The following is a 56,582-nucleotide window of genomic DNA, read 5'->3' as shown; positions in this document are numbered from 1 at the left end:
TCACGGGCATCGTTGGCGCAGACATGCCCGTGACATAAAGAACAGCGCTCCCCAAAAAAGGAGCTACAGCCTGATACACACTAAAAGCACAGGTACATGACACTGGATGTCATCGACAGACCTGAACGGCATTATGCCCAAAGCGGGGACGGCAGGTCAGGCTGTTGATCGCGACACAGGGTGGCGCCATGCCCGATATATCCCGTCCAAATTGGAAATAATACAAGCTTATTGATAATGATATCTTTTTCAAGCCAAGTACTATATCAAGACAATTTTACCGAAACTATACCGCAAAGACTGAATTTCATCTAATAACCCACTGTTTTTTTAATGAAATCTGACGACCTAATCAATATTGCCCACAAGGGAAAACGGGCGCCCCAACGCCTGACCCTGAGGACCGGTGCGGGCCAGCGCACTAGCAATATCAGCCATCGCTGTCCAGCGGTTCTCGCACCAGGCGGGGGCCAACAGGGTTGGCCGGCGCGCTGAAGCCGAGATGCGGTGATACACCACTTCGGGGGGGGTGTGCTGGATCATGGCGACTGCCGCCTCGACATACTGATCCAGACTCAAGACATCGAGCCTCCCCGCCTGCCAGGCCTTGCCGAGGGTGCTGCCCTCCACCACATGCAGCGGGTGAAGCTTGATCCCCTCCACGCCGGTATCCACGATACGGTGCAGGGTATCCAGGCTGTTCATCGGCACCTCGCCGGGCAAACCCACGATGAGGTGGGCACACACCTTGATGCCCCGCTGATGGGCCCGGGTCACCGCATCCACATAGGCGGCATAGCCGTGGCCCCGGTTGATGCGCTGCAGCGTCTTGTCGTTGGCGCTCTGCAGCCCCAGCTCCAGCCACACCTCGTAACCCCGGGCCTGATAACCGGCCAGCAGGTCCAGCACCGCATCCGGCACGCAATCTGGGCGCGTCCCCACACACAAGCCCACCATGTCGCTCACCGACAGCGCCTCTTCATACATGCGCTGCAGGTACTCCACTTCGGCATAGGTGCTGGTATAGGCCTGAAAATAGGCGAGATAGCGCTTGGCGCGGGTCACTTCGTCCCGACGGGCCAGCAGTTGCTGCACCACGGAGAGCTGCTGGGCCGATTCGTCGGCAAAGGAGGAGACATTGCAGAAGGTGCAGCCACCACGCCCCAGGGTGCCATCACGATTGGGGCAGGTGAAGGCGCCGTGAATGGAGAGCTTGTGGATCTTCTGGCCATGGCGCTGCTTGAGATCCTGGCCGAATGTATTGACGAGTTCGTGTAACTGCATGACACCTCCAGTAAAGGAGCGTCATTGTACGAGCTTGCCCGTACGGGGTGCTGCGCTGGATCAAGGGATACGAGAGTCAGAAAAACATATAAATATTCACCAATAACAGGATAAATATCAGTTAACCGGACATTCTCGACGCTTTCGAGACCCATCCCCCTTCTGACCAGCCTTCAGCATGGCTGCATAATTGTTAGCTAACATTCTGTTGAATAATGAAAATTTTTCTTTAGACGGGGATTTGGCAAATGCAAGTCATTCACATCAGTAATGTGATCTCAACCAGCCACTCCGGCAGTGAATTGGTAAATTTACTACAAACACCCACACCCACCGAGTCAACCAACAAAACCCGACACATCAGGATTTAATCTCGCAAAAATAAAAAACACCAGAGCAATAGCCAATTACCACCCCATTTATCCTCGCGCATCGAGATTTTGTTATGACATTGTAATAATGAAAACAGCCGGGATGTCCAATTGACCTTGCCGAAAAATCCCATTAGTTTGGAGATTCGCCACCTCAGGCGGACGGAACCACAAGAGCCAATCGCAATTTATGCAGTCTGTTGACGACAGCGCGATGCAAGGCCGAGCAAGGGAGAAATGCAATGTCACTATATGATCCAAAGCTGGAGAGGGATAACTGTGGCTTCGGCCTGTTGGCCCACATGGAAGGTGAAGCCAGCCACAAGCTTGTCCGTCTCGCGATGTCAGCATTGGCTCGCATGCAGCACCGCGGCGGTATCTCCGCCGATGGCAAGACCGGCGACGGCTGCGGTCTGTTGCTGCAAAAACCCGACAGCTTCTTTAGAGCGGTCGCCGAAGAGAAGGGATGGCACCTGGGCCGCAACTACGCGGTCGGCATGCTGTTCCTCAACCCCGATCCCATCCTGGCCCAGGCCACGCGCGACATCATCGACGAGGAGCTGGAAAAGGAGACCCTGAGTCTGGTCGGCTGGCGCAAGGTGCCCATCGATACCAACGTACTCGGCTCCATCGCCAAGGCATCCTTGCCCAGCATTGAACAGGTCTTTGTCAACGCCCCGCCCGGCTGGGTCGACAAGGATCTCGAGCGCCGCCTCTACATCGTGCGCCGCCGCATCGAGAAGCGCATCAGCGACGACTACTTCTATGTGGTCAGCCTCTCCAACCTGGTCACCGTCTACAAAGGGCTGTGCATGCCGGTGGACCTGCCGCGCTTCTATCTGGATCTCGCCGACATCCGCATGCAGGCGGCCATCTGCGTGTTCCACCAGCGCTTCTCCACCAACACCAGCCCGCGCTGGCCGCTGGCGCAGCCATTCCGTTATCTGGCCCACAACGGCGAGATCAACACCATCGCCGGCAACCGCCAATGGGCCAAAGCGCGCAGCTACAAGTTCGCCACCCCGCTGATCCCGGATCTGCAAGAAGCCGCCCCCTTCGTCAACACCACGGGGTCGGACTCCTCCAGCCTGGACAACATGCTGGATCTGTTCCTGGCCGGCGGCATGGACCTGTTCCGTGCCATGCGCCTGTTGATCCCGCCTGCGTGGCAGAAGCACCCGAACATGGATGACGACCTGCGCGCTTTCTACGACTTTAACTCCATGCACATGGAGCCCTGGGATGGCCCGGCCGGCATCGTCATGACCGACGGCCGCTACGCCACCTGTGCGCTCGACAGAAACGGCCTGCGTCCGGCCCGCTATGTCATCACCAAGGACAAGTTCATCACGCTGGCCTCCGAAGTGGGCACCTGGGACTACACCCCGGACGAGGTGCTGGAGAAGGGCCGGGTCGGCCCGGGCGAGCTGTTCGTGGTGGATACCAGCAACGGCAAGATCTGGACCAGCTTCGAGATCGACGACGACCTCAAGAGCCGTCACACCTACAAGCAGTGGATGGACAAGCACTGCAAGCGATTGGTGCCGTTCGAGCAGATGGATGACGCCAGCACCGGCGCCCGCGAGTTCTCCGACGAGCAGCTGAAAACCTATCAGAAGCTGTTCGGCTACTCCTATGAGGAGCTGGATCAGATCATCCGGGTACTGGGTGAAAACGGCCAGGAAGCGGTGGGCTCCATGGGGGATGACACCCCCATGGCGGTGCTCTCCTCCAGCCAGCGCACCCTGTACGACTACTTCCGCCAGATGTTCGCCCAGGTGACCAACCCGCCCATCGATCCGCTGCGAGAAAACCACGTGATGTCGCTGGCCACCTGTATCGGCCGCGAGCAGAACGTGTTCAACGAGACCTTCGGCCACGCCCACCGGGTGCTGTTCCAGTCGCCGATCCTGCTCTACTCCGACTTCCACCAGCTGCTGGCCCTGGAAGGGGAGCACTATCGCCATCAGGTGATCAGCCTCAACTTCAGACCCGAAGAGGGGCTGGAAGCGGCCATTCTACGCGTCTGTGAAGAGGCAAAGGCTGCCGCCAAGGCCGGCACCGTGCTGCTGGTGCTCTCGGATCGGGACGTCAGTGCCGACACCCTGCCCATCCCGGCCGCCATGGCGGTGGGGGCGGTGCAGCGTACCCTGGTGGACAACAACCTGCGCTGCGACGCCAACATCCTGGTGGAGACCGCCAGCGTGCGCGACCCGCACCACTTCTCGGTGCTGCTGGGCTTTGGCGCCACCGCCATCTACCCCTACCTCGCCTACGAGACCCTTGCCAAGCAGGTAGAAGAGGGCGTGCTCAAGATGAGCCTGCGCCAGGCCATGCTCAACTACCGCAACGGCATCAACAAAGGGCTCTACAAGGTGATGTCCAAGATGGGCATCAGCACTGTGGCCAGCTACCGTTGCTCCCAGCTGTTTGAAGCGGTGGGCCTCTCCAAAGCCGTGGTCGAGATGTGTTTTCGCGGCGTATCGAGCCGCATTCAGGGCGCCGACTTTGCCGACATCCAGCAGGATCAGTTCAATCTGGCGCGTCAGGCCTGGCTGGCTCGCAAGGCCCTCACCCAGGGCGGCCTGCTCAAATTCGTCCACGGCGGCGAGTACCACACCTACAACCCGGACGTGGTGCAGACCCTGCAGACCGCGGTACGCTCCGGCAACTATGCCGATTACAAGGAGTACGCCCGTCTGGTGAACGAGCGGCCGGTAGCCACCCTGCGCGATCTGCTCACCCTCAAGAAGGTCGACAACCCGGTGGCACTGGAACAGGTGGAGCCGGCGGCCAAGCTGTTCCCCCGCTTCGACTCCGCCGCCATGTCCATCGGCGCCCTGGGCCCGGAAGCCCACGAGGCGCTGGCGGTGGCCATGAACCGCCTCGGCGGTCAGAGCAACTCCGGCGAAGGCGGTGAAGATCCCAAGCGCTTCGGTACCGAGAAGAATTCGCGCATCAAGCAGGTGGCCTCGGGGCGCTTCGGCGTCACCCCCCACTACCTGATGAACGCCGACGTGGTGCAGATCAAGGTGGCCCAAGGCGCCAAGCCCGGCGAAGGGGGCCAACTGCCCGGTGACAAGGTGACGGCCCAGATCGCCAAGCTGCGTTACTCGGTACCCGGCGTAACGCTTATCTCGCCGCCGCCGCACCACGACATCTACTCCATCGAGGATCTGGCCCAGCTCATCTTCGACATCAAGCAGATCAACCCGAACTGCCTGGTGTCGGTCAAGCTGGTTTCCGAGCCCGGCGTTGGCACCATCGCCTGCGGCGTGGCCAAGGCCTACGCGGACTTCATCACCGTCTCCGGCTACGACGGCGGCACCGGCGCGAGCCCGCTCACTTCGGTCAAATACGCTGGCTCCCCCTGGGAGCTGGGGCTGGCCGAGACTCAGCAGGCCCTGGTCGCCAACGGCCTGCGCCACAAGGTGCGTCTACAGGTGGATGGCGGTCTCAAGACCGGTCTCGACATCATCAAGGCGGCCATCCTCGGCGCCGAGAGCTTCGGCTTCGGCACCGGCCCCATGGTGGCGCTCGGCTGCAAGTACCTGCGGATCTGTCACCTGAACAACTGCGCCACCGGCGTCGCCACCCAGGATGAGAAGCTGCGCCGCGAGCACTTCACCGGTCTGCCGGAGATGGTGATGAACTACTTCAAGTTCATCGCCGAGGAGACTCGCGAGCTGATGGCCCAGCTTGGTGTCACCCAGCTCACCGACCTCATCGGTCGTACCGACCTGCTGGAGGCCCTGCCCGGCCTCACCGCCCGTCAAGCCAAGCTGGATCTCTCCGGTATTCTGGCCCGCCCGGTAGCACCGGAAGGCTCCAGCCTGTTCAGCCAGCAGCACAACCCCACCTTCGACAAGGGGCCGCTCAACCTCAAGATGGTGGAAGACCTGCTGGACGCGGTGGAAAATATGAGCGGTGGCGAGTTCCGCTACGACATCCGCAACACCGACCGCTCCGTGGGGGCGCGCCTCTCCGGCGAAATCGTCAAGCGCCACGGCAACCAGGGGATGGCGGCCGATCCGGTCAAGGTGCACTTCAACGGTACCGCCGGCCAGAGCTTCGGCGTCTGGAACGCGGGGGGCCTCGAGATGATCCTCACCGGGGATGCCAACGACTACGTGGGCAAGGGGATGACCGGCGGCAAGCTGGTGATCAAGCCCCACGTCGGCGTGGCGTTCAAGTCCCACGAGGCGGCCATCATCGGCAACACCTGCCTCTACGGCGCCACCGGCGGCAAGCTCTATGCCGCAGGCACCGCCGGCGAGCGCTTCGCGGTGCGCAACTCAGGGGCCCTCGCGGTGGTCGAGGGGATCGGTGACAACGGCTGTGAATACATGACAGGCGGTATCGTCACCGTGCTCGGCGAGACCGGCGTCAACTTCGCGGCGGGCATGACCGGGGGCTTTGCCTACGTGCTCGACGAGTGCGGCAGCTTCGCCAAGCGCACCAACCCCGAGCTGGTTGAACTGCTGGATGTGGCGGATCTGGCCATCCACCAGGAGCACCTGCGCGGCATCATCACGGCGCACCTCAACGAAACCGGCAGCTCGCGCGCCGAGGAGATCCTGGCCAATTTCGACTCCTATGTGCCCAAGTTCAGGCTGATCAAACCCAAGTCCAGCGACGTCAAGTCCCTGTTGGGTCACACCAGCCGTTCCAGTGCAGAACTCAGAATCCAGGCGCAATAAGGAGGGAACCCTATGAGCCAGAACGTATTCCAGTTTATCGACGTCCAGCGGGTCGACCCGCCCAAGAAGCCGCTCAAGATCCGCAAGATCCAGTTTGTGGAGATCTACGAGTCCTTCAACCAGGCCCAGGTCGGCATGCAGGCGGATCGCTGCCTCGACTGCGGCAACCCCTATTGCGAGTGGAAGTGTCCGGTGCACAACTACATCCCCAACTGGCTGAAACTGGCCAACGAGGGGCGCATTCTGGAGGCGGTGGAGCTCTCCCACCAGACCAACAGCCTGCCGGAGGTGTGCGGCCGGGTCTGCCCGCAGGATCGTCTGTGCGAGGGTGCCTGCACCCTCAACGATCGCTTCGGCGCCGTGACCATAGGCAACATCGAAAAATACATCACCGACAAGGCGTTCGAGATGGGCTGGCGCCCTGATCTCTCCAAGGTGGTCAAGACCGGCAAGCGGGTCGCCGTCATCGGCGCCGGTCCCGCGGGCCTCGCCTGTGCCGACGTGCTGGCACGCAACGGCGTCACCCCGGTGGTGTTCGACAAGTATCCGGAGATCGGGGGCCTGCTCACCTTCGGCATTCCCTCCTTCAAGCTGGAGAAAGAGGTGATGCAGCGTCGGCGCGAGATCTTCGAGGGGATGGGGGTGGAGTTTCGCCTCGAGACCGAAGTGGGCCGTGACGTCACCTTCGCCGACCTGCTTGGCGAGTTCGATGCGGTCTTCCTCGGGGTCGGCACCTACAAATATATGAAGGGCGGTTTCGAGAACGAGTCTGCGCCGGGGGTTTACGACGCCCTGCCCTACCTCATCTCCAACGCGAACCGCTTGCTGGGCTTCGAGAAGGCGCAAGCCGATTACATCGACTTCGCCGGCAAGCAGGTGGTGGTACTGGGGGGCGGCGATACCGCCATGGACTGCGTGCGCACCGCCATCCGTCAAGGGGCCGATCGGGTGATCTGTGCCTACCGCCGCGACGCCGAGAACATGCCGGGCTCCAAGCGGGAGGTGAAGAACGCCCAGGAGGAAGGGGTGGAATTTATGTTCAACCTCCAGCCCATCGGCGTGGAGCTGGACGCCCACGGCCGTACCTGCGGCATCAAGGTGGTGAGCACCGAGCTTGGCGCCCCCGATGCCAACGGCCGCCGCAATCCGGTAGTCATTGAAGGCTCCGAGCAGGTTCTGGTTGCCGATGCGGTGGTGATGGCGTTCGGCTTCCAGCCCAACCCCCAGCCCTGGATGGCGGAGTACGGCATCGAGCTCGACGGCCGGGATCGCATCAAGGCGCCGGAGCAGGCCGAGTATGCCTTCCAGACCAGCAACCCCAAGGTGTTCGCCGGTGGTGACGCGGTGCGCGGCTCGGATCTGGTGGTCACCGCCATCTACGAGGGTCGCAAGGCCGCCGAAGGGATCATGGACTATCTGGCCGTATAACCCGCCATCCCTGACCTGTACCAACTAACAAACAGCCCCGCTTATGCGGGGCTGTTGTTTTATGTTTGCCGCAAACCGCGATGCAATACCGGGAACACCCTAGCCAGGTCATGTCGGTGGGGCGCCTGGAAATCATGAAAAGGGGAACATGAGGCGGGCGACGGGCTTATCACGGCACATCATGATCCCCTCCGCTGGCGGTAGCGCGCCAGCGGAGGGGATCAGGCGGGTTGCGGCTCCCGCGGTATGGTGGTGACCCAGTGGCGACGCCAGTGCGGCGCCTCGTAGAGATCGGGCCAGAACTCGGTCTGGTGCCAGATGGCATTGCCGCGCACCGTGTGAAAGGTGATGGCACGGGCCTCCACCTCGCCATCGGTGATCAGCACCTCGGTCACCACTTCCCGCCCCTGCTCCAGCAGGCGGACGACGTCGAAATTCCAGGGCCCGGCCGCCGGATAGCGCCGGTTGATCTCGACGAAGTTGCTACGCCCCTCGATCCGCTCCCCCGACTGGGGCCAGTCGCAGATGAAATCTTCACACAGCCAGCGGGCTGCCTTGGCAAAATCATTGCTCTGCATGGCGTGCCAGTAGGCCTCCACCACCGCTCTTGGTTCCATGGTCTTGTTTTCCATCCCAGCCCTCCTACAGACGCACCACCAGCCACTCCCCCTTGCCCACCGGCACCAGCACGGTCGCGAAGGCCGGATCCTGCTCCACCTCTGCCATCCACTCGGCCAGCTCCTCCCGATGGGAGACGGCATTGTCCACCACCAGCAGGCCACGGGGGGCCAGCAGGCGCTGGATCTCGGGCCACCAGGCCTGGTAATGGCGGCGATCGGAGTCGAGGAAGATGAGCTGATAAGCGGCCCTCGGCAGGGTGGGCAGCAGCGTGCCTGCGTCCCCTGCCAGCTGCTCAATCCAGGGGGCGAGCCCGGCGCGCTCAAAGTTGGCGGCCGCCATGGCCCGTTTGCCCTCGTCCAGCTCTATGGTGATGACCCGCCCGCCCAGCCGTTTCACTGCTTCAGCCAGCCAGAGGGTGGAGTAGCCGTTGGAGGTGCCTATCTCCAGCACCGCATCGGCCCCCCTGGTCTGTACCAGCACCGCCAGCAGTTCGCCGGTGTCGCGGGTAATGTTGAGCATCTTGCTGCCACGGGAGTGTTGTGCGCCGTCGTGCCGCTCGCCAAACAGCTCCAGCTCCCGTTTCAGTTGTTCCAGTGCCATGTCTCCTCCTTGACGGTGTAAACGAGTCGGCCCGGTGCATGGCATGGCTGGGCCGACCCCGATGTTCATCATGTGGCTGCCTGTTCGTCATCCGGGGGCGTATCCCCCAGCAGGTAGCGAGGGCCGCTGCCAAGGGCGGCGGCCTGATCATCCGGATTGTAAAGTGCGCAGTGCTCCAGCGAGAGGCAACCACAGCCGACACAGGCGCCGAGCTTTTCCTTGAGCTGCTGCAGGGCCGCGATGCGCCGATCGAGCAGCCCCTGCCACTGACCGGCAATCCCGACCCAGTCGCTGCGATCCGGGGTGCGCCCCTCGGGCAGGCCGGCCAGGGCCTCGCCTATCTCGCCAAGGCTCAGCCCCATGCCCTGCGCCACCCGGATGAAGGCGATGCGACGCAGCACATCCTGCGGATAGAGCCGCTGTCCCCCGTCGCTGCGCACGCTGCGGATCAGCCCCTTCTGCTCGTAAAAGCGCAGGGCGCTGGCCTTGACGCCCGAGCGTTTGGCAATCTGGCCGATGGCCAGCCATTTGCGTTCCATCGCCACGCTTGACCTCAAGTTAGCTTTAACTTGCACAATCCTGTCTCCCCTCATGAAAGGAGTCAAATGATTATGCATTATCTTCATCAACTGCTCGATGCCAACCAGGCATTTGCCCTCAATGGTCGCGGCACCACCAACCACTGCCCGATGGCGCTGCACGCCCTGCATGAGATGAGCGCCAGCCCAGCGCGGCTGCAGCGTTTCTTTGCCCACTGGCAGGCCAACCATGCCCTGCCGGGGGGTGAGCAACAGCAGGGGGATGAAAAGGAGATGCAGTTTGTCCGGCTGCGTCAGCAGTTGGCAGCACGGCTGGCCGCTGAGGGTTGGCTACCCGCCTTTGGCGACCTGCTGGAGCAGGGGCTCTCCCCGGCAGGCGGCGCCTTTCATCCGCTGATCCGCCTGGCCTGCGCGCTGGAAAATGGTCACCTGGGAGAGCAGGCCGCCGCCCTGGCTGCCTGGCAATGCGACCCCTTGCGGGTGCCGGCCGGGCAGGGAGCACCGGTGCAGGATATCGACGGCCTGCTGAGCGTACTGGCGCAGCAGTGGGAAGGGTCGCGCTGGCAGGGCGACTGGATCACCGAGCGACTGCGGCAGGTGACGGATGCGCCGATCTGGGCGGCGAGATTGCCGGGCGGGCTCCCGTCATCCTCGGATCTGCTGGTGCAGCTGGCCGACGCAGCCCTCGCCCTCTACTGGCAGACCGGCAACTTTACCGTGCTGCACATGGTGACCGGCAGTCGCGCCGCCGCCATCGTCGCCCGCCATTTGCCCGCGCCATGGCAAGGGTGCTGGCAGACCCTGATGTGGCAGGCGGTGGCGGCCGCCTATGTCACGGTCGGCGCACCGTCACTGAAAAGGCAGGTCTGGCCCGATACCGGCAAGCTGGTGTGGCAAAACGTGCTGGCCAGCGCAGTGGAGAGCCTCGACGATCATGTGATCAAGCTGGTGCACTGCTGCTGGCGGGAGGGGCTCGCCAGGCCTTTACTGGCGGAGCGTTATCTGGCGGTGGCAGCCCGTGCAACGGGTCTGCTGGCGCCCCTTAGCAGGCCGGATGCCATCTAAGGGCTGGGCTCCACAGGATGGGGCCGCCCTTAGGAGGCGGGCAGCCGGGTGAAGTGAATGACGGGGCAGCGGGGGGCCACGCCCCGGGTCAGGGTCAGCGGCTGGGCACGGTAGCTGAGCCGGTAGCTGCCGGGCCGGGAGAGATCGTAGACCAGGGTCAGATCCGCGTCGGCCTGACTCTGCTGACCAGCCCCCAGCAGAAAGAAATCCTCGGCGCCCGGGTTGCCCCGCTTGGCGAGCGGGCCCTTGTAGGGCAGCGGCTGTTCATCGAGGGTGAGATCGATGGCATCGGCAAACCAGCCTTCGAACGGCGTGAACCAGCTCAGCACCTCGAGCGGTCCCTCCCCCCGGTTGGTCAGGGTCATCACCAGCGGCAGCGGCTCGTTGACCCGGCTTTGTGCCTTGACCGACAGCTCGCACTGCAGGGGGGCCAGCGCCAGGGTGGTGAGCAAGAGTGTCATCATGGTCGCTCCTTCCTGTGACAAACGACATGGACAAAAAGGGGCCTTGCGGCCCCCGGTCGGCAAATCAGTTTTCGCTCGGCGTGTTTTCGGCGAAGTACTCGTGGTTGTCGGCGTTGTTGAGCGCCTTGACCGGATCCGTCTTCGCCAGGTTGCGGGCATTGGCCTGACCGTAACCCAGATCGTCGGTGCCCGCCACCACATTGAAGTGGCTCAGCTCGTGGACAATGGTGCCGGCACGGGAATCGGTCCCGCTGACCGGTGCGGTCCAGAAGCTCTTGCACAGGTAGACCTTGTAGGGCTGATCCGGATAGACATAGGCAAAGTAGCTCTGCTTGCAACCACAGTCGAAGGTGAGCGGCTTGTTGTCGATGGCATCCTTGATCTTACTGAAGTGGGTCTCGGCCTGATCCCAGCGCGACGCATCATAGGCGCCAAACCAGCTGCGGTAACGCTGGCCATCCGGCTTGTCCACCGCCAGGTAGCTGCTGGAGTTGTTGGTGATGCCGCTGGCGGCATCCAGCGCCGCCAGGATGTCGCTCTTCTGTGTGTTGGTGCAGCGGCCGCTGAAACTGACCGAGGCGGTCACCGTCTGCGGCTCGACCAGGGGAGCCGCCTTGGCCAGCACCCGCTCGTCGCTCACCCCTTCCACCCACAGGGTCACGGCATTGGACTCGCTCGCCTGGGCCTGCTTGGCCTTGGCGGCTTTCGCCTCTTGTGGCAGCGTCGGCAGCAGATAGCGGATGCTGTACTGGCCCTGGGCGCTCATGTCGTAGAGACCGGAGACTTCAGCCTGCACCGTCAGGCTCTGGCCGGCCTTGAGCAGCTGGAAGTCCTTGTCGGTCGGGGCAGCCCGCTTGATCAGGGCCCCCTCATAGCTGACCTGCTGGCCGTCCCGCTCCACCAGGAACAGGGGGGCATCCTCGCTGCCCGGCAGTTGCCATTTGAGCAGGCGAACCGGCTTGTCCCCTGTGTTGGTCAGGGTCAGGTTGACGCGCACGTCGTCGCTGCTGCCATCCACCAGGGTGAGCTTGGCATCGAGCCCGGCGGCGCAGAGCGGAGAGGCCAGCACGCCGGCCAGCAACAGGGCAATGGGAGTCGCTTTCATCATGTTTCCTCATTCATTGAGTGTCGCCTTGTCAGGCGGTTTGCTTCCTTCAAGGCCCTCTTTGGGGCTCAACCACCCTAGAGCAGTTTTTTTCTGCGACCATCCCACCATATGGGTGACGCCCCCCAGGATAGGGGGAACGCCAGGCATCCCTCGCTGCTGCGACAACAATCGCGGCCCCTCCCCCTTGCCCCTTGTCTGCGGCGGATTGCGTCCATAAAAGACCCCGGCACCGAGCCGGGGTCTTAGACAAATGGCACTCACTCTTTGCAGGGGCCCGCCAGCAGGGCCAGCGCTGGCAGCGCATTGCCCGGCACCAACCGGTAGGCCTTGTGGTGCTTGACCAGGGTGGTCTTCTTGTTGCCCTGGCTCAGCAGCAGGCCGTGGGTGAAGGCGCCTTGCGCCAATCGGGCCTCGTCGCCGCGCACATAGAGGGTGAGCGGCTTGACCAGCTCACCCGCCTCGATATGGCCCTGATATTCGCTGGCACTGATGATGAGGCTCGGCTGGCCGCCCGACTGCAGGCGCAGCTTGGCGCTCACCTCGCTGTCGGTGATCACTAACCAACCCTCGGCCGCGAGCTCGGCCAGCAGGGCCGCCAGCTTGCTCCCCAGCTGCAGCGGTTCGCATGTGGCCCGCTCATACTGGCGAATGATCCGCTCAAGCAGCCCCTTGAGATCGGCGCCGGCCCCCAGGGTGCGGCCCAGCTGCACCCACTCTTTCAAATCTTCCATCACCAGGCGGGAGAAGCGCTTCTCCTTGAGGGATTCCGCCATCCAGCTGCAGAGAAAGTGGCTCTCTTGCGCCGGGGTGCGCTTGCCAGCCTTCTGCTCGGCGGTACGGGCCAGTTCGGCCAGGCTCTGGCCGGCCATCTCGAGCAGGGCCTGATTGTAGGTGGGAGAGGTCATAAGCAATCCTTCAGTTGACCGCGACGGGTCAACACCGATGACAGAGAAGGCAAAGGCGCCAGTGGCGCCTTTGCGGTTCAATAGAGCGTGCGCCCTTATTTAGGCTGACGCGGCTTCTTGGCGGCCGCCAGGCGCTTGAGGCGCTGGCCCTGCAACTTGGACTCCGCCATGGCCTGGGCGGCGGCGTTGTCTTCACGCTGGGGGCGCTTGCCGAAGCGGCGGCGCTCCTGCAGCTGCTTGATCAGCTCGTCGCGGCTGCTCACCTCGTAGCCCGGCACCATGATGCGGCGGATCTTCTGGCCGATCAGCGCCTCGATCTCCAGCAGGGTGCGCTCTTCTTCGCGGCTGACGAAGGAGATGGCCATGCCGCTCTTGCCGGCGCGACCGGTACGGCCGATGCGGTGCACATAGTCTTCGGCGAGGAACGGCAGATCATAGTTGACCACGTATTCGAGGTTCGGGATGTCCAGCCCGCGCGCGGCCACTTCGGTGGCTACCAGCACCCGCAGCTTGCCTTCGCTGAATTCGCGCAGGGCGCGGCGACGGCTGCCCTGGGCCTTGTCACCGTGCACCACGGCGGACTTGATGCCATCCAGGTTCAGCTCCTCCACCAGCTCGTCGCAGCTCTCGCGGGTGCTGGCGAACACCAGTACCTGCTGCCAGTTCTGCTTGCCGATGAGCTCGGAGAGCAGCTCGCGCTTGCGCTTCTGCTCCACCGGGTAAACGGTGTGACTGACGGTGTCGGCAGTGGAGTTCTGCTTGTTGACCGCCACCACCTGCGGCTTGTCCAGCATCAGGTTGGCCAGCTTTTTCACCGCCTCGGAGAAGGTGGCGGAGAACAGCAGGTTCTGGCGGGTCTTGTTGACCGCCTGCAGGATCTTCTGCACATCGGCGCTAAAGCCCATGTCGAGGATGCGGTCCGCTTCGTCCAGCACCAGGGTCTCGACCCCGGAGAGGCTCAGGTTGCAAGCGGTGAGGTGTTCGAGCAGACGGCCCGGGGTCGCCACGATAATGTGAGCGCCCGCTTTCAACCGCTTGGCCTGCACGTCCTGCTTGCCGCCACCAACGATGGTGAGGGTGGTGATATCCAGATACTTGGCGAAGTCATTGATGTTGCTCGCCACCTGGGCCGCCAGCTCGCGGGTCGGGGTCAGGATCAGCACCCGGGCGTTGGAAGGCTGTACCGGCGCCGGATTGTCCACCAGTCGCTGCAGGATCGGCAGGGCAAAGGCGGCGGTCTTGCCGGTGCCGGTCTGGGCGCTGGCCAGCAGGTCGCGGCCACGGCGCACGGCCGGGATGGCCTGGCTCTGCACAGGGGTCATCTCCTGATAACCGCACTCTGAGATGGCGCGCAAAATCTCGGGGGCAAAATCGAACGATTCAAATCTCATAATGGGTTCCTGTGTTCCAGCGGGACTGTGGCTGGCCTGGTTGGCTCGGCATGAGCAAGAAGTCGGCTATGACCACCGACGGCTGTGCCTGACATCAAGTCAGAGAGTGGCCGGAAAATGGCGGGCGCGAAGTGTAACAGATAGGCGGCGCAAATTCTGCCTCAAAAACGTCCCTTTTCACGGCGTCCCGGATCGCCCCCCATGGGCCGGTCCGGGCTGGCTCCAGCTTAGCCTTCCCGCCCGTTTCTGACCTGGAAATCGCGCTGAAACAGGCACATGCGGATGGCGGTACGGTAGTGACCATCGATGAAGAACTCCTCTTTGAGCTCCCCTTCCGGCTCGAATCCCAGCGCCTGATAGATGTGGATGGCCCGGACATTGTCCCGATCGACGATGAGATAGAGCTTGTGCAGGTTGAGCACGTTGAAGGCGTACGTCATCGCCTTTAGGGTTGCGCTCCTGGCATACCCCTTCCCCTGATGGGCGGGGGCGATGATGATCTGGAATTCGGCGCGGCGATGGATGCTGCGAATGTCCACTAGCTCCACCAGCCCCACCTGGCTGCCTGCCACCTCGAGGATGAAGCGGCGCTCATGCTGGTCGTGGATGTGCTTGTCATAGAGCTGGGCCAGCTCCATGTAAGCCTCGTAAGGCTCCTCGAACCAGTAGCGCATGATGCTGGCGTTGTTGTTGAGCTGATGAACGAACTTGAGATCCTCGCGCTCGAGGGGACGAAGGGTCAGGGTGTCGGGAGATGACATAAGGTACCTGCTTGCAGATTGGAAGGGCGCCGGCCAGCCAAAGGGGGCGGCGCCATGACATGAAGAGGGGGAGAAACGGGGACAAGGCCCCTGCCCCCTTAGCGGATGCGGTTGGTCGGTCGCTTGAGCAGACGGATGGCGATGGCCGCCATGGCAATAACGAAGAGGCCGAGCGAGGTTACCAGCAGGCACTTGGTCAGCAGCTCGTGGTGCTGGGCGAACACCGGGGTCGCCATCACGAACTTGCCCACCAGGCTCAATACCAGGGCCCAGAGGAAGGCGCTGGCGAAGCTGGCGATCATCACCCGTGGCAGATGCAGACGCGAGACCCCCATCAGCATGGGCGTCAACACCCGCACGAACGGCACGAAGCGGGAGGAGAACATGGCCCAGAAGCCGTAGTTGTGCAGCAGGCGCGAGGCTCGCGGCAGGCTGCCATCCGGTATCATTCGCTCCACGTGGCCCATGAAGGAGGTGCCGTGCAGCGCCTGGCCCTGCACGTAGGCGATGAGGCTGCCAAGCCCGGCGGCAAGCGGCATGTAGAGCAGCGTCACCTCGGGGCCGAGCACCCCCATGCCCACCAAGCCACCGGCCAGCAGCACCAGGCTGTCGCCGGGCAGGGGCAGGAACACGAAACTCGATTCAAGAAACAGGATCACCACCAGGCAGGTGACGAGCAGGCCCACGGCCTGCATCTGGATCAATTGGTCAAAGTCCTGTTGCCATATGGCAAGCAGCATCTCCTGCATCTGGTGACTCCCATCAACTTCATGAGGTGGCCCGACGGCCTCCGGTGCGGCAGACCCTCCCCTGTCGCCAACCCCTCTCTTCCCTGAGGGTGGCCCGTTATACACCCGGCCAAGTGAACAAGAAATTAATACAGGTCACGGATAGACGAGATAATCGGCTGCGGGCCCTAAAAAAATGAGGCCCGCATCTGTCGTGCGGGCCCCGGCCATCCAGGTACTCAGCTGTATTTGAGCCGCTGCAGCTTGGTGAGGGTGAGCAGGGTCTGGGCCGAGAGATCGCACACCGACAGCACGAAGGCGAGCTCGTCCGGGTGCCAGACCTCCTCCAGCCGGGCCCGCTCGGCGATGATGAAACCGAGCAGCTCATCCCCGTGCTTGAGGGGCGCCATCAGAATGGTGCCAGAGAGCCCCTCCAGCCCGAGCTGGGCCAGCATGGCGCCAAAGCGGGTCAGATCGTAGGGCTCGCGCAGGATGAGGCAGGGCTCGTGCTCGGGCTTGGAGGATTCGTAGCGCCCCTGGATCAGCGCATAGGGCAGGTGAAACCCCTGCTGATGGTGGAGCTTGGGCAGGAAGAAGAGATCCTGGCAGTACATGGATTGCCTGTCTTCGGCGCAGAACCAGACGCTGGCCCGCGCCGCCCCGGTGCCGGCGCAGATCGCCTCGTTGATGTGACGGGCGGCCTGGCCCGGATCCTCGCCGGTCAGCAGATCGCTCTTGGCCAGGTGAATGAGGGCGCCGTGCTGCAACTTCTGGCGGGCTTCGCTGTCGGCCTGCTGCTGGCGCAGGCTGTCGAGATGATCGAGCATCCGGTTGCAGTCGACGGCCACCTGGGAGATCTCGTCACTGCCCTCCACCAGCAGGCGGCGCACCGCGCCGTCCTCGCCGATGAGCCGCAGATTGGCACTCAACCGCTGCAGGCGGGCGGCGATATAGCCGTTGAGGATCAGCAGCACCAGGCCACCAAACAGCAGTACCCCCAGGCTCAGCAGCCAGAAGATGCGCCGCTCGACGGCCTTGCCCTCCAGCATCAGATCCCGTGGCAGGGTGAAGCGAAAGATCAGGGGATCTTCCTCTCGCAAGGTATCGATCTGGGCCAGGGTGAGCAGCCGCTCCTCCTGCGGCAGGATCAGGCTGTCATTGGCCCTGAGCCTGGCCAGGGTGGTGACCCCCAGGCTGGTGGCCAGCTGCTGCGGACTGAGAAACGAGAGCGACAGATTGGTGCGCTTTTGCAGCTGATGAACCAGCCGGGTATTGAAAGCCTTGAGCAGCAGCAGGGTGCCGCGGCTCGGCCCCTCCCCCTCGCTGGTCAGGATCTGGGTGGCGGCCAGCAGGTAGTAGCGCTCCCCGTCGAACCAGATGCCGCCATTGGGCTTGAGGCTGCCGTAGCGCACCAGATAGTCGGTGAGCGGCGCGAGCTCGTCCGGCGTCTGCGCCAGCAACTTGCCGCCATGATAGGCAAAGGCCACCTGCGGCTGCTTGTCGGCGTCATAAAGAGCCACCAGATCCACCGCCAGGGTCTCGAAGGTGCGGGCGTTGAGGTTGGCCGCCAGATAGGCGGGATCCCGGCTCGCCATGTAGGCGTAGGTGTCATCCCACTCAGACCAGTCCTGCCCCAGGATGGTGAGCTGATCCAGTTCGGCCTGCACCACGGCCCTGACCCGCTCGCGGTTGCGCTCCACGCTCAGGCGCTCCAGCTCGCCGAACTTGTTGCCCACCACATAATGGAGGCCGACATAGCCGACCCCCAGCAACAGCAGCAGCGTCAGCACTATGGTCAGCGTAATCTTGCGGCTGATCTTCATCTTTACCCACACTCCCGAACAGGTGACCCATTGAGTTTAATGGATTTTGCCTCGCCATCCGCCTTGTGTGCGAAAAACCTCGCCAGAGTGCTCAACCCTTCGCCGCGGGGATAAAACGTCGCCTGGAAAGGTTCATTCGACTCGGCATATGAGCTGCCAAGCCAGCCAAAAATCGCTACAGTGTAACCGTGCCTCAGCGCAAGAGGCGTCACGGAGCCCGCCATGCTCATACCACTCGTTCACCCGCTGCGCAGCGCCCTGCTGCTCACCCCGCTGCTTGGCCTCGGCCAGCCGGCCATGGCCGAGGAGGAGTCGCGGGTGCAACAACGCGCCAATGCGGTGGTCTCCCTGATGACCTTTACCGTGGTGCCCGACATCACCGCCAGCAACATCAACATCGGCAGCGGCACCAATCAATCCTCGGCCCTCAACATGACCCAGGTCGGCGGCGGCGCCACCATGAGCGAGAGCGTGCCGGTTTATCTGGAAGGAACCCTGGGATTCAGCCGCTACGATCCCCAGTTCGTGATCAGCAACGGCAGCGAGAGCCGCACCCTCCCCACCAAGTGGAACAGCCTGACGGCCACCGGCGGGATCGGCTGGGACATAGGGCTGCACCGGGACAGACACGGCGGCAACCTGGTGCTGCGCCCCATCGGCAACGTCACCCTCGGCACGGTGGCGAGCGATCTGCGCATCGGCAACTGGCTGCTGGGCCAGTACACCGGCAAGAACCTCGACTTTCTCGATGGTGGCCGGCTCGACGTCTATGGCCTCGGCGGCGCCATGATGCTGGACTACGAGCTCTTCTCCCCCGCTCAGGACATCGACGCCGAGCTGCGTTACTCCTATCAGCACCTGCAGAGTTTTGGCGGCACCGCCGCCAGCGTGACCGGCCAGGCCAACGCCGAAAACCTCGGCCTCTATCTGCGCCGCCGCGCCCCCATCGGCAGTCTGACGCTGCTGGGCAAACCCGTGCGCTACGTGCTGGAGGGGGCTCGCACCGAATACCTGGGCGAGCAGCGCGGCCTGCTCGGCTTCAACTCCCTCAACTCTCTCGGCCTCGGGCTGGAGCTCGACAGCAGCAAGTACGATATCTTCGTCACCCGCACCCGGCTGGTGGCCCGCTATATGTTCAGCCACAACACCAGCGGCTACGGCGTCGGGCTGGCGATGAGCTTCTAGGCCAATCCTTCATTTATTTGCCTGCGCCGCTGGCTCCGCAATGGGTCCAGCCTCCACGGCGACAGCATCGGGCTGGCGATGCACCGCCAGGCCAACCCCTGCACTTATTTGCCTGCGCCGCTGGCTCAGGGCGTTGTGCCGCCTTCCTCGTCAAAGGTGGCGGCCAGGGACACCAAATAGACCGTCATGCCCCGCTGGCTATCAGACACACCGCCTATCACTTTTGCCGGCCCCGGAGAGAGGAAGACCTGGTTGCTGAGCTCGCGCCGCTCGCCACTCTTGCTCAGCTGCAAGATGGTGATGTGGTAGACACCCGCGTCCTGACTGTCGCGTGTCACCTTCACCCGCTCCCCCTCTCTTTCGAACTGCCACACGGGGCCACCCTGGGCAGGGATCTCGATGTAACGGCTTTGCGCTGACAGTGGCTGCACGGTCAATTCCGTCGCACTCGCGGCAGAGCCAGCAAGCAGCAGGCTAAAGAGTATGGCGTTTGTCATGATGACTTCCTTCCCGGTTCATATGGTATTGCCGTGGCACAAGGTAAACGGGTTGCCAGCAGGCAACCCTCATTTGCTTTACAAAAAGGTGGCAATCCTAACCAGTTTTCATCGCATAGCACAGGGGCCTCCCTCAACGCGGCTCCCTACGCCAGGCTGTCACTACCAACCGCTTGATCCCGCTCGCACTTTTTCATCATTGAGTGATTTAACATTGCCAGATGACCCTGTATAAAAAGAGAACGCCCTTGTCTGCTGCACCAACCATGGATATCAGGGGCTCCCCAGACGGAAGAGATCGACAAGGACATCACCATGGCCAAGTTCCTCAATACCAGTGCAACCAATTACTTTCTTGAAGAACTGATCAAGGACGCCAAGGAGCGACTGATCCTGATCAGCCCCTTCCTCAAGCTCAATGCACGGAATGCAGATCTGGCGCCGGCTTGCCACAACACGGTACTGAGGACCAGCAAATGGGGAGATACCAGGGGCAATAGTTTCTGGGGCTGCCCCGGCTATCCCAAATGCCGCAGCATCATCCCCATCGAGACACATCCTTGACCCGGGTCTGTGAAGGCTAAATCACATGGATATCACTGCTGCCATAGCGCCGCTGCTGACTCAGTTCTGGTTTCTTCTGCCACTGCTGTTGATTGCCACCCTGATCAAAACACCCTGGTTCAAGGGGATGGTCGGGGAGTGGTTTATCAATCTCAGCCTCCGTCTCTTTCTCGACAAGCAGGAATATCACCTGCTCAAGGACGTGACCCTACCCACCCCGCAGGGCACGACCCAGATAGACCATGTGCTGGTGTCACGCTTCGGGGTCTTCGTGATAGAGACCAAAAACATAAAGGGGTGGATATTCGGCAATCCTGCCCATAAAAGCTGGACCCAGCAGATCTATCGCCGCAGGCACAGTTTTCAAAATCCCCTGCGCCAGAACTATCTGCATGTGATGACCCTCAGATCCCTGCTTGGGCTGGCGGATCACCAGCTTCACTCCATCATCTACTTCATTGGCGACTGCGCTTTCAAAACCCCTATGCCGGACAACGTGATGAACCGCGGGCTCATTCGTTATATCAAAGGCAAAACCACACCGGTTTTGACACCTGCCGAAGTCACCCGGGTTATCGACACCATCCAGCGGGGACGACTGGCCGCCAACTGGCAGACCCACAGACAGCATGTCACCCAGCTCAAGGCGCGCCATGCCGACCCATCCTTCAAAACTGTGTCCACCCATACCCCTGTCAGGCAATCAGTCACAAGCCTGCCATCACAGGACGCATCGCCACTGGACAGTCCATCTCCACTTTGCCCCAGATGTGGCAACACAATGGTCTTGCGTACCGCGACTCGGGGTGAAAACAAGGGCAGTCAGTTTTGGGGATGCAGCAGGTTTCCAAAATGCAGATACATTACTTTGTTAGATAATCAGTCCCCTATGTCGGAGAACACTATACCGAATCATTAAACGGACCAGAGATTATTGAATCTGTGCAGGGGATTATTTTATGTCTACACCCTGTCACAACTTAAACACCCTTGGTCTAGACACATCAGTACATTTATGGAGCAATAACATGCAAGTGTTTTTAGATAAACTAATGGCTCGTTTGCACAGCAGATATACAACTATTTTTTCTCACTATTACCCGGCACATGGCTCTACCGGTTTCACCGAACGAAATCTCACCAACAACTTTGTTTCTGCACTTGAAAGCCTTTACCCTGGTTCATGCTTCTCATGGTTTGAGGCTCCAATCAGCCTCACAGAAAAGAAACATATGGACGCAGTTGTTTTCACTGAAACTGAGCTTTTTCTTATTGAGGCTAAGCGTTTTACTGCACCTCAATCAAAAACTAATAGTGTCAGGCATGACATTGAGCGAATGCAGTCCAGTGAAGCCCTTCTATTGCTTGAAAAGGGATTGATTAACCCAATACCGCGCCAGCGGTATGCAGTAGTACTGGCAGATGTTTGGACAGAAACTAAAGGAAAACAAGATATCTTCGATACTTGGCCAACCTGCCTAAATAGCGGCCCATTTCTCTATAGTAAGGCACTAGATTTTTCTGATCTCCCGATCGAAGGAGAGTGGAAAAACAATTACAAGATACTGGTTGCGGTTAAAGAGTTAACTTGAAACCATGATATTTACATAAGACCAAGGCGGCCAATTGGCCGCCTTTGTTGTTGAAAGGTATCAGCGGATCGTCGCCATCTTCTGCACGCAGCGCTGTTCGCGTTCATCCACCCGCTTGGCAAACCAGGCGGTGGTGAGGTTGCGGGTGATCTTGGGGCTTTTCAGCTGGATGCCGGGCAGGATGGCGCGCGGCAGCCGTTTGCCCGCTTTCTGGTCTGCCAGCGTGAACACGCGATGATAGAGGTCGCTCTGGCCAAATTCGGCAGTATCGCCGAGCTTGAGGCTCTGGTGGATGGCCTGCTTGCTCATGCTGAGCTGGCCGGCGATGGCATGAACCGCGAGCTCGGTCTTGCCCGGCAGATCGGAGTCGTAGCGAATGAGATCCCCGTCCAGCGCCAGGGTCTTGCCGCTCAGCCGGCTCACCGCGGCCTGGAAGGCGGCATTGCGGCTCGCATACCAGCCCGCATTGAAGTCAGCGAAGCGGTAGAGGGTGTCGGGGTAGTCGGCCGGGTAGCCGAAGATGTGCTTGGTACCAAACCAGATGCCACCGCGGCGGGTGAACACCTCGTGGCGAATGGAATCCTTGACCGGATAGGGGTAGCCGCGGGAGTTGGCCTCGGCAAAGGCGACGCTCACCTGCATGGGGCCGCCGGTACGCACCGGGTTCATGTTGCCAAAGAGCTGCTTGCCCATCGGCACCTCCCCGATCATGTCTTCAAAGATCTCGCTCATCTCCCGCTCGGTACGCAACTTGTCGATGCGCTCGGCGTAGGTTTTGCCGGTGGGGGATTTGATGGAGAGCGCGGTGCGCACCACAAACTCAGGGATCAGCAGCTTGCCTGCGCGGGCGTTGATCTCCTTCCAGGCTATCTTGCCAAGGCCCGGCACCACGGGGTCGGCCTGGTAGGTGGCCTCCTGCTCGGCCACCGCCAGCACGGTACAGACGTTGTGATCGCTCACCGTCAGCCCCTGACTGGTGAGTGCCGTCACCACGTCGTTGGCCCAGCCCGGCTTGTCCACCACATTGCGCGGCAAGAAGGTGACGATGCGGCTCTTCATGTCGGCCGGCTTTTGCGGCTGCATCGCCTTGGGAATGGGACGCCCCGCCGGGGTCCCCGAGGTCGACGGCGTGGCCGGTGCAGGCGGCTCGCTGGCACAACCGGCGAGCAGCAAGGTGACGAGCAGCGGCAACCCGCGCACGACCACAGTAGGAGAGAATAGAGACATGATCATCAAGGCATCCGGTACAGAGACTGTGCCCGACCTGTATCAGGCGAGCAAATGGTCGCTCATTGTAGAGGATTGATCCACAAGGCTAAAGCCTGATGGCCGTGGCGTTCTATTATACCTGACAGCCCCTGCCGTCATCCCCTCGCAAACCTGGATACAAAGGCCCATTGATAAGCTTTTATCGAGAGTGATTTACATTTAGAATGCCGCCGCCCGGACGCTCACGGTATGGACCCCATGGACAGACTGACCCTTCTCTTTGACCCCGTGCAGCGGTGGCTGATCACGCCGCTCTGGCACTGCCTCACCGGATTGCTCGATTTCAATGGGCGCCTGGGTGTCCCCTTCCTGCTGGTCTCGGGCACGATCGCCTACCTGCTCTATCGCTATCGACGCCGCCAGGGAGATCCCGGCGCCCGCAGCTTTAGCAGTTTCCTCGGGGGCCGGGCCGTCTGGCTGCACCCCTCGGCTCTGCTCGACTACCAATACTATCTGGTGCGGGCGCTGCTCCATGTGGCGCTGATCCTGCCGATCCTGGCCCTGCTCCACCCCTGGCTGCTGCAGGCTGAGGATGTCCAGTCTGCCCTGACCCGGCTGTGGGGGGAGCGTCCCCGGCTGGCCGAGGCGAGCTGGCTGATGATGCTCTACGGTCTGGGCGTCTTTCTCATCAGCGATCTGGTGCATTACTGGCTGCACCGCGCCTTCCACAGTCGCTGGCTCTGGGAGTTTCACAAGGTACACCACAGCGCGACCGTCATGGTGCCGCCGACAGCGAGCCGCATCCATCTGGTGGAGAAGCTGTGCGAGATGCTGGCCAAGGGGAGCTGTCTTGCCCTCTACGCCGGCGCCTTCCACTGGCTGTGTGGCGGCACCGTGCGCCCCTACACCCTGTTCGGGGTGAGCTACCTGGTGCTGCTGTTTAACTCCCTGGCTGCCAACCTGCGCCACACCCATGTCTGGCTCTCGTTTGGCCCGCGGCTCGAACATGTCTTCAACAGCCCGGCCCAGCACCAGATCCACCACAGCCGTGATCCCCGCCACTTCAACCACAACTTCGGCACCAACCTCTCGCTCTGGGACTGGTGGTTCGGCACCCTCTATGTGACCAACAGCCAACCCGAGCCACTCTCTTTCGGGGTCGGTCCCAGGGACAACGAGCGCTACAGCCACCTGAGCGCGCTCATCCTGCGCCCCTTCCTGGTCACCGCACTCAAGCTGTGGCGCACCCTGCCGCGCCCGCGCGGGCGTAATGCGATGGCCGATTGAGCCTGGCAGCCATAAAAAACGCCACCTTGCAGTGGCGTTTTTTATTGGCGAAGAAGCGTGCTGGCTCAGGCGCTCTGGCGCAGCGCCTCTATCTGGGCGGCGCCATTGATCACCGCCTGCAGGGAGGCGCTGACCACGTCGCGGCCGATGGCTACCCCGCAGGTGCGGGTCCCATCGACGCTCAGCAGCACATAGGCCGCCGCGCGGGACTCGGTACCGGCGGTGAGGGCATGCTCGGAATAATCCAGCACGTCGATGTGCATCCCGGTCTGACGCTGCCAGCCGTTGACCAGGGCCGTGATGGCCCCCTCCCCTTCACCACTGAGCTGCAGCGAGCCGGTCGGGGTCTGCAGCTCCAGGCGCAAACTCTCCTGGCTGTCGCGACCAAGCTGGAAGCGACCGATGCGATAGCCGTGGGCAGGCTCGAGGTAGTGGCGCTCGAACAGGGAGCGGATCTGCTCCGGGCTGATTTCGCTGCTGCAAGCCTCGGCCTCGGCCTGAACCCGGCGGCTGAAGTCAATTTGCAGCCAGCGTGGCAGTTGCAGACCAAGGTCGCGCTCCAGCAGGTAGGTGACGCCCCCCTTGCCGGACTGACTGTTGATGCGGATCACCGCCTCGTAACTGCGACCGAGATCGGCCGGATCGATGGGCAGGTAAGCCACGTCCCAGTAGTGATCCGGCTTTTCTGCCGCGAGAGACTTGCGGATGGCATCCTGGTGACTGCCGGAAAACGCGGTGTAGACCAGCTCGCCGGCATAGGGGTGGCGCGGATGCAGGGCAATCTGGGTACAGGCCCCCACGGTGGCGACGATGGCATCCATGTCGGAGAGGTTGAGCTCGGGGTTGATCCCCTGGCTGTAGAGGTTCATGGCCATGGTGACGATGTCCATGTTGCCGGTACGTTCACCGTTGCCGAGCAGGGTGCCCTCGATGCGATCCGCCCCCGCCAGCACCGCCAGCTCGGCGGCGGCCACCCCGCAACCCCGATCGTTGTGGGTATGGATGGAGATACTCACCTCGGGGCGCGCCTTCAAATTGCGGCAGAACCACTCCACCTGATCCGCAAACACGTTGGGGGTGCTCACCTCCACCGTGGCGGGCAGGTTCAGGATCATGGGGCGGGCTGCGCTGCGCCACTCATCGATGACGGCGTCACACACCTCGACGGCAAACTCCACCTCGGTGCTGCTGAAGCTCTCCGGCGAGTACTGAAAGCTCCACTCGGTGCCCGGATTGCGGGCCGCATACTCCCGCACCCAGCGCGCCCCCTGCACGGCGATGGCCTTGACCCCGTCGCGACCTGTGTTGAACACATAGTTGCGCTGGGTCGGGTTGACCGAGTTGTAGACGTGCACGATGGCCCGCTTCGCCCCCTTGAGGGCCTCGAAGGTGCGGGCAATCAGATCTTCGCGCGCCTGCACCAGCACCTGGATGGTGACATCGTCCGGAATCAGGTTGCGGTCGATAAGTTCGCGTACGAAGTCGAAATCGGGCTGGGAGGCGGCAGGGAAGCCCACCTCGATGTGCTTGAAGCCGATGTGCACCATCAGCGCCCACATCTGCAGCTTCTGGGCCACCGTCATGGGCTCGACCAGCGCCTGGTTGCCGTCGCGCAGATCCACGGCGCACCAGAGCGGCGCCCGCTCCAGCACCCGGTTGGGCCACTGGCGATCCGCCAGATTGATGACGGGGGCACGGCGGTATTTGCGATGATCGAAGCTCATATTCTGATTCCCTTGGCTGATAGACGAACGGCTGACTGGCGGCTGACAGAGGGACGAAGAGAGGGAAGCGGGGCGGCGCGGTAACGCCGGCCCTGACGAGTCGCGAGGCGGTAACCCCACGCCCGGTATCCTGTGGCCCTTCCCGGTAAGAAGGGCCGGCCGCACAACCCGATAAGGCTGCGGGCCCGATCTGTTCGCCCCTGCATCGGCAGGCGCAGACGATCTGATCCGTTGACTCCTGTGACGAGAACCCAGTATAGAGAGGCGACGCAGGTGAGAGATTGCAAAGAGCGCTGTGAAATACATCTATTGCACAATCATTGTGATGTTTTATCTGATTATTGAGTGACTATCTCCCTCAGGTTCCCTGACCAGGCATTTTCCCCTCTGCCCCGCAGCCTTCGGCCAATAAAAAACCCCGCCATCGCTGGCGGGGTTTTATCGGGTCACGAAGGAGGCGTCCCTCCTTCATCACGCGCTCTTAGCGGCTCTTCAGCTGGCTCTCGACCTTCTGGTGCAGCTCCTGCACCGAGCTCACGTTGGCGGTAGCATCGACTGTGATGGCCATGCAGGTGGCGAACGCCGCGTGCAGCGTGGTGGTGTAAGCCACCTTGTGCTGCAGGGCGCCACGGCGCAGCTGCTTGGAGTCCTCGATGGCGCGGCGGCCCTCGGCGGTGTTCACGATGTAGGTGTACTCGCCATTCTTGATGCGGTCCAGAATGTGCGGACGGCCCTCGTGTACCTTGTTCACCAGGCGCGGGTTGATGCTCGCCTCACCCAGGGTCACCGCAGTGCCGTGAGTAGCGTCGAGGTCATAGCCCAGCTCCAGCAGCTTGGCGGCCAGGTTCACCACCCGCTCCTTGTCGCTGTGGCGCACGGAGAGCAGGGCGCGACCTTCGCGCGGCACCTGGTGACCGGCGCCCAGCTGCGCCTTGGCATACGCCTCGGCAAAGCTGCTGCCCACACCCATCACTTCACCGGTAGAGCGCATCTCCGGTCCCAGCAGCGGGTCGACACCCGGGAACTTGGCGAACGGCAGCACTACCTCTTTCACCGAGTAGTAGGGCGGGATGATCTCGCTGGTGAAGCCCTGTTCTTTCAGGCTCTGGCCGGCCATGACGCGGGCGGCGATCTTGGCCAGCGGGGCACCGGTGGCCTTGGAGACGAACGGCACGGTACGGGCGGCACGGGGGTTCACCTCGATGAGGTAGATCTCGTTGTCTTTCACCGCGAACTGCACGTTCATCAGGCCCACTACGCCAAGCTCCAGCGCCAGTTTGCGTACCTGCTCGCGCATCTCGTCCTGAATGGCCTTGGACAAGGTGTAGGGCGGCAGGGAGCAGGCGGAGTCACCGGAGTGGATACCGGCCTGTTCGATGTGCTCCATGATGCCGCCGATGACCACATCCACGCCGTCGCAGATGGCGTCCACGTCCACCTCGGTGGCGTCGTCCAAGAAGCGGTCCAGCAGCACCGGCGATTCGTTGGAGACGCTCACCGCCTCGGCGAAGTAGCGACGCAGGTCCTGCTCGTCATAGACGATCTCCATGGCGCGGCCACCCAGCACGTAGGAGGGACGAACCACCAGCGGGTAGGTGATGCGCTCGGCGGTCAGCACCGCCTGCTCCAGCGCGGTGACGGTGCCGTTCTCCGGCTGCTTGAGGCCGAGGCGCTCGACGGCGGACTGGAAGCGCTCGCGGTCTTCGGCGCGGTCGATGGCATCGGGGCTGGTACCGATGACCGGCACGCCATTGGCTTCCAATGCTCGCGCAAGCTTGAGCGGAGTCTGGCCGCCGTACTGGACGATGACGCCCTTGGGCTGCTCGACCCGCACGATCTCCAGCACGTCTTCCAGGGTGACCGGTTCGAAGTAGAGGCGGTCCGAGGTGTCGTAGTCGGTGGAGACGGTTTCCGGGTTGCAGTTGACCATGATGGTCTCGTAACCGTCTTCGCGCAGGGCCAGCGCCGCGTGTACGCAGCAGTAGTCAAACTCGATACCCTGGCCGATACGGTTCGGGCCGCCACCGATGACCATGATCTTGTCGCGGTTGGTGGGGTTGGCCTCGCACTCCTCGTCATAGCTGGAGTACATGTAGGCGGTGTTGGTGGCGAACTCGGCCGCGCAGGTATCGACCCGCTTGTAGACCGGGAAGATGTTGTGGCGGGCGCGCAATTTACGCACTTCACCTTCGGCCACGCCGAGGATCTTGGCCAGACGCGCATCGGCGAAGCCCTTGCGCTTAAGGCTGCGCAGGAAGTCGGCATCAAGGCCCGCCATGCCGCGCTCTTTCACCTGCTCTTCCAGCTTCACCAGCTCTTCAATCTGCACCAGGAACCAGGGGTCAATCTTGGTCAGGCGGAACACGCCGTCCATGGAGAGACCGGCGCGGAAGGCGTCAGCGATGTAGAAGATACGGTCGCTACCGGCATCCTGCAGCTCGTGGCGGATGCGGGTCAGGGCGTCAGGGGCGTTGAGATCCAGCATGGGGTCGAAGCCGGTCTTGCCGGTCTCGAGGCCACGCAGGGCCTTGTGCAGGGACTCCTGGAAGTTGCGGCCGATGGCCATCACTTCACCGACGGACTTCATCTGAGTGGTCAGACGGTCGTTGGCGCCGGCAAACTTCTCGAAGTTGAAGCGCGGCACCTTGGTGACCACGTAGTCGATGGCCGGCTCGAAAGAGGCCGGAGTGCGACCGCCGGTGATATCGTTCATCAGCTCGTCCAGGGTGTAACCGATGGCGAGCTTGGCGGCGATCTTGGCGATGGGGAAGCCGGTCGCCTTGGAGGCCAGTGCGGAGGAGCGGGAGACCCGCGGGTTCATCTCAATGATGACCATGCGGCCATCTTTGGGGTTGATGCCGAACTGGACGTTGGAACCGCCGGTCTCGACGCCGATCTCGCGCAGCACCGCCATGGAGGCGTTGCGCATGATCTGGTACTCCTTGTCGGTCAGCGTCTGGGCTGGCGCGACCGTGATGGAGTCACCGGTGTGGATGCCCATGGGGTCGAAGTTCTCGATGGCGCAGACGATGATGCAGTTGTCGTTGCGATCCCGCACCACTTCCATCTCGTACTCTTTCCAGCCGATCAGCGACTCGTCGATGAGCAGCTCCTTGGTCGGCGACAAGTCCAGGCCGCGCTCGCAGATCTCGACGAACTCTTCGGTGTTGTAGGCGATGCCGCCACCGGAGCCGCCCATGGTGAAGGAGGGACGGATGATGCAGGGGAAGCCCACTTCGGCCTGCACTTTCCAGGCTTCTTCCATGTTGTGGGCGATGCCGGCGCGCGGGCACTCCAGGCCAATGCTGCGCATCGCCTTGTCAAAGCGGGAGCGGTCTTCGGCCTTGTCGATGGCGTCGGCGGTGGCACCGATCATCTCGACACCGAATTCGGCCAGCACGCCGTGCTTCTCCAGATCCAGCGCGCAGTTCAGTGCGGTCTGGCCGCCCATGGTGGGCAGGATGGCGTCCGGGCGCTCTTTCTTGATGATCTCGCGCACCACTTCCCAGGTGATGGGCTCGATGTAGGTGGCGTCGGCCATCTCCGGGTCGGTCATGATGGTGGCCGGGTTGGAGTTCACCAGGATGACGCGGTAGCCCTCCTCGCGCAGGGCCTTGCACGCCTGGGCGCCGGAGTAGTCGAATTCGCAGGCCTGGCCGATGACGATGGGGCCGGCGCCGAGGATCAGGATGCTCTGAAGGTCGTTACGTTTTGGCATGGCTCTCTTTATCCTCTTAGGCGCGATACTGCTTAATCAATTCAATGAAGTGGTCGAACAGACCGGCACAGTCGTGCGGGCCCGGGCTCGCCTCAGGGTGACCCTGGAAGCTGAAGGCCGGACGGTCGGTGCGATGAATGCCTTGCAGGGACCCATCGAACAGGGAGACGTGGGTGGCGCGCAGGCACTCCGGCAGGCTGTTCTCGTCCACCGCGAAGCCGTGGTTCTGGGCGGTGATCATGACGGTGTTGTCGTCCAGGCTCTTCACCGGGTGGTTGGCACCGTGGTGGCCGAACTTCATCTTGACGGTCTTGGCACCGGAGGCGAGACCCAGCAGCTGGTGACCCAGGCAGATGCCAAACACCGGGGTGTTGGTATCAAGGAAGGTCTTGATGGCCTCGATGGCGTAGTCGCACGGCTCGGGGTCACCTGGGCCGTTGGAGAGGAAGATGCCATCCGGGTTCAGCGCCAGTACCTCGGCTGCCGGGGTCTTGGCCGGCACCACGGTCAGGCGGCAGCCGCGGTCCACCAGCATGCGCAGGATGTTGCGCTTGACGCCAAAGTCGTAGGCCACCACGTGGTATTTGAGCTGGTCGGCATCCGGGGTGACGTGCCCCTTGCCAAGCTGCCAGCTCCCTTCGGTCCAGTTGTACGCCTCGCCAACCGTGACCTCTTTGGCCAGGTCCATCCCCTTCAGGCCGGGGAAGGCGCGCGCCTGTTCGAGGGCATAGGCTTCATCAACTTGTTTCCCGGCCAGAATGCAGCCGGCCTGGGCGCCTTTCTCGCGCAGGATGCGGGTCAGTTTGCGGGTGTCGATGTCGGCGATGCCAACGATGTTGTGGGACTTGAGGTAATCGGAGAGGGATTGCTGATTGCGGAAATTGGAGGCAAGTATCGGAAGGTCCCGGATGATCAATCCCTGAGCGTGGATTTGACTGGACTCTTCATCTTCGCTGTTGGTGCCGGTGTTGCCTATATGGGGGTAAGTGAGGGTGACTATCTGACGGGAATAAGAGGGATCGGTGAGGATTTCCTGATAGCCCGTCATCGACGTATTGAAAACCACTTCACCAACGGAACATCCCTCGGCGCCTATCGACACGCCTTTGAACACAGTTCCATCTTCCAGCACTAGCAATGCAGTGTGATTCAAGACAACCTCCAGTTATTTAGCTTTAAATTCAGCAATTTACCTGGGTGTTGCGGGCTCGATTCCGGCCTTGGACAGGACTCTAACCCGGCAGATTTCTGGCAAATTGGGCGCATTCTACTTAAAAACGATCGCATTTCAACGTCTTTTCTCATTCGAAATGCATCTAAATTCAATAAACAAGCAACATTACCCATTATCTATGCACTTCATTGCTTTGCAACCCCCTCCCTGAAAAGAAAAGGCAAAAGTTGCTGCCAATCCAGACCAAGAGACCATCATTGATACAAAAACCAATTTTTAATCCTTAAAAAACAATGCAATGAAGTTTCATGTAAAAAATCTCAAAGCCTGCAATCAGCTTTTTCAGGGAGGATGAGTGGCCTTGAAAAATGGAAAACGTTTTTCTGCGTTTGAATTTTTAGTCTGTTTTGATGGATGTAAAAAAATGCCCTGGTAGGGGCTATTGAGGCCCATTTTCGTTACCAGTCGATGACATTCATGCAATGCAGGATCCGGTAAAACAGCAGAGAGGGGAGATTTATCTCGTTTCGTGCAAAAATCACCATGTAAGCGGCATTTATACAAAATCACCAATAAAAAACCCCGCATGAGCGGGGTCTTGAGCAGACGACGGGCCGGGCAGCCCTTCGTGCACACCACGGGGCCCCTGGTGTCAGCTGATGTGATTACTTGAGGCCGAGCACGTCCTGCATGTCATAGAGGCCGGCGCCCTGCCCCTTGAGCCACTTGCCGGCGCGCACCGCACCGTTGGCGAAGGTGAGGCGGCTGGAGGCCTTGTGGCTGATCTCCACCCGCTCGCCGATGTCGGCGAACATGACGGTGTGCTCCCCCACCAGATCGCCGGCGCGAATGGTGGCAAAGCCGATGGTGTTGCGATCCCGCTCGCCGGTGATCCCCTCGCGGCCGTAGACGGCGCACTCTTTCAAGTCACGTCCGAGCGTCTTGGCCACCACCTCGCCCATGGAGAGCGCAGTGCCGGACGGTGCATCCACCTTGTGTCTGTGGTGCCCCTCGATGATCTCGATGTCGGTGTAATCCCCCATCACCTTGGCGGCCTGCTCCAGCAGCTTGAACACCAGGTTGACGCCGACCGAGTAGTTGGAGGCGAAGACGATGCCGATCTCGCCAGCGGCGGCCTTGAGTGCCGCCTTGCCCGCGTCGTCAAAGCCGGTGGTGCCGATCACCATCTGCTTGTGGTGGGCCCGGGCGAAGGCCAGGTTGGCCAGGGTCACCTCGGGGCGGGTGAAATCGATGATGAGATCAAACTCGTCCCGCACCTTGTCCAGGCTGTCGCTGATGATGACGCCGAGCCGACCCAGCCCGTTGAGTTCGCCGGCATCCAGCCCGATCACGGCGGAGCCCGGTCGCTCCAGCGCCGCCCCGACCACCACGCCCTCGGCATGGCTGATCGCCTCCAGCAACACCTTGCCCATACGACCATTACAGCCCATCACGGCCACACGGATCGGATTGTCCATCTCCACCCTCTCATCTCTATTAAGGAAAGAGACCGTTTTACCAGCCTGCGTCCGCTTTGAAAAGCCCGCCGTGGCCATCGTTGGTCACCCGAAAAATCAACAACATATTTACTGAAATCCGAATATTTGACGGATTTAATCAATTCAACAAAATCACCAGACAAAAAGCAGCATCCATCTGGACGTCTATCTTGACCGGGCGGGCGCGACTCACTACTGTAGGCACCCCATAGCGGCAGGATGCCCGCCACGCTCACCCCACTGCGGGCTGGCTGAGACAGGGAGGTCATGTACAACCATCGAGGAACACATGATCCAGACTCAACCCAGCGCCAGAGCCCTGCTGCCTCTGCTGGTCTTTCTTGCTCTCTTTATCGGTACCGGCACCTGGCTGACCCTGCAGGGGGTCGAGTTCGCCTTCTATCAGCTGCCCGCCCCCGTCGCCGCCCTCCCCGCCGTCATGCTGGCGCTGGTGCTGGGCAAGGAGGGGTTCAACAAGAACCTCGAGACCTTCTTCAAGGGGGTCGGTGACAGCAACATCATGGCGATGTGCCTCATCTATCTGCTGGCAGGCGCCTTCGCCACCGTGGCCAAGGCCACCGGCGGGGTGGATGCCACGGTCGCCCTTGGTCTCTCCCTCATCCCCGGCTGGTTCCTGCTGCCTGGGCTGTTCCTCATCTCCGCCTTCATCGCCACCGCCATGGGCACCTCCATGGGCACCATAGGCGCCGTGGCACCGGTGGCGCTGGGCGTGGCCCAGGCCGCCGGCATCGATCCTGTGCTGATGGCGGGCACCATCCTCTCCGGCGCCATGTTTGGCGACAACCTCTCCATCATCTCCGACACCACCATTGCGGCCACCCGCAGCCAGGGCTGCGAGATGAAGGACAAGTTTCGCGAGAACTTCAAGATTGCCGCCCCGGCCGCCATCGGCGTGATCCTGCTCTATCTGACCCTGGGGTCGGTCGGGGATGCCCCCGCCACCGAGGCCCATATCGAGCTGCTCAAGGTGATGCCCTACCTGCTGATCCTGGTGCTGGCCCTCTCTGGCATGAACGTCTTCATGGTGCTGGGGCTCGGCATTGTGGCCGCTGGCGGGGTCGGTCTGCTGGGGGATTACCCCCTCGGCCAGTTCAGCAAGGACATCTATCAGGGCTTCACCGGCATGCAGGAGATCTTCCTGCTCTCCATGCTGATCGGCGGCCTCGGCGCCTTGATGGAACGCCAGGGAGGGCTGGCCTGGATCAGCACCCGCATCAGCGCCCTCATCGCCCGCTTCACCCGTCAGCACGACGGCGAGCAGAACGAGAAGGCGGCCGAGCTCGGCATCGCCGGGGTGGTGGGCCTCACCAACCTCTGCACCGCCAACAACACGGTGGCCATCATAGTCGCCAGCAAGGTGGCCAAGGATCTGGCGGATCACCACGGGGTCACCCCGCGCCGCGCCGCCTCCATGCTCGACATCTTCTCCTGCGTGGTGCAGGGGCTGATCCCCTGGGGCGCCCAGGCGCTGCTGCTGGGCTCCATCTTCGCCCTCTCGCCGCTGGCGGTGGTGAGCATGAGCTTCTACCCCATGGCGCTGGCGCTGGCCGCCCTGGTGGCGGTGTTCGTCAAGCACCAGATGCGCAAAGCCGCCCACGCCTGATAGTGCGGCCGCCGGGCCCCACCCGGCGGCCGAGCCGCGCTGTTCAACCCGGCGCAGCCTTGTTAAGGTGATCGCCTGCCAGTGCGATCCACGTATCGCCCCGTCGCCCGTTCATCAGAGGAGCCCCCATGCCGGATACCCAGCCTGAAAGACAATCCCTGCGCCAGCTCATCCGCCAGCGCAGAAAGAGCCTGACCCAGGCCGAACAGCAGCAGGCGGCCCAGCAGCTGGTTGCCCAGTTCAAGCAGCATCCCGAGATCCTGGCGGCCAAACGCATCGCCCTCTATCTGGCCAACGACGGCGAGCTCAACCCCCTGCCCGCCATCCACTGGCTGTGGGCCCAGCAAAAAGAGGTCTACCTGCCGGTGTTGCACCCCTTCACCCCGGGCCACCTGCTCTTCTTGCGCTACACCGCCACCAGCCCCATGACCCGCAACCGTTACGGCATCGCCGAGCCGGAGCTCGACATGCAGCAGGTGGTGCCCCACAGCACCCTCGATCTGATTTGTACCCCCCTGGTGGCGTTCGATGCGGCAGGCAACCGGCTCGGCATGGGCGGCGGCTACTACGATCGCACCCTCGCCTGCTGGCACGAGCACAGGCTCGGCCCCAAACCGCTGGGGATTGCCCACGACTGCCAGCAGGTGGACGCGGTGCCGCAGGAGGAGTGGGACGTGCCACTGCCCCAGATCATCACCCCCAGCCGCTGCTGGCACTTTCCCGACTGAGGCCGGAAGCGGCCTTGCCGCACTGATCCGCTCTTGCTGACACAGCCATGGTGCAATGACATGGCACAACAAACAGGCAAACGATTTACATCTTGCAGGTTTTTGGCCCGGAACGTGAGCTGGGTGGTCGCTCTGGGATGGCGGCTTGGATATAATGCGGCCGCTTTTTTCCAAAGGATCGATCATGACTCAAGATGAAATGAAGAAGGCGGCCGGTTGGGCTGCGCTCAAGTATGTGGTTCCCGGCACCATCGTCGGGGTAGGCACCGGCTCTACCGTCAACCACTTCATCGATGCACTGGCGACCATGAAGGACGAGATCAAGGGGGCGGTATCCAGCTCCGTGGCCTCCACCGAACGCCTCAAGGGCTTCGGCATCCCTGTGTATGACCTCAATGAGATCGACGCCCTCTCCGTCTACGTGGACGGTGCCGACGAGATCAACGGCACCCGCGACATGATCAAGGGCGGCGGCGCGGCCCTGACCCGCGAGAAGATCGTCGCCGCCGTGGCCGACAAGTTCATCTGCATCATCGACAACACCAAGACGGTCGACGTGCTCGGCACCTTCCCGCTGCCGGTGGAAGTGATCCCCATGGCCCGCGAATACGTGGCCCGCGAGATCAAGAAGCTCGGCGGCAACCCGGTCTGGCGTGAAGGGGTGGTCACCGACAACGGCAACCACATCCTGGATGTGAAAGGCATGGCCATCACCGATGCCAAGGGGCTGGAAGTGCAGCTCAACGCTATCGTTGGCACCGTCACCAACGGTCTGTTTGCCCACCGCGGGGCAGACGTGGTGGTGATTGGTACTCCCGACGGGGTCATCACCCAATAAGGTTGTCTGCCAAAACGCAGCTCAACGGCATCATGGTAGGCACCGTCACCAACGGCCTGTTCGCCCACCGCGGGCTGACGTGGTGGTGATTGGCACCCCGGACGGCGTGATCATCAGCTGACCTTCGATGGACAGGATCAGGTCACCCATGATCCATTCGCAATGAAAGACGGCGCCCCATGGCGCCGTTTTTATTTGTTGCTCAATGAGTTGCAAACCCTCGTTTACAACTATCGTTGAAAACTTCAAAGAATTTGACTTTCGTCACAAATATTCCCTCTCCCCAACGTTTTTGCTACTTTACGGTTTTCTTCACACACCATATCTGCACTCACTTTTGCAAACATAGAGGGATCGTCATGACCGCCAAGTTTTCACTGGACAAGGATAAAATCAAGGTGCTGCTGCTGGAGGGGGTTCACCCCAACACAGTGGAAACCTTTCGTGCCGCAGGTTACACCAGTGTGGAGTATCTGAAGACCTCTCTCTCCGAAGAAGAGCTGATCGAGCGTATTCGTGACGTGCATTTCGTAGGGCTGCGCTCGCGCACCCAGATCACCGAGAAGGTACTGGATGCCGCCAACAAGCTGGTGGCCATCGGCTGCTTCTGCATCGGCACCAACCAGGTATCCCTGGATGCCGCCCACCTGCGCGGCATCCCGGTGTTCAACGCCCCCTTCTCCAACACCCGCTCGGTGGCCGAACTGGTGCTGGGGGAGATCCTGCTGCTGCTGCGCGGCATCCCGGAGAAGAACGCCAAGTGCCATCGCGGTGTGTGGGAAAAGCTGGCCAACCGTTCGGTGGAAGCCCGCGGCAAGAAGCTCGGCATCATCGGCTACGGCCACATCGGCACCCAGCTTGGCATCATCGCCGAGAGCATCGGCATGAAGGTCTACTACTACGACATCGAGAACAAGCTCTCCTTGGGCAACGCCATCCAGGTGCCGAGCATGGTCGAGCTGCTCAACATGTCCGACGTCATCAGCCTGCACGTGCCTGAGACCGCCTCCACCAAGGATCTGATTGGTGCCGAGCAGTTGCGCATGATGAAACCGGGCGCCATCTTCATCAACGCCTCCCGCGGTACAGTGGTGGACATCGACGCCCTGGCTGACGTCATCAAGAGCGGCCACCTCGCCGGCGCCGCCATCGACGTCTTCCCGGTCGAGCCCAAGTCCAACGACGAGGAGTTCCTCACCCCGCTGCGCGGCCTGGACAACGTGATCCTGACCCCGCACATCGGCGGCTCCACCCAGGAGGCCCAGGAGAACATCGGCCTGGAAGTGGCCAACAAGCTGGTCAAATATTCCGACAACGGCTCCACCCTCTCCGCCGTCAACTTCCCTGAAGTCTCCCTGCCGGGTCACAAGGGCTCCAGCCGCCTGCTGCACATTCACCGCAACCAGCCCGGCGTGATGAACCAGATCAACCAGATCTTCGCCGACGAGGGGATCAACATCGCCGGCCAATACCTGCAGACCAGCAGCCATATCGGCTACGTGGTGATCGACGTGGAGACCGAACACAGCGAGAAGGCGCTGGCCAAGCTCAAGGAGATCGGCGGCACCATCCGTGCCCGTATCCTGCACTGATCAGCCTCACAGCCGTCCAGCAAAAAGCCCGTCGCAACGACGGGCTTTTTTATGCTGCGATGCTAAGCGCACATCCGCGTCGCGGCTCCTTTGCACCCTTCTCCCCTCGCGGGAGCAGGGTTGGGGATGAGGGGGAGATGAAACCTCCCTCATCCTCCCTCTTGCAAAGAGAGCGGGAAAAAACGCGACAGAAAATGAGGCCCGGCTTACCACCAACCCAGCAGGTTGCGGCCCACCAGGGCGCCCCACACCAGGGCGTTGAGGGCCAGCGCGATGAAGACGGCAGCGGAGCCCAGATCCTTGGCGCGACCGGAGAGCTCGTGATGTTCGGAGCCGATGCGATCCACCACCGCCTCGACCGCGGAGTTGAGCACCTCGACGATCACCACCAGCCAGCTGATGCAGATGAGCAGCAGGATTTGATCGAGGGTATCGCCGATCCAGAACGCCAGCGGCATCAGCAGCAGGATCAGCATCAGCTCCTGCCGGAAAGCGGCCTCGTTGATCCAGGCTGACTTGAGCCCCTTCATGCTGTAACCGGTTGCATTGATGATGCGGGTGACCCCGGTTGCCCCTGGCTTTGCCACGCTGTCTACCTCATTTGGAATCGTTTTGGGGCTCACATCCTATCAGAGCCCCTCGAGGTTTCCATCAGGGGTTTTTTGCTTTATTTTATCCCTTTGCCTTTTCTGGCACTCAGTCAACGCTACTGCCCACGCCACCCATTTCGAGAATCGAGTCGTATGTCCATTCACACCGATGAATTGCGCACCCGTCGCCTGGAGTCCCTGATCACTCCCAGCGAGCTGGCGCACGCCTTCCCGTTAAGCGACACCGTAGCCCAGAACCTGCTGGATGCCCGCCGCGAAGTGGAAGCGATCCTGGCCGGTGAGGATCAGCGCCTGCTGGTCATCGTCGGTCCCTGCTCCATTCACGATCCGGCCGCCGCCCACGAGTACGCCCTGCGCCTCAATGCCCTGCGCCAGCAGTATAAAGAGAGCCTGTGCATCGTGATGCGCACCTATTTCGAGAAGCCGCGCACCATCGTCGGCTGGAAAGGCCTCATCAATGATCCGCGCCTCGATGGCAGCTTCGACGTCAACGAAGGGCTGAAACTGGCCCGCAAGCTGCTGGTGGACATCAACGCCCTCGGCATGCCCACCGCCACCGAGTTCCTCGACATGGTGACCGGCCAGTACATCAGCGACCTCATCACCTGGGGCGCCATCGGCGCGCGCACCACCGAATCTCAGGTGCACCGCGAGATGGCCTCCGCCCTCTCCTGCCCGGTCGGCTTCAAGAACGGCACCGACGGCAACACCCGCATCGCCATCGATGCGGTGCGCGCCGCCCGTCACAGCCACATCTTCTATTCCCCGGACAAGGACGGCAAGATGACCATCTACCGTACCGCCGGCAACCCCTATGGCCACGTGATCCTGCGCGGCGGCCACCGCCCCAACTACGACACCGCCAGCATCGATGAAGCGTGCGAAGCGCTGGCCGATGTGGGCCTGCCGGAGCGGCTGGTGGTGGATTTCAGCCACGGCAACAGCATGAAGGATCACCGTCGCCAGCTGCTGGTGGCGCAGGACATCTGCGATCAACTGCGCCGCGGCCGCACCGGCATCGCCGGCATCATGGCCGAGAGCTTCCTGGTGGAAGGGCGGCAGGATGTGGAGAACGGCTGCGCCGTCACCTTCGGCCAGAGCATCACCGATGCCTGTCTCTCCTGGAGCGACACCGAAACCCTGCTGGCCATGCTGGCCGAGGCCGCCCAGGTGCGCCTTGCCAAGCAGCAGGGCTGAGTGCGGATGACGAACGCCGACTGGCGGATAGTGCCCCTCGACAAGACGCTGCTGGCGCAGTGGGCAACCCTGCGCCAGCAGTTGTGGCCGCACCACGAAATAGCGGCCCATCTGCAGGACGGGGCCGAGCTGCTGGCCGCAGCCCATCTCAACGCCTTTCTGGTGCTGGATGCGCAGAACCAGGCGGTAGCCTTTGCCGATGCGGCCCTGCGCCACGATTACGTGAACGGCTGCGAGAGCAGCCCGGTGGTCTATCTGGAAGGGGTCTATGTGCAGCCGACTTCACGCCGGCGCGGGTTGGCCCAGGCCTTGATTGCCCAGGTGGCCCAGTGGGGCCGTGAGCTGGGTTGTCGCGAGCTGGCCTCCGATGCCGCCATCGACAACCTCGCCTCCCAGCAGTTGCACCAGCGACTCGGCTTTGCCGAAACGGAGCGGGTCGTCTTCTTCAAGAAGGCCCTCGGCTGACGCCAGGGCCTTGCTTGTCTCTCACAGGCTCGGCATAAACCAGACCCGGCCGCCCGCCTCGATACGATCGGTCTTGATCTGGAATACCTGTGCCAGCAGCGCCTCGTCCACCAGCTCGACGCCCCCCTCCCGTACCACCCGCCCCTGTTGCAGACAGAGCAGGCGATCGGCCCAGTCGATGGCCAGGTTGATGTCGTGGATGGCGAGCACCACCAGCAGCCCCTGCCCGGCCAGCTGCTTGAGCAGCCGCAGCAGCGCCAGTTGATGGTGCAGATCGAGCCCGGCCAGCGGCTCATCCAGCAGCAGTATCCGTTCGCCCGGGTTGAGGCTCGGCCACACCTGCAGCAGGGTGCGGGCGATCAGCACCCGCTGCTGCTCCCCACCAGACAACCGGCTGAAATCCCGCGCCAGCAAGCCTTCCAGCTCCAGCGCCTGACACAGCGCCTGAATAGCCTCATTCTGTCTGCTAGCAGGTTGAGCCTCATCGAGCCCCAGACTCAGCACCTGAAACACCGGGATATGGAACAGCTGGGGCTGGCGCTGAGGCAGCATGGCGCGCCGCCGCGCCAGTTCCGGCCAGCTCAAGTCCGCCAGCGACTCGCCGCCGATGCGCACCTCCCCTTGCCCCGACAAGAGGCCGGCCAGGGCGCCGAGCAGGGTCGACTTGCCGCTGCCGTTGGGGCCGAGCAAGGCCACCAGCTGGCCCCCCTGCCAGGCAAGGTCAAGGGGGGCGAGCCGGTTGGCGACGGCAAGGGCGCGGGCCGTCAGCAAGGGAGGCTGACCCCCGAGGTGATCAGGTGCTGGCATGGGCATCTTGCCTCAACAACAGATAGATGAAGAGCGGAGCGCCGACCGAGGCGGTGATGACCCCGATGGGCAGCTCCCCCGCTCGCAGGGCGGAGCGGGCTATGAGATCGGCCGCCAGCAGCAAGGCGCCGCCCCCCAGCGCCGAGGCGGGCAGCAGGAAGCGCTGATCGCTGCCGCCACACAGGCGCAGCAGATGGGGCACCACCAGCCCAACGAAGCCGATGACGCCGCACAGCGCCACCGCCATGCCGGTGAGCAGGCAGACCGCCAGCACCAGCCGTACCCGCATCTTGTCCACATCGAGCCCCATCAGGCGGGCCTGGGTCTCTCCCAGCAGCAGTTGCTGCAGCGCCTTGCCCTGCCAGCCGAGCCAGCCGAGAGCCAGCGGGAACAGCAGCCACCACCAGGCGAATTGCTGGCTGCCATAGGCGAGGCTCCCCATCATCCAGAACATGAATTCACGCAAGGAGCCGTCATCGGCAAAGTACATCAGCCAGGTCATGGCGGCGTTGCTGAGGATGCCGATGGCGACCCCGAACAGCAGCAGCCTGGCGTGACCGAGCCGGGCCCGGCGCGCCAGCCGTATCAGCAGCATGGTCACCAGCAGGGCGCCGCCAAAGGCCGCCAGCGACAGTCCCCAACCCGGCAGATAGACGCCGAGGGCCCTGGCCACCGCCATCGCCACCATGGCGGCCAATCCCGCCCCGCTCGAGACGCCGAGCAGGCCGGGTTCGGCCACCGGGTTGTGCAGCATCACCTGCAGCACGGCGCCACCGCAGGCGAGCGCAGCCCCCGCCAGCAGGGCCAGCAGGGCGCGCGGCAGGCGCAGCTCCAGCAGAATGCGCTGCTCGAGCTCCCCCAAGGGGTGCCAGGGCAACAGCAGGAATTCGCCCCAGATCAGGGAGAAGAGGAACAGCGCCAGGGTCAGCAACAGCAGGCCGAGCAACCAGCGCAACTGCCAGCGCTGCTGGCGGGCGAGCAAAGAGAGATACACAGAGGCTCCCCGAAGGTGAGAGTGACCCGTGCCCGGGCGGCATCAGCCACCGGGCATCAGCATGAAAAAGTCATGATAACAGCGTGTTACCACCCAAGGTCAAGGCTGGTAAGGCTTGGCGAGGGTGGCGATGTCACCGCTTGCCACCAGCTCCTGCAGGGCCAGTGCCAGCGGTTGCTGCAGCACCTGATGGGGAGAGCGCTTGCTCATGCCCAGATAGAGCACCACGGGCTGGGATGGCTGGTAGGCCGCCTTGCGCAGCCCCGCCTCCTTGCCCCGACTCAAGGCATAGTCCACCTGGCAGTCGGTGCCGATCATCAACGGCAGATGGCCGCGCTGCACCATGCGCAGCAGTTGCTCCTCGGTGGGCACCCCGTGCTTGTCGAGCCGGCTGTCGGAATCGAACGGTTCGAAATAGGCCGAATTGAGCACGTAACCCACCCTGTGCCCCAGCAGATCGGCATAGCTGCGCAGAGTCGAGACCTCAGTTCCCTTGCCATAGAAGGCGGGCCGGCACTGGTAATAGGCCGGCTGCAGATAGTCGATGAAAGTCGCCCGCTCCGCCGTCATGGCCAGCCCGATCATCAGGTCCACCTGGCCGGTCTGCATCTGTTTGAGCGCCCGCCCCCAGGGCACCTGCTTCACTTCGAAGCGGATGCCGCTGCGCCGCTGCAACAGCTGCAAGATATCCATGTCCAGTCCGCCCAGCCGACCGTCCGGCATTTCAATTCGAAACGGTGGCCAGACATCGGTGGCTACCGTCAGGGTCGGCGCACCGTGCACCTGGCAGGCAAACAGCAGACCAAGCACACCCCAGCTTGTCTTGCCCATCTCGTACAACCCTCTGTCTCTTCATCCTTGATGGATTAAAAATACCCTGCCGCCCCACTTATGAGAACCCATGGTTCGGCGATAAAATGCGATTGATTTTTAAGGAGAACCTAATGAACCCTATCTTTACCAGCATCGGCCTGCTGCTGTGCAGCAATGTCTTCATGACCTTCGCCTGGTACGCCCACCTCAAGAGTATGAATCACAAACCCTGGATCATCGCCGCCCTGGTGAGCTGGGGAATAGCGCTGTTCGAATACCTGCTGCAGGTACCCGCCAACCGCATCGGCCACACCGTGCTCTCCGTCGGCCAGCTCAAGATCCTGCAGGAGGTGATCACCCTCACCGTGTTCGTCCCCTTCTCCATCTTCTATCTGAAAGAGGATCTGAAATGGGATTACCTGTGGGCGGGCCTCTGCATCCTGGGCGCGGTCTTTTTTGTCTTTCGCGAGAAACTCACCGGCGCCTGACGCTGTACACTCAATAACATCCCCAGCAAGGCATCTCCTTGATAGACGAGGCAAAAACCATGGAATTGCGAGACATGCTACAGATCCTGGCCAAGCAGGACGGCTCAGACCTCTATCTGTCGACCGGCGCGCCCCCCTGTGCCAAGTTCAACGGCGGCCTGCGCCCCTTGAGCGAGACGCCGCTCGAGCCCGGCGAGGTGGCCAGCATAGCCGACGCCATCATGGACGGCGAGCAGAAGCAGCAGTTTGAGAAGGAGCTGGAGATGAACCTCGCCATCTCCCTGCCCCAGATAGGGCGCTTTCGGATCAACATCTTCAAGCAGCGCAACGAAGTCTCTCTGGTGGCGCGCAACATCAAGACCGAGATCCCCCGCTTCGAGGATTTGAAACTGCCCACAGTGCTGCTCGACACCATCATGGAGAAACGGGGGCTGGTGCTGTTCGTCGGCGGTACCGGTTCGGGCAAATCCACCTCGCTCGCGGCCCTTATCGACCATCGCAATCGCAACAGCGGCGGCCACATCATCACCATCGAGGATCCGGTGGAGTTCGTGCACCGCCACCGCAAGAGCATCATCAACCAGCGGGAGGTGGGGGTGGACACCCGCAGCTTCCACGCCGCCCTGAAAAACACCCTGCGCCAGGCGCCGGACGTGATCCTTATCGGCGAAATTCGCGATCGCGAAACCATGGAGCACGCGCTGGCCTTCTCGGAAACCGGCCACCTCGCCATCTCCACCCTGCACGCCAACAACGCCAACCAGGCGCTGGACCGCATCATCAACTTCTTCCCGGAAGAGCGCCGGCCCCAGCTGCTCAACGATCTTGGCAACAACCTCAAGGCGTTTGTCTCCCAGCGGCTGGTGAAAACCACTGATGGCGGCCGCCGGGCTGCGGTGGAGATCATGCTGGGCACCCACACCATCCGCGACATGGTCAAACGCGGCGAGTTTGGCGGCCTCAAGGAGGTGATGGAGAAGTCCAAGGCCCTCGGCATGGTCACCTTCGACAGTGCCCTGTTCGATCTGGTGGTCGAAGGGGTGATCGAGGAAGAAGAGGCAGTGAAGAACGCCGATTCGGCCAACAACCTGCGCCTCAAGATCAAGCTATGGAAGGAGAAGGGCCAGATCGCCAGCAGCAGCGATGCCACCGGCTGGAGCCTGGAGCCCACCAAGGACGAGAAGGACGATCTGTTCTGACCCACCTCCCCCCTTGTGCCTGCAAACACCCGCCCCGGCGGGTGTTTTCATATCCCGGCTGCCTCCCCCCTCCTCGCTCGCCCGTAGCAGACAGCGACATCTGGTGAACGAACGGCCCATCTGCGACAAAATCTGTCACCAGAAATGATAAAACCATCACTTGACCGAAAAACCATACGAGAAGTGTGAGTGAAAGCTCTTTCATACCGGCTTCAAAGGAGGCACTATCAAAGGGTTCTATCAATAAAGGGGTATTAAATGTCGTTACAACCTGCCAATACAGCACAGTCAAGACAGTTGCTGAACGAGACCATGGCCTTGGTTCTCGCAGGAGGGCGGGGCAGTCGCCTCAAACAGTTGACGGACAACAGGGCGAAACCGGCAGTACACTTCGGCGGCAAGTTCCGCATCATCGACTTCGTACTCTCCAACTGCATCAACTCCGGCATTCGCCGGGTCGGAGTGGTGACCCAGTACAAATCCCACAGCCTGCTGCGCCACCTGCAGTCCGGCTGGTCCTTTTTGCGTTATCAGATGAACGAGTTCATCGACCTGCTGCCCGCCCAGCAACGGGTGGACGAGGTCACCTGGTATCGCGGCACCGCCGATGCGGTCTACCAGAACCTGGACATCATTCGCGATCACGGCCCCAAATATGTGGTGGTGCTGGCGGGGGATCACATCTACAAGATGGATTACGCCGCCATGCTGCTCGATCACGTCAACATGGGGGCCAGGGTGACGGTGGCCTGCATCGAGGTACCGCGCCAGGAGGCGAGCGCCTTCGGGGTGATGGCGGTGGACGGGGATCGCAAGATCAACGCCTTCGTCGAAAAACCCGCCAACCCACCCGCCATGCCGGGCAAGCCCGACACCGCGCTGGCCTCCATGGGGATCTACATCTTCGAGGCGGACTACCTCTACCAGCTGCTGGAAGAGGATCTCGCCAACCCGGCCTCCCACCACGATTTCGGCATGGACGTGATCCCGCGGGTGGTGCAAGAGGGCACCGCCTACGCCCACCCGTTCGGCATGTCCTGCGTCGGCTGCTGCCCGCAAAAGCGCCCCTACTGGCGCGACGTGGGCACGGTGGATTCGTTCTGGGAAGCCAACATGGATCTCGCCTCCGTCACCCCCGAGCTCGACATCTACGATCAGGACTGGCCCATCTGGACCAGCCAGAACATGACCCCGCCCGCCAAGTTCGTGCAGGACAGAAACGGCCAGCACGGCATGACCATCAACTCCATGTTTGCCGGTGGCACCATCGTCAGCGGCTCCTTCATCGTGAGTTCGGTGCTGTTTACCAATGTGCGGGTCGACTCCTTCTGCACTCTGGATCAGGCGGTGATCTTCCCCGGAGTCGAGATAGGCCCGGGCTGCCGGCTGCGCCGGGTGGTGATCGACAAGGGCTGCAAGCTGCCGGAAGGGCTGGTGGTGGGGGAAAACGCCAGCGAGGATGCCCGCCGCTTCTACCGCTCAGAACAGGGGATAGTGCTGGTCACCCAGGAGATGCTGGCCAGGCTGTGATGCCGCCGCGCCGGCAAGCGGGAGCCCTGTCGGCTCCCTTTTTACATTTGCTTACCGCTCGCGCCTTGTCCGGCCGCCCCTGGTGCGTGCTACTCTGCCCTCGGCCCTTGCCTTCGTCTCACCATGGAATCGCATATGAAAAAACTGGATGTTGCCCGCCTTGCCAGCCTCGCCGACGAGGCCGCCCACTCCCCGCGCCTGCGCATGAACCACAATCTGCATCAGGAGCTGGCCGACCCCATCCAGCGCCTGGCCATCGCCATGGAGCCGGGTACCTATATCCGCCCCCATCGCCACCTGCAGACCTGGGAGCTGCTCACCTCGCTGCAGGGCCGCTTCGTGGTGCTCAACTTCGATGACGAGGGCACCGTCATTGCCCGCGCCGTACTGGGGGAAGAGACCTCGGTGCTGGAGACCCCGGTCGCCAGCTGGCATGCGGTGCTCTCTCTGGATCCCGGCGCCGTCATCTTCGAGGTCAAGCACGGCCCCTACGCCCCCTTTCGGGAAGAGGACTTCGCCCCCTGGTCACCGGCGGTGGATGACATCCAAGGCCAGCAGGCGCTGATGGACTGGTATCGCCACGCCGAGGTGGGCCAGCGCTGGCCGGGGCGCTGATCTGCCCTCCTTCCTACGCCAACCCAGCGAACAGGGCGAACACACGCCAATAAAAAGACCCGCCAGCGGCGGGTCTTTTTTATCTCCGAGAGTGGGATGTCGAACCCCGGCAGAGCCCAGGGCTCAACCCTTTTGTACCAGACCAATCTGGCCCGGCTCGCACCACTCGAACATCACCTCCTGACTCTTGCCACAGCAGGAGCCGCCGCACACCTGGGTCTCCCGCTTGGCGACCCGCCCCTTGCGCATCCAGACGCCGAGCATGGCCTCCACCGCATCTTCCGAGGTGTGGAAGTGGCGGGCCAGCTCGCGCCGGCTCGCCTTCTGCTGCGCGGCGAGGTACTCCCCCAGCTCACGCAGGATCATAGGGCCACCACCTTGCGAGCGACGATGTCGCCGTGGCGACGGCCCAGCCACCAGAGCAGCAGCAGGGAGAGACCGTAGCTCGCCACCCAGAACAGGCTCTGCTCGGGGTGGGCGGCGAAGGTGGCCAGCTGATAGAAGACGGTGGCACACATGAAGGCCATGTAGTTGCACCAGGCGGCGGTCAGCAGGGCCCACTGGCGGCCAGTCTCCCGCACCAGGGCGCCCATGGCGGCGGCGCAGGGCATGTAGAGCAGCACGAACAACAGGTAGGCGAAGGCACCGGCCGCCCCGTCGAAGTGACTCTGCATGTTGCCGTAGGTGGAGACGTCCACCTCCTGCGCCTCGGCGGCGGCCTGCTGGTCATCCAGGTTGCCCACCGCCAGCCCCATGGGGTCGGTCGGGTCGATGTCGGCCAGATTGGTGGCCACTGCGGCGATCGCCTCCTGGAAGCTGGTCGCCAGGGAGAACTCGCTCGCCTCCTCCTCCCCGTCGCCGCTGCCGGCGTAGAGACTGTTGAGGGTGCCGACCACCGCCTCTTTGGCGAAGATGCCGGTGACGATGCCGACCGTGGCCTGCCAGTTGTCGTCGCGCACGCCGATGGGGTGCAGCACCGGGGTCACCGCCTGGCTGATTTTGCTCAGCACCGAGCTTTCTTGGTCTTGGTGGCCGAAGCTGCCATCGGTGCCGAGCGAGTTGAGCACGCTCAGCACGGCGACCACCAGCACGATGGTTTTACCGGCGCCAAAGACGAAGGACTTGAGCTTCTGCCAGGTCTTGATGCCGACGTTGACCGGGCGCGGCCACTCGTAGTCCGGCATCTCCATCAGCATGGAGTCGCTCTTGCCCGGCAGCAGGGTGCTGCGCAGCAACAGGCCGGTGAGCACCGCCACCAGGATGCCGATGAGGTAGAGACCGAACACCAGGTTCTGGCCCGACTCGGGGAAGAAGGCCACCGCGAACAGGGCGTAGACCGGCAGACGGGCACCGCACGACATGAAGGGGGCCATGGCCGAGGTCATCAGCCGCTCACGCTCGGAGTTGAGGGTGCGGGTCGCCATCACCGAGGGCACGGTGCAGCCAAAGCCCATCAGCATGGGCACGAACGCCTTGCCTGGCAGGCCGAGGCGGCGCATCAGGGCATCCACCACAAAGGCCGCGCGGGCCAGGTAGCCGGAGCTCTCCAGCACCGCCAGGAACAGGTAGAGGCAGCCGATCACCGGGATAAAGGTGGCGACGGTCTGCAAGCCCACCCCGAAGCCGTCCGCCAGGATGGCCCCCAGCCAGTCCGGCGCATGGACCAGTCCCAGCAGGTGGTGGACGCCATCGACAAACAGGGCGCCGCCCATGATGTCGAAGAAGTCGATGAAGGCGCTGCCCACCTTGATGGCGAACATGAACATCAGGTACATCACCAGCAGGAAGAAGGGGATGCCGAACCAGCGGTTGAGCAGCACCCGATCGAGCCGCTCGCTCTGGGCCGCGGTGAGCTTGCCCTTCTGCTGGCACGCCTGGGCGGCCCACTGGTGGATGTGGCCGTAGCGGATGTCCGCCAGCTGCAGGTCCACATCCTGCCCGTGGTGAGCGCGGGCCACCACGTTGGCGGCGGCGGCCTGCTGGCCGGGCAGCAGGGTCTCCTGCATCACCGCATCCTCTTCCAGCAGACGCAGGGCGCGGCCGCGGGCGGTGAGGTGGTGCGGGGCAAGCAGGGTCTCCAGCTCCGCCAGATCTTTTTCAAGATCTGTGCCGTAGTCCAGCAACAGCGCCGGCTGCGGCTGGCCGATGAACTGCTGGATCTGGTTCTTGAAGGCGGCGACCTGCTGGCGATTGTGGGCCGAGAGGGCCACCACCGGGCAGCCGAGGGTGTTGGCGAGCTTGCTCTCGTCGATGGTGATGCGCCGCTTTTGCAGGATGTCCATCTTGTTGAGCACCACCACCATGGGCAACCCCAGCTCGCGCAGTTGCAGCGTGAGGTAGAGGGAGCGCTCCAGGTTGGCGGCGTCGATGACGTTGAGCAGCAGATCCGGCTGCTGGCCTTCCACGAAGCGGCTGGCGATCTGCTCGTCCAGGCTCCCCTCCTGGTTGGCCAGGCTATAGATGCCGGGCAGGTCCATCAGTTTGTAGTCGTGGCCCTGGGCACTGAATTCGCCCATCTTCTTGTCGACGGTGACACCGCTCCAGTTGCCCACCTGCTGGCGGGCCCCGGTCAGGGCGTTGAACAGGGAGGTCTTGCCGCTATTGGGGTTGCCGACGGTTACCAGGGAGTAGTTCATACCGGTTCGACCTCGATTTGCTGGGCCAGACTTTTCTGCATGGAGAGGCAGATCCCCTGACACTGGATCTGCAGCGGATCCCCGAGCGGGGCCGCGCGCAAATAGATGACTTCAGTCTGGGGCAACAAGCCCATCACCATCAGCTTGCGCCGCAGGGGACGGGTCAATTGATTCATGTTCTTGATGCGAGCACTCTGTCCCGGTGACAACTGCGCGAGTACCATGACTGACTCCTGAAGTTAAACAATAATAATTCTCTTTTACTTGGGGCATTATAATCCGTGTTTTCAACGCTTATTTGAGTAAAATCAAACTCCGCTTAGCTAACCCACAAATAACTGCCATGAGTCACGACAACAACAGCCGCCTGGTTTACAGCACGGACGGCGGCATCATCAAAGAACAGAGCCAGCCGCAATCCGCCTCCCCCTTCCCCACCGACGGGGTGGTGCGCATCCGCCGCGAAACCAAGGGACGCAAGGGCGCCGGGGTCATCACCATCCACGGCGTCCCGGCCGAACAGCAAAAGAGCATCGCCACCTTGCTCAAGAAAAAGTGCGGCACCGGCGGCGGCCTGAAAGAGGGGGTGATCGAGATCCAGGGGGACAAACGGGATCTGATCAAGGCCGAGCTCGAGAAGGCCGGTTTCAGCGTCAAGCTGGTGGGCGGCTGATCCCGACGCCGCCCGGCTTGCGTCACTTTCGCTTTTTCCCTAGAATGCCCGCTCCCATCGAGGGGGAGTAGTCTCGCCAGCCGGCTCCAAACCGGTTCGCGACCCTGATCAACATACTTGGTGCCAACTCACCATGGTCAGGGTGATCCACGCCAGCCGCGGATTTGACAAGACCTTTGACGGGCCAGTGCCAATACCGGGGACGGATGGCGCAGGCTTGTCTCAGGTATAACAATTCCGTCCCCCGGTCATTTTTATGGAAGCCTTGTTAACCTCAACCCTCAGCGTGGCCATCGCCGAAATCGGCGACAAGACCCAGCTGCTGGCGCTGTTGCTCATCTGTCGTTTTCGCAAACCCTGGCCCATCATCGCCGGCATGCTGGCAGCCACCCTGCTCAACCACGCCGGCGCCGCCTGGCTTGGCGAGTTCATCAGCCGCTGGCTCGATCCCAAGGTGATGACCTACCTGGTGGCCGGTGCCTTCATCGCCATGGCCGCCTGGATCCTGGTGCCGGACAAGATGGACGACGAGGAGAGCCCGCTCGACAAATACGGCCCCTTCATGGCCACCTTCGTGCTGTTCTTCATCGCCGAAATCGGCGACAAGACCCAGATCGCCACCGTGCTGCTGGCGGCCAAATACGACTCCCTGACCCAGGTCATCACCGGCACCACCCTCGGCATGATGCTGGCCAACGTGCCTGTGGTGCTGCTTGGCAAGCTGGGGGCCGACCGCCTGCCCCTCAAGGGGATCCGCATCGCCTGCGCCATCCTGTTCGTGGGCCTCGGGGTGAGCACCCTGCTGTTCGCCTGACCCGGCCGGATCAGAAGGTGGCGAGGCAAGGGTGAGCACTTGCCGACGCCACTCCCGCGCCCATGTCGTCTCTTTGCACGCAAGCCCCGTCCTCTGGCGGGGCTTTTTGCTGCCCGCGTGCCAGGCCGGCGTGCCCGCAGACGGGGGCTGCCAACCGGCGCCGTGGCCGTGGCATAATGCGGCAAACCTGATGGAGCACCCCATGCACTTCACCTCAAGACAGACGCTGCTCGACTGGGTCAGACGCGGGCGTCTCGACCGGGCCCAGTTGCCCGCCGCCCTCGCCCTGTGCGAGCTGCCCCCCGGCCCCGCCCGCTGGCAGTGGCTGTTCGATCGGCTGCTGCTCTGGCTTGGCAGCCTGTGCCTCGGCGCCGGCCTGGTGTTCTTCGTCGCCTTCAACTGGCAGGAGCTCGGCCGCCTCTCGCGCCTCGCGCTGCTGGAGCTGCCGCTGTTCGCCATGCTGCTGTTGCTGTGGCGCAAGCCCCTCGCCGACAGCCAGCGCCAGGCGCTGCTGCTCGCCATCGCCCTCAACATCGGCGCCCTGCTGGCACTGGTGGGCCAGACCTACCAGACCGGCGCCGATCCCTGGCAGCTGTTCGCCACCTGGGCGCTGATGCTGCTGCCACTGGCGGCGCTCGGCCAGAGCCCGCTGCTGTGGACCCTGAGCTGGCTACTCGGTCAGCTGGCGCTGGTGCTCTACTGGCGGCTCGGCCTGTTCAACTTCTTCTTCGCCTTCGACGAGGAGGCCCTCGGCTGGAGCCTGACCCTGTTCAACGCCGCCCTCTGGGGCATACTGCTGCTGGTGCCCGCTCACTACCGGCTGATGCCCTCCTGGCTGGCGGGGCTGGCCGCCGGGCTCGGCGTCACCCTGCTGACCCTGCTGGCGCTGTTCGATGCCGCCTCCCCCTGGGTCTGGCCGGCCTGGCTCGGTTGGCTGGCGGCCGCCTACCTGCGCTGGCACCACAGGTTCATCGCCGGGCTCGCCATGGGCTGCCTGAGCCTCATCGTGGTGCTGCTGACGGCGCTCGGCAAATGGATGGAGCCGGACGTCGACGGCTTCCTGCTGCTCTGCCTCATCGCCATCGGCCTGTCGGTGGCTGCCAGCCGCTGGCTGCAACAACAACGGAGGTCCCATGAGTGATCTGACCCCCTGGCAGCGACTGCAACGGGCCCGGCTGGTGGAAGGGGATGCCCCCCGTGACGACCAGCCCCACTGGTCGAGCCGCTTTCTGCTCGGCATGGTGGGCTGGATTGCCGCCCTGTTCCTGCTGTTCTTCCTGTTCATGTCGTTCTCCCAGCTCACCCGGGATGCCGACAGCGCCCTGTTGATGGGGGTCGTGCTGATGGCCATCGCCTTTTGCCTCAACCGCTTCGCCACCCGCAGCGATCTGTGGGATCAGTTCGTGCTGGCGCTGGCGCTGGCCGGCGACGCCTGGCTGCTCTACGGCCTGCTCGATCGGCTGGATCTGCACTCGGCCCCGCTCTGGCTCGGCCTTGCCCTGCTGTCGCTGGCCATCGCCGCCCTGTTCGAGCACTGGCTGATCCGGCTGTTCCACAGCTTCGCCGCCGCCATCCTGCTCACCCTTGGCCTCGCCTGCCTCGGCCTGCAACTGCTGGCCCTGCCGCTGGTGATGACGGCGGTTGCCCTCTGCTGGCTACAGGCCGAGCGCGATCCGGTGCGCCATCAGCTCTATGAATCCCTCACCCTGGGGCTGGCGCTCTCCCTGCTGGTGCTGGGGCGCCTGCACCACCCGCTGTGGGAGGGCGGCGCCAGCATGCTCGACGAGCTCGGCCACTCCCGCCTGCCGCTCTGGCTCAACCCGCTGCTCTGCGCCGCCCTGCTGCTGGGGCTGATGATCAGGCTGAAACTGCCGCTGCTGTACGGGCTGCCACTGGTGCTGCTCAGCGCCCTCATTCCCGGCATGGGGGCCGGCGCCCTGGTGCTGGTGCTCGGTTTCTATGCCGGCAGCGTCGGCCTGATGACCCTGGCCGGCCTGCTGCTGGTCGGCTTTGGCTCCCTCTATTACTACGATCTGGGGCTGACCCTGATGACCAAATCCTGGCTGCTGCTGGGCTCGGGCGCCCTGCTGCTCGGCGCCCGCCAGCTGCTCAAACGGCTGAGCCCGCGGAGCCCCTCATGAGACGACTCGCCTTGCTGCTGACCGGTATCACCATCCTGGCGGCCATCAATGTCACTGTCTGGCGCTACGAGCACGCCATGAGCAGTGGCGAGGTGGTGCTGCTGCGCCTCGCCCCGGTCGACCCGCGCTCCCTGATGCAGGGGGATTACATGCGCCTCAACTACGAACTCGCCCGCCAGCTCGGCAACCGGCGCCACGACGAGGCCCCCGCCGATACCCTGGTGATCCGCCTCGACGACCGGCAGATCGCCAGCTGGGTGGAAGGGGGCAAGCCGGAGCAGCTGGCCCGGGATGAGCGGCGGCTGCAGGTGCGCCAAAGCGATGGTCAGTGGCGCATCGGCCCCGACGCCTACTTCTTCGAAGAGGGCACCGGCGAGCAGTTCGAGGCGGCGCGCTACGGCGAATTTCGCCTGCAAGAGAGCGGCAAGGCGCTCTTGGTGGGGCTGCGCGATGAGCAGCTAAAACCGCTGGGCAACCCCAGAGCGCGCTGGTAACTGCTGGCAATATCAGGCTTTTTTGCCCACACTTGGGCAAGATGATCGCCCGCGCTACGCCAAGGATTGCCCATGAGGAGAGGTTTTTTCGGTTGTCTGCTGCTGTTGTCATGCCTTGGCACGGCGCAGGCCGAGCTCGGCAAGCTGGAGTACCTGACCGAGGAGTATCCCCCCTACAACTTCACCGATGCCACCGGCCAGCCCGCTGGCCTCGCGGTGGAGCTGCTGCAGCGCATCTGGCAAAACACCCAGACGCCCCCCCAGCCCATCCGCATCCTGCCCTGGGCGCGGGGTTACTACCTGCTCACCCAGAAACCCAACGTGGTGCTCTTCTCCACCGCCCGCACCGACACCCGCGATCCCCTGTTCAAGTGGGCCTGCCCCATCGGCCACGCCGAGTACGTGCTGCTGGCCTACAAGCGCCGCCCCATTACCCTGAGTACGGTCGAGCAGATCAACGACTACCGCATCAGTGCCGTGCGCTCCGATGCCTCCGAGCAGTTGCTGCTCAACCGCGGCATGGACGAGAACCGTATCATCCCCGCCAACCGGCTGAGCCAGGGGCTGAAGATGCTGGTGTCGGGCCGCGCCGATCTGCTGGCGACCGGCAAGCTGGCGGGCTACGACGCCATCAAGGAGCTGCAGCTCGATGCCAAAGCGTTCACGGTGGCCTTCGTACTGGATGCCGAAGAGCTCTGCTACGCCTTCAGCCGCCAGGTGGATGACGGGGTGATCAAGCAGTTTCAGCGCGCCCTCAACCAGGCGCTCGCCTCGCCGGACTATCAGGCCCTGCGACGCCAATACATGCCGTCAGCCGTGCCACGGCTGGCGATTTGGCCGGCTTTGATAACACTTGAGAGTGACGCAACACCCCACCAGGATGGCCAAAATGAAAAAATGGACCGGATTCGCCGCACTCGTGTTTGCCACCCTGGCCCAGGCCAGTCCCGAGCTTGGCAAGCTGCACTACCTCAGCGAAGAGTACAAACCCTACAACTTCTCCAACGAGGCGGGCGCCCCCACCGGGCTCGCCGTCGAGCTGCTGCAACAGGTGTGGAAGAAGACCAACACCCCGCCGCAGACCGTCACCATCATGCCCTGGGCGCGGGGTTACTACCTACTGACCCAGAAACCCAACGTGGTACTCTTCTCCACCGCCCGCACCGAGGCGCGGGATCCGCTGTTCAAGTGGGCCTGCCCCATCGGCTACGCCGAGATCGTGCTGATGGGGCTGGCCAAGAACCCGGTCAAGATAGCCAGGCTGGAAGATGCCCAGCAGTACAACATAGGGGCGGTGCGGGCCGACGTGGGGGAGCAGCTGCTGCTCAACAACGGCTTCGACGAGCAGAAGATCCTGCCGGCCAACCGCCTGCCCCAGGCGCTCAAGATGCTCACCTCGGGCCGGGTCGATCTCATCTCCACCAACAAGACCACCATGCTGGATCTGATCGCCTCCCAGCAACTGGATCCCGCCCAGTTCAAGGTGTTCTGGATGTTGAGCTCGGAGCAGTTCTGCTTCGCCTTCAGCCACCCGGTGAGCGACGAGCTGGTCAAGGAGTTCCAGAGCGGCCTGACCCAGGTGCTGGCCAGCAGCGAATTCCAGCAGATCCAGAGCAAGTACTTCCCCGCCCGCTGAGGGGCGGCATGAAGAAGGGGCCCAGCGGGGCCCCTTTTGTTTACCTGTCTCACCTGCCCGTCAGCTCGGCCGGCGGCGCTGGCGCTTGACCTCGTACATGCAGGCATCGGCCAGCCTCAGCGCCTCGTCCACCGTGCTGAGGGCCGGATCGGTGGCCACCACCCCCACGCTGGCGCCGGCATAATGGAGCGCTCCGGTGGGCAGCTCGAGCGACACCAGGCTCGCCTCGAACAGCCGGCGCTGAAAGCCCTGCACCGCCGCCTCCCGCGTCTCGTCGCCGCACTGCGGCCCCATCCCCACCGCCACGAACTCGTCGCCCCCCACCCGCGCCAGCAGATCGCCGCCGCGCAGCACGCTGGAGAGCGCCGCCGCCACCCGTTGCAGCAGCAGGTCGCCCGCATCGTGACCGTGGGTGTCGTTGATGGCCTTGAAGCCATCGAGATCGATAAAGCCTATCAACAGCGGATGTTCGACCCGCTCCGCCAGCGAAAAGAGGCGGTTGAGCTCGTGCATCAGTGCCCGCCGGTTGGGTAGCCCGGTCAGCGAGTCGCTCAGCGCCTGGCGCGACAGCTCGTTGTTGGCCTGCTGCAGCTGCTGCAGCAGCTGTTCGCGCTCCACCTGCTCGGCGATGAGCCGGGCGAAGAAGGCGATCAGGTGATCCGAGCCCGCCAGCAGCGGCTTGTGCTCGGCGCTGGCGGCGCACAGGGTGCCATAGAGGGAGCCGGAGGGTGTGCGCACCGGGCAACTCAGATAGGTGCGAATGCCAAGGGCCCGCGCCGCCTGGGAATCCCCCCAGCAGAGCGCCACATCCTCGGTGTAGAAACGTCCCTCATCGAGGGCCCGCCGGCAGAGGGTATCGCCCCAGGCCACCGAAGCCCCCTCGGGGATCTGCAGGTCGGCGCTGTTGCGGGCATAGCGGATATGTTGGGTGTCGTGACCAAGGTCGATTTCGGTCAGATAGGTGGATTCGAGCCCGGTGACCGTTTCGAGCATCTCCAGCAGCGGGCGGGTCAGGCTCTCCAGATCCCGCGCCCCGGTCACTTGCAGCGACAACGCCTGCAATATTCTGTCCATGCACACCTCCCTGCTTGCATGTCTATTCCTGAAACCATAGCCCCTTCACCCGCCGCCCGCCCCCATCGCGGCGTTATCTCTGCGCTTTTGCCGTCCTTTGTCGCCGAACGACCCTCGATTGTTCGGCAACGTGCTCCATTTGCAACCAACGCGAGATGGCCCCATCTGAGGGGGTATCAGCGCCCACTGCCGAAGCAAGCGGTGCCTGTCGTGCGAAGCCATTGGCTGCGGCTGCCTGCCGGTGGCGCTCAAGCGGGCGAGCTCGGTATCGTGATGGCCCCTGTCGCTGACCACCTTTATTCGTGGCGCTCCCCTGCCATTCCCCTCACCTGGCTCGCCACTCGGTTCAGCTCTCGGCCTGCCACTCTCCCCGTGTCTCTACTCGGCGGGCAGCGCAGCTCGGGGCTCGGGGCTCGGGGCTCGGGGCTCGGGGCTCGGGGCTCGGGGCTCATCTTCCATCACACCCCGGCCACGGGTCAACCGCCGGTTGCCGCTTTGCAGCAAAGGGGAAAAACCATTTAATTCTGATGGTTGCATCACTAATTTCATGGATTTGGATGGCCCCGCCGAGGCGGGTTCCGTAAGATGACCATCGGCCCCCGTTGGGCCCCGAATATTCATGGATGGTCAAGGGCGCAAGGTGGCGGCGACAGTCAGGGGCGGCAGCGTCTTTGGCGGAGACCAGCCGGTCTCCCGCGCCTGCGGCAAGGTGTGAGGGTTGCACCCTCGACGGCTGCTCTCGTCAGCCTCCGGGGCTTTGCCCATGCCCCCATGCGGATACGACGCTTGGGGCAATCTGTAAGGTCGAGTAGGGTGCAATAAGCGTGTAGGGTCGATTAGCGAAGCGTAATCGTCCGCGGTAACCATCCCCTCCCCCTTGCGGGAGACAAGTAGGGTGCCAATAAGCGAAGCGCATTGCACCACGGTAACCATCCACTCTCCACTTGCGGGAGAGGCCTTGGGATCAATGGGTGGGGTCGAGTAGGGTCGATTAGCGAAGCGTAATCGTCCGCGGTAACCGTCCCCTCTCCCCTTGCGGGAGAGGGCTAGGGTGAGGGGTCACTAGCCCTATTGGCACGGCGTCACCATGTAAGGTCGATTAGCGAAGCGTAATCGTCCGCGGTAATCATCCCCTCTCCCCTTGTGGGAGAGGGCTAGGGTGAGGGGTCACTAGCCTGATTGGCATGGCTGCGCCGTGCAGGACACGAGGACTCCGTCCTCGACGGGGTTTCGCCGCCGCTGCGCGGCTTGGCGAGTGACTTTGGAAAGACCCAAAGTCACCAAAGGTCTAATCCCCCGCTTGTTCGCCCTCCTGCGTCGGGTTCCCTCGGTTCACCCGTTTGTCCGACAGCACGCGCCGATGGGCCATCCATGGC

General features: G+C 62.7%; 49 protein-coding genes and 1 pseudogene. 25 read left to right on the top strand and 25 right to left on the bottom strand.

Going from position 1 to position 56,582, the window contains the following annotated elements; genetic code table 11:
* Positions 1-348 precede the first annotated feature (348 nt).
* Positions 349-1,284, bottom strand: a complete 936-nt coding sequence (locus tag AB5Y95_RS09725) for a TIGR01212 family radical SAM protein (RefSeq protein ID WP_005302552.1) — start codon at positions 1,282-1,284, stop codon at positions 349-351.
* Positions 1,285-1,897: 613 nt separating this feature from the next.
* Between AB5Y95_RS09725 and gltB the strand changes: the two genes are divergently transcribed.
* A complete protein-coding gene (gene gltB / locus AB5Y95_RS09720; RefSeq protein WP_368160773.1) occupies positions 1,898-6,355 on the top strand; it encodes a glutamate synthase large subunit in 4,458 nt (1,485 codons plus the stop codon).
* Positions 6,356-6,367: 12 nt separating this feature from the next.
* Positions 6,368-7,783 (top strand): FAD-dependent oxidoreductase, encoded by a 1,416-nt coding sequence (locus AB5Y95_RS09715; RefSeq protein ID WP_368160772.1) that lies wholly within the window; start codon positions 6,368-6,370, stop codon positions 7,781-7,783.
* A 221-nt stretch (positions 7,784-8,004) separates the two neighbouring features.
* Here the strand turns inward: AB5Y95_RS09715 and AB5Y95_RS09710 are convergent, their stop codons facing one another.
* The 3 genes from AB5Y95_RS09710 to soxR form a co-directional block, all read right to left on the bottom strand.
* Positions 8,005-8,415: a nuclear transport factor 2 family protein gene (locus tag AB5Y95_RS09710; protein ID WP_017780767.1), complete on the bottom strand. Its 411-nt coding sequence runs from the start codon at positions 8,413-8,415 to the stop codon at positions 8,005-8,007.
* A gap of 10 nt (positions 8,416-8,425) precedes the next feature.
* Positions 8,426-9,004, bottom strand: coding sequence for an O-methyltransferase (locus AB5Y95_RS09705; protein ID WP_368160770.1), 579 nt, complete (start codon positions 9,002-9,004; stop codon positions 8,426-8,428).
* 68 nt (positions 9,005-9,072) lie between these two features.
* On the bottom strand, positions 9,073-9,543 hold the full coding sequence (gene soxR, locus AB5Y95_RS09700; protein ID WP_005302563.1) for a redox-sensitive transcriptional activator SoxR: 471 nt from the start codon (positions 9,541-9,543) through the stop codon (positions 9,073-9,075).
* 66 nt (positions 9,544-9,609) lie between these two features.
* On the opposite strand from soxR, the gene AB5Y95_RS09695 reads away from it, so the two are divergent.
* A complete protein-coding gene (locus tag AB5Y95_RS09695) occupies positions 9,610-10,608 on the top strand; it encodes a questin oxidase family protein (protein ID WP_368160768.1) in 999 nt (332 codons plus the stop codon).
* Between the two features lie 29 nt (positions 10,609-10,637).
* Here AB5Y95_RS09695 and AB5Y95_RS09690 read toward each other — a convergent pair whose 3' ends face one another.
* The 7 genes from AB5Y95_RS09690 to AB5Y95_RS09660 form a co-directional block, all read right to left on the bottom strand.
* Complete coding sequence (locus AB5Y95_RS09690; RefSeq protein ID WP_005302566.1) at positions 10,638-11,072, bottom strand: hypothetical protein; 435 nt, start codon at positions 11,070-11,072, stop codon at positions 10,638-10,640.
* 64 nt (positions 11,073-11,136) lie between these two features.
* Entirely contained in the window at positions 11,137-12,180 is a 1,044-nt protein-coding gene (locus AB5Y95_RS09685; RefSeq protein WP_368160766.1) for a M35 family metallo-endopeptidase, read from the bottom strand.
* A gap of 257 nt (positions 12,181-12,437) precedes the next feature.
* Entirely contained in the window at positions 12,438-13,085 is a 648-nt protein-coding gene (locus AB5Y95_RS09680; protein ID WP_017780762.1) for a DUF2913 family protein, read from the bottom strand.
* 95 nt (positions 13,086-13,180) lie between these two features.
* On the bottom strand, positions 13,181-14,476 hold the full coding sequence (locus tag AB5Y95_RS09675; RefSeq protein WP_005302574.1) for a DEAD/DEAH box helicase: 1,296 nt from the start codon (positions 14,474-14,476) through the stop codon (positions 13,181-13,183).
* 227 nt (positions 14,477-14,703) lie between these two features.
* On the bottom strand, positions 14,704-15,237 hold the full coding sequence (gene speG / locus AB5Y95_RS09670; RefSeq protein ID WP_017786184.1) for a spermidine N1-acetyltransferase: 534 nt from the start codon (positions 15,235-15,237) through the stop codon (positions 14,704-14,706).
* Positions 15,238-15,335: 98 nt separating this feature from the next.
* Positions 15,336-15,986, bottom strand: a complete 651-nt coding sequence (locus tag AB5Y95_RS09665; protein WP_010633561.1) for a DedA family protein — start codon at positions 15,984-15,986, stop codon at positions 15,336-15,338.
* Positions 15,987-16,204: 218 nt separating this feature from the next.
* Positions 16,205-17,788 carry a CHASE4 domain-containing protein gene (locus AB5Y95_RS09660; protein WP_206866781.1) on the bottom strand — a complete coding sequence of 528 codons (1,584 nt, stop codon included), beginning with the start codon at positions 17,786-17,788 and terminating at the stop codon, positions 16,205-16,207.
* 222 nt (positions 17,789-18,010) lie between these two features.
* Between AB5Y95_RS09660 and AB5Y95_RS09655 the strand changes: the two genes are divergently transcribed.
* Positions 18,011-18,973: an autotransporter domain-containing protein gene (locus AB5Y95_RS09655; protein WP_010633558.1), complete on the top strand. Its 963-nt coding sequence runs from the start codon at positions 18,011-18,013 to the stop codon at positions 18,971-18,973.
* A 125-nt stretch (positions 18,974-19,098) separates the two neighbouring features.
* Here AB5Y95_RS09655 and AB5Y95_RS09650 read toward each other — a convergent pair whose 3' ends face one another.
* Positions 19,099-19,470, bottom strand: coding sequence for a hypothetical protein (locus tag AB5Y95_RS09650; RefSeq protein WP_368160763.1), 372 nt, complete (start codon positions 19,468-19,470; stop codon positions 19,099-19,101).
* Positions 19,471-19,785: 315 nt separating this feature from the next.
* Here AB5Y95_RS09650 and AB5Y95_RS09645 point away from each other — a divergent pair, with 315 nt between their 5' ends.
* From AB5Y95_RS09645 to AB5Y95_RS09635, 3 genes are all read left to right on the top strand, one after another.
* Positions 19,786-20,034, top strand: coding sequence for a hypothetical protein (locus tag AB5Y95_RS09645; protein ID WP_017780756.1), 249 nt, complete (start codon positions 19,786-19,788; stop codon positions 20,032-20,034).
* Between the two features lie 25 nt (positions 20,035-20,059).
* Positions 20,060-20,953, top strand: a complete 894-nt coding sequence (locus AB5Y95_RS09640; protein WP_052248741.1) for a nuclease-related domain-containing protein — start codon at positions 20,060-20,062, stop codon at positions 20,951-20,953.
* A 109-nt stretch (positions 20,954-21,062) separates the two neighbouring features.
* Positions 21,063-21,626, top strand: a complete 564-nt coding sequence (locus AB5Y95_RS09635; RefSeq protein ID WP_024943431.1) for a hypothetical protein — start codon at positions 21,063-21,065, stop codon at positions 21,624-21,626.
* Positions 21,627-21,686: 60 nt separating this feature from the next.
* Here the strand turns inward: AB5Y95_RS09635 and AB5Y95_RS09630 are convergent, their stop codons facing one another.
* On the bottom strand, positions 21,687-22,859 hold the full coding sequence (locus tag AB5Y95_RS09630; RefSeq protein WP_368160760.1) for a DUF1615 domain-containing protein: 1,173 nt from the start codon (positions 22,857-22,859) through the stop codon (positions 21,687-21,689).
* Between the two features lie 234 nt (positions 22,860-23,093).
* Here AB5Y95_RS09630 and AB5Y95_RS09625 point away from each other — a divergent pair, with 234 nt between their 5' ends.
* Positions 23,094-24,122: a sterol desaturase family protein gene (locus AB5Y95_RS09625; protein WP_368160758.1), complete on the top strand. Its 1,029-nt coding sequence runs from the start codon at positions 23,094-23,096 to the stop codon at positions 24,120-24,122.
* Positions 24,123-24,187: 65 nt separating this feature from the next.
* On the opposite strand, the gene leuA is transcribed toward AB5Y95_RS09625, so the two are convergent.
* From leuA to dapB, 4 genes are all read right to left on the bottom strand, one after another.
* Positions 24,188-25,846, bottom strand: coding sequence for a 2-isopropylmalate synthase (gene leuA, locus AB5Y95_RS09620; protein ID WP_368160756.1), 1,659 nt, complete (start codon positions 25,844-25,846; stop codon positions 24,188-24,190).
* A gap of 481 nt (positions 25,847-26,327) precedes the next feature.
* Complete coding sequence (carB, locus tag AB5Y95_RS09615; protein WP_213343938.1) at positions 26,328-29,564, bottom strand: carbamoyl-phosphate synthase large subunit; 3,237 nt, start codon at positions 29,562-29,564, stop codon at positions 26,328-26,330.
* A 16-nt stretch (positions 29,565-29,580) separates the two neighbouring features.
* Positions 29,581-30,717 carry a glutamine-hydrolyzing carbamoyl-phosphate synthase small subunit gene (carA, locus tag AB5Y95_RS09610; protein WP_017766693.1) on the bottom strand — a complete coding sequence of 379 codons (1,137 nt, stop codon included), beginning with the start codon at positions 30,715-30,717 and terminating at the stop codon, positions 29,581-29,583.
* A gap of 686 nt (positions 30,718-31,403) precedes the next feature.
* A complete protein-coding gene (gene dapB, locus AB5Y95_RS09605) occupies positions 31,404-32,216 on the bottom strand; it encodes a 4-hydroxy-tetrahydrodipicolinate reductase (protein WP_011706537.1) in 813 nt (270 codons plus the stop codon).
* Between the two features lie 310 nt (positions 32,217-32,526).
* Here dapB and AB5Y95_RS09600 point away from each other — a divergent pair, with 310 nt between their 5' ends.
* The 4 genes from AB5Y95_RS09600 (at position 32,527) to serA (ending at position 37,019) form a co-directional block, all read left to right on the top strand.
* Positions 32,527-33,861, top strand: a complete 1,335-nt coding sequence (locus AB5Y95_RS09600; RefSeq protein WP_005302609.1) for a Na+/H+ antiporter NhaC family protein — start codon at positions 32,527-32,529, stop codon at positions 33,859-33,861.
* Between the two features lie 128 nt (positions 33,862-33,989).
* Positions 33,990-34,589 carry a 5-formyltetrahydrofolate cyclo-ligase gene (locus tag AB5Y95_RS09595; RefSeq protein WP_005302612.1) on the top strand — a complete coding sequence of 200 codons (600 nt, stop codon included), beginning with the start codon at positions 33,990-33,992 and terminating at the stop codon, positions 34,587-34,589.
* A 184-nt stretch (positions 34,590-34,773) separates the two neighbouring features.
* Positions 34,774-35,427 (top strand): ribose-5-phosphate isomerase RpiA, encoded by a 654-nt coding sequence (rpiA, locus tag AB5Y95_RS09590; RefSeq protein ID WP_017766696.1) that lies wholly within the window; start codon positions 34,774-34,776, stop codon positions 35,425-35,427.
* 359 nt (positions 35,428-35,786) lie between these two features.
* The gene (gene serA, locus AB5Y95_RS09585; RefSeq protein ID WP_005302616.1) at positions 35,787-37,019 is read left to right on the top strand and encodes a phosphoglycerate dehydrogenase; all 1,233 of its coding nucleotides are present in this window, start codon (positions 35,787-35,789) and stop codon (positions 37,017-37,019) included.
* 206 nt (positions 37,020-37,225) lie between these two features.
* Here serA and AB5Y95_RS09580 read toward each other — a convergent pair whose 3' ends face one another.
* The gene (locus AB5Y95_RS09580; RefSeq protein WP_005302618.1) at positions 37,226-37,606 is read right to left on the bottom strand and encodes a diacylglycerol kinase; all 381 of its coding nucleotides are present in this window, start codon (positions 37,604-37,606) and stop codon (positions 37,226-37,228) included.
* A gap of 156 nt (positions 37,607-37,762) precedes the next feature.
* On the opposite strand from AB5Y95_RS09580, the gene AB5Y95_RS09575 reads away from it, so the two are divergent.
* Both AB5Y95_RS09575 and aac(6') read left to right on the top strand, forming a co-directional pair.
* Positions 37,763-38,827, top strand: coding sequence for a 3-deoxy-7-phosphoheptulonate synthase (locus AB5Y95_RS09575; protein WP_368160752.1), 1,065 nt, complete (start codon positions 37,763-37,765; stop codon positions 38,825-38,827).
* 6 nt (positions 38,828-38,833) lie between these two features.
* The gene (gene aac(6'), locus AB5Y95_RS09570) at positions 38,834-39,292 is read left to right on the top strand and encodes an aminoglycoside 6'-N-acetyltransferase (RefSeq protein WP_208201289.1); all 459 of its coding nucleotides are present in this window, start codon (positions 38,834-38,836) and stop codon (positions 39,290-39,292) included.
* A 21-nt stretch (positions 39,293-39,313) separates the two neighbouring features.
* Here aac(6') and AB5Y95_RS09565 read toward each other — a convergent pair whose 3' ends face one another.
* The 3 genes from AB5Y95_RS09565 to AB5Y95_RS09555 all read right to left on the bottom strand — a co-directional run bounded on the left by AB5Y95_RS09565 (position 39,314) and on the right by AB5Y95_RS09555 (position 41,924).
* Positions 39,314-40,099 carry an ATP-binding cassette domain-containing protein gene (locus tag AB5Y95_RS09565; protein WP_368160750.1) on the bottom strand — a complete coding sequence of 262 codons (786 nt, stop codon included), beginning with the start codon at positions 40,097-40,099 and terminating at the stop codon, positions 39,314-39,316.
* The gene (gene btuC, locus AB5Y95_RS09560) at positions 40,086-41,093 is read right to left on the bottom strand and encodes a vitamin B12 ABC transporter permease BtuC (protein ID WP_368160748.1); all 1,008 of its coding nucleotides are present in this window, start codon (positions 41,091-41,093) and stop codon (positions 40,086-40,088) included. The genes AB5Y95_RS09565 and btuC overlap by 14 nt, the downstream gene beginning before the upstream one ends.
* A gap of 99 nt (positions 41,094-41,192) precedes the next feature.
* Positions 41,193-41,924, bottom strand: a complete 732-nt coding sequence (locus tag AB5Y95_RS09555) for a substrate-binding periplasmic protein (RefSeq protein WP_368160746.1) — start codon at positions 41,922-41,924, stop codon at positions 41,193-41,195.
* Positions 41,925-42,037: 113 nt separating this feature from the next.
* Here AB5Y95_RS09555 and AB5Y95_RS09550 point away from each other — a divergent pair, with 113 nt between their 5' ends.
* The 4 genes from AB5Y95_RS09550 to AB5Y95_RS09535 all read left to right on the top strand — a co-directional run bounded on the left by AB5Y95_RS09550 (position 42,038) and on the right by AB5Y95_RS09535 (position 45,738).
* The gene (locus AB5Y95_RS09550; protein WP_005302630.1) at positions 42,038-42,394 is read left to right on the top strand and encodes a DMT family protein; all 357 of its coding nucleotides are present in this window, start codon (positions 42,038-42,040) and stop codon (positions 42,392-42,394) included.
* Positions 42,395-42,453: 59 nt separating this feature from the next.
* Complete coding sequence (gene tapW / locus AB5Y95_RS09545; RefSeq protein ID WP_026141098.1) at positions 42,454-43,593, top strand: type IVa pilus ATPase TapW; 1,140 nt, start codon at positions 42,454-42,456, stop codon at positions 43,591-43,593.
* Positions 43,594-43,851: 258 nt separating this feature from the next.
* Positions 43,852-45,123 (top strand): glucose-1-phosphate adenylyltransferase, encoded by a 1,272-nt coding sequence (glgC, locus tag AB5Y95_RS09540; RefSeq protein ID WP_252600990.1) that lies wholly within the window; start codon positions 43,852-43,854, stop codon positions 45,121-45,123.
* A 135-nt stretch (positions 45,124-45,258) separates the two neighbouring features.
* Positions 45,259-45,738, top strand: coding sequence for a WbuC family cupin fold metalloprotein (locus AB5Y95_RS09535; protein ID WP_162519029.1), 480 nt, complete (start codon positions 45,259-45,261; stop codon positions 45,736-45,738).
* A 123-nt stretch (positions 45,739-45,861) separates the two neighbouring features.
* Here the strand turns inward: AB5Y95_RS09535 and AB5Y95_RS09530 are convergent, their stop codons facing one another.
* From AB5Y95_RS09530 to AB5Y95_RS09520, 3 genes are read right to left on the bottom strand one after another with little or no spacing between them, the layout of a single operon-like run.
* Entirely contained in the window at positions 45,862-46,104 is a 243-nt protein-coding gene (locus tag AB5Y95_RS09530; RefSeq protein WP_005302637.1) for a FeoC-like transcriptional regulator, read from the bottom strand.
* Positions 46,101-48,374 (bottom strand): Fe(2+) transporter permease subunit FeoB, encoded by a 2,274-nt coding sequence (gene feoB / locus AB5Y95_RS09525; RefSeq protein ID WP_368160743.1) that lies wholly within the window; start codon positions 48,372-48,374, stop codon positions 46,101-46,103. The genes AB5Y95_RS09530 and feoB overlap by 4 nt, the downstream gene beginning before the upstream one ends.
* Positions 48,371-48,598, bottom strand: coding sequence for a FeoA family protein (locus tag AB5Y95_RS09520; RefSeq protein ID WP_005302641.1), 228 nt, complete (start codon positions 48,596-48,598; stop codon positions 48,371-48,373). The genes feoB and AB5Y95_RS09520 overlap by 4 nt, the downstream gene beginning before the upstream one ends.
* Positions 48,599-48,717: 119 nt before the next feature.
* Here AB5Y95_RS09520 and AB5Y95_RS09515 point away from each other — a divergent pair, with 119 nt between their 5' ends.
* The 7 genes and pseudogenes from AB5Y95_RS09515 (at position 48,718) to AB5Y95_RS09485 (ending at position 54,132) form a co-directional block, all read left to right on the top strand.
* On the top strand, positions 48,718-49,047 hold the full coding sequence (locus AB5Y95_RS09515; RefSeq protein ID WP_005302642.1) for a translation initiation factor: 330 nt from the start codon (positions 48,718-48,720) through the stop codon (positions 49,045-49,047).
* Positions 49,048-49,303: 256 nt separating this feature from the next.
* Positions 49,304-49,861 carry a TMEM165/GDT1 family protein gene (locus tag AB5Y95_RS09510; protein WP_010633534.1) on the top strand — a complete coding sequence of 186 codons (558 nt, stop codon included), beginning with the start codon at positions 49,304-49,306 and terminating at the stop codon, positions 49,859-49,861.
* A gap of 202 nt (positions 49,862-50,063) precedes the next feature.
* Positions 50,064-51,002: a DUF2157 domain-containing protein gene (locus AB5Y95_RS09505; RefSeq protein WP_368160741.1), complete on the top strand. Its 939-nt coding sequence runs from the start codon at positions 50,064-50,066 to the stop codon at positions 51,000-51,002.
* Positions 50,995-52,002 carry a DUF4401 domain-containing protein gene (locus AB5Y95_RS09500; protein ID WP_329270405.1) on the top strand — a complete coding sequence of 336 codons (1,008 nt, stop codon included), beginning with the start codon at positions 50,995-50,997 and terminating at the stop codon, positions 52,000-52,002. Before AB5Y95_RS09505 ends, AB5Y95_RS09500 begins: the two co-directional genes overlap by 8 nt.
* Positions 51,999-52,496, top strand: coding sequence for a GDYXXLXY domain-containing protein (locus tag AB5Y95_RS09495; RefSeq protein ID WP_368160739.1), 498 nt, complete (start codon positions 51,999-52,001; stop codon positions 52,494-52,496). The genes AB5Y95_RS09500 and AB5Y95_RS09495 overlap by 4 nt, the downstream gene beginning before the upstream one ends.
* 72 nt (positions 52,497-52,568) lie before the next feature.
* A pseudogene (locus AB5Y95_RS09490) lies at positions 52,569-53,306 on the top strand (transporter substrate-binding domain-containing protein); the annotation flags it as partial.
* A 79-nt stretch (positions 53,307-53,385) separates the two neighbouring features.
* The gene (locus AB5Y95_RS09485) at positions 53,386-54,132 is read left to right on the top strand and encodes an ABC transporter substrate-binding protein (protein ID WP_005302657.1); all 747 of its coding nucleotides are present in this window, start codon (positions 53,386-53,388) and stop codon (positions 54,130-54,132) included.
* Positions 54,133-54,192: 60 nt separating this feature from the next.
* On the opposite strand, the gene AB5Y95_RS09480 is transcribed toward AB5Y95_RS09485, so the two are convergent.
* Positions 54,193-55,206: a diguanylate cyclase gene (locus AB5Y95_RS09480; RefSeq protein WP_368160737.1), complete on the bottom strand. Its 1,014-nt coding sequence runs from the start codon at positions 55,204-55,206 to the stop codon at positions 54,193-54,195.
* Positions 55,207-56,582: the final 1,376 nt, after the last annotated feature.

Origin of the sequence: Aeromonas sp. R5-3 (assembly GCF_040908225.1) — a bacterium.
Lineage (GTDB): Bacteria > Pseudomonadota > Gammaproteobacteria > Enterobacterales > Aeromonadaceae > Aeromonas > Aeromonas dhakensis.
This window is presented reverse-complemented; position numbering and strand designations above follow the sequence as displayed.

Excerpts from the sequence above, each read along its gene's own strand:
- AB5Y95_RS09705 (WP_368160770.1), bottom strand. The coding sequence starts at position 9,004 with ATGGCACTGGAACAACTGAAACGGGAGCTGGAGCTGTTTGGCGAGCGG.
- AB5Y95_RS09640 (WP_052248741.1), top strand. The coding sequence starts at position 20,060 with ATGGATATCACTGCTGCCATAGCGCCGCTGCTGACTCAGTTCTGGTTT.
- AB5Y95_RS09550 (WP_005302630.1), top strand. The coding sequence starts at position 42,038 with ATGAACCCTATCTTTACCAGCATCGGCCTGCTGCTGTGCAGCAATGTC.
- AB5Y95_RS09530 (WP_005302637.1), bottom strand. The coding sequence starts at position 46,104 with ATGATCCTGCGTGAGCTGGGGGAGTACCTCGCCGCGCAGCAGAAGGCG.
- leuA (WP_368160756.1), bottom strand. The coding sequence starts at position 25,846 with ATGAGCTTCGATCATCGCAAATACCGCCGTGCCCCCGTCATCAATCTG.
- AB5Y95_RS09675 (WP_005302574.1), bottom strand. The coding sequence starts at position 14,476 with ATGAGATTTGAATCGTTCGATTTTGCCCCCGAGATTTTGCGCGCCATC.
- AB5Y95_RS09480 (WP_368160737.1), bottom strand. The coding sequence starts at position 55,206 with ATGGACAGAATATTGCAGGCGTTGTCGCTGCAAGTGACCGGGGCGCGG.
- AB5Y95_RS09515 (WP_005302642.1), top strand. The coding sequence starts at position 48,718 with ATGAGTCACGACAACAACAGCCGCCTGGTTTACAGCACGGACGGCGGC.
- AB5Y95_RS09575 (WP_368160752.1), top strand. The coding sequence starts at position 37,763 with ATGTCCATTCACACCGATGAATTGCGCACCCGTCGCCTGGAGTCCCTG.
- AB5Y95_RS09655 (WP_010633558.1), top strand. The coding sequence starts at position 18,011 with ATGCTCATACCACTCGTTCACCCGCTGCGCAGCGCCCTGCTGCTCACC.
- rpiA (WP_017766696.1), top strand. The coding sequence starts at position 34,774 with ATGACTCAAGATGAAATGAAGAAGGCGGCCGGTTGGGCTGCGCTCAAG.
- soxR (WP_005302563.1), bottom strand. The coding sequence starts at position 9,543 with ATGGAACGCAAATGGCTGGCCATCGGCCAGATTGCCAAACGCTCGGGC.
- AB5Y95_RS09725 (WP_005302552.1), bottom strand. The coding sequence starts at position 1,284 with ATGCAGTTACACGAACTCGTCAATACATTCGGCCAGGATCTCAAGCAG.
- AB5Y95_RS09695 (WP_368160768.1), top strand. The coding sequence starts at position 9,610 with ATGATTATGCATTATCTTCATCAACTGCTCGATGCCAACCAGGCATTT.
- dapB (WP_011706537.1), bottom strand. The coding sequence starts at position 32,216 with ATGGACAATCCGATCCGTGTGGCCGTGATGGGCTGTAATGGTCGTATG.
- AB5Y95_RS09665 (WP_010633561.1), bottom strand. The coding sequence starts at position 15,986 with ATGCAGGAGATGCTGCTTGCCATATGGCAACAGGACTTTGACCAATTG.
- AB5Y95_RS09485 (WP_005302657.1), top strand. The coding sequence starts at position 53,386 with ATGAAAAAATGGACCGGATTCGCCGCACTCGTGTTTGCCACCCTGGCC.
- AB5Y95_RS09625 (WP_368160758.1), top strand. The coding sequence starts at position 23,094 with ATGGACAGACTGACCCTTCTCTTTGACCCCGTGCAGCGGTGGCTGATC.
- AB5Y95_RS09660 (WP_206866781.1), bottom strand. The coding sequence starts at position 17,788 with ATGAAGATCAGCCGCAAGATTACGCTGACCATAGTGCTGACGCTGCTG.
- AB5Y95_RS09685 (WP_368160766.1), bottom strand. The coding sequence starts at position 12,180 with ATGATGAAAGCGACTCCCATTGCCCTGTTGCTGGCCGGCGTGCTGGCC.
- AB5Y95_RS09600 (WP_005302609.1), top strand. The coding sequence starts at position 32,527 with ATGATCCAGACTCAACCCAGCGCCAGAGCCCTGCTGCCTCTGCTGGTC.
- glgC (WP_252600990.1), top strand. The coding sequence starts at position 43,852 with ATGTCGTTACAACCTGCCAATACAGCACAGTCAAGACAGTTGCTGAAC.
- AB5Y95_RS09690 (WP_005302566.1), bottom strand. The coding sequence starts at position 11,072 with ATGATGACACTCTTGCTCACCACCCTGGCGCTGGCCCCCCTGCAGTGC.
- AB5Y95_RS09645 (WP_017780756.1), top strand. The coding sequence starts at position 19,786 with ATGGCCAAGTTCCTCAATACCAGTGCAACCAATTACTTTCTTGAAGAA.
- carB (WP_213343938.1), bottom strand. The coding sequence starts at position 29,564 with ATGCCAAAACGTAACGACCTTCAGAGCATCCTGATCCTCGGCGCCGGC.
- AB5Y95_RS09635 (WP_024943431.1), top strand. The coding sequence starts at position 21,063 with ATGCAAGTGTTTTTAGATAAACTAATGGCTCGTTTGCACAGCAGATAT.
- gltB (WP_368160773.1), top strand. The coding sequence starts at position 1,898 with ATGTCACTATATGATCCAAAGCTGGAGAGGGATAACTGTGGCTTCGGC.
- AB5Y95_RS09500 (WP_329270405.1), top strand. The coding sequence starts at position 50,995 with ATGAGTGATCTGACCCCCTGGCAGCGACTGCAACGGGCCCGGCTGGTG.
- AB5Y95_RS09565 (WP_368160750.1), bottom strand. The coding sequence starts at position 40,099 with ATGCCAGCACCTGATCACCTCGGGGGTCAGCCTCCCTTGCTGACGGCC.
- AB5Y95_RS09555 (WP_368160746.1), bottom strand. The coding sequence starts at position 41,924 with ATGGGCAAGACAAGCTGGGGTGTGCTTGGTCTGCTGTTTGCCTGCCAG.
- serA (WP_005302616.1), top strand. The coding sequence starts at position 35,787 with ATGACCGCCAAGTTTTCACTGGACAAGGATAAAATCAAGGTGCTGCTG.
- AB5Y95_RS09505 (WP_368160741.1), top strand. The coding sequence starts at position 50,064 with ATGCACTTCACCTCAAGACAGACGCTGCTCGACTGGGTCAGACGCGGG.
- AB5Y95_RS09680 (WP_017780762.1), bottom strand. The coding sequence starts at position 13,085 with ATGACCTCTCCCACCTACAATCAGGCCCTGCTCGAGATGGCCGGCCAG.
- tapW (WP_026141098.1), top strand. The coding sequence starts at position 42,454 with ATGGAATTGCGAGACATGCTACAGATCCTGGCCAAGCAGGACGGCTCA.
- AB5Y95_RS09650 (WP_368160763.1), bottom strand. The coding sequence starts at position 19,470 with ATGACAAACGCCATACTCTTTAGCCTGCTGCTTGCTGGCTCTGCCGCG.
- speG (WP_017786184.1), bottom strand. The coding sequence starts at position 15,237 with ATGTCATCTCCCGACACCCTGACCCTTCGTCCCCTCGAGCGCGAGGAT.
- AB5Y95_RS09495 (WP_368160739.1), top strand. The coding sequence starts at position 51,999 with ATGAGACGACTCGCCTTGCTGCTGACCGGTATCACCATCCTGGCGGCC.
- AB5Y95_RS09535 (WP_162519029.1), top strand. The coding sequence starts at position 45,259 with ATGAAAAAACTGGATGTTGCCCGCCTTGCCAGCCTCGCCGACGAGGCC.
- AB5Y95_RS09595 (WP_005302612.1), top strand. The coding sequence starts at position 33,990 with ATGCCGGATACCCAGCCTGAAAGACAATCCCTGCGCCAGCTCATCCGC.
- AB5Y95_RS09520 (WP_005302641.1), bottom strand. The coding sequence starts at position 48,598 with ATGGTACTCGCGCAGTTGTCACCGGGACAGAGTGCTCGCATCAAGAAC.
- feoB (WP_368160743.1), bottom strand. The coding sequence starts at position 48,374 with ATGAACTACTCCCTGGTAACCGTCGGCAACCCCAATAGCGGCAAGACC.
- AB5Y95_RS09715 (WP_368160772.1), top strand. The coding sequence starts at position 6,368 with ATGAGCCAGAACGTATTCCAGTTTATCGACGTCCAGCGGGTCGACCCG.
- AB5Y95_RS09630 (WP_368160760.1), bottom strand. The coding sequence starts at position 22,859 with ATGATCATGTCTCTATTCTCTCCTACTGTGGTCGTGCGCGGGTTGCCG.
- AB5Y95_RS09510 (WP_010633534.1), top strand. The coding sequence starts at position 49,304 with ATGGAAGCCTTGTTAACCTCAACCCTCAGCGTGGCCATCGCCGAAATC.
- AB5Y95_RS09710 (WP_017780767.1), bottom strand. The coding sequence starts at position 8,415 with ATGGAAAACAAGACCATGGAACCAAGAGCGGTGGTGGAGGCCTACTGG.